The sequence below is a fragment of the Streptomyces sp. NPDC029956 genome, assembly GCF_055574655.1.
On the sequence record NZ_JBVHZJ010000004.1, the window covers coordinates 1 to 40,380 of the forward strand.

Annotated in this window: 39 protein-coding genes and 1 riboswitch; of the genes, 21 read left to right on the forward strand and 18 right to left on the reverse strand. The window is 73.7% G+C overall.

What is annotated here, in order from left to right; all coding sequences use genetic code 11:
* Positions 1-140: 140 nt before the first annotated feature.
* Positions 141-1,022, reverse strand: coding sequence for an alpha/beta fold hydrolase (locus ACZ4XX_RS03835; RefSeq protein ID WP_468506386.1), 882 nt, complete (start codon positions 1,020-1,022; stop codon positions 141-143).
* Between the two features lie 219 nt (positions 1,023-1,241).
* Positions 1,242-1,685 carry a MarR family winged helix-turn-helix transcriptional regulator gene (locus ACZ4XX_RS03840; protein WP_254047194.1) on the reverse strand — a complete coding sequence of 148 codons (444 nt, stop codon included), beginning with the start codon at positions 1,683-1,685 and terminating at the stop codon, positions 1,242-1,244.
* Positions 1,686-1,777: 92 nt separating this feature from the next.
* Here ACZ4XX_RS03840 and ACZ4XX_RS03845 point away from each other — a divergent pair, with 92 nt between their 5' ends.
* On the forward strand, positions 1,778-2,125 hold the full coding sequence (locus ACZ4XX_RS03845; protein WP_468506387.1) for a DoxX family protein: 348 nt from the start codon (positions 1,778-1,780) through the stop codon (positions 2,123-2,125).
* Positions 2,126-2,319: 194 nt separating this feature from the next.
* Positions 2,320-4,005, forward strand: a complete 1,686-nt coding sequence (gene abc-f, locus ACZ4XX_RS03850) for a ribosomal protection-like ABC-F family protein (RefSeq protein WP_468506388.1) — start codon at positions 2,320-2,322, stop codon at positions 4,003-4,005.
* On the opposite strand, the gene cobN is transcribed toward abc-f, so the two are convergent.
* Positions 3,942-7,562 (reverse strand): cobaltochelatase subunit CobN, encoded by a 3,621-nt coding sequence (cobN, locus tag ACZ4XX_RS03855; protein ID WP_468506389.1) that lies wholly within the window; start codon positions 7,560-7,562, stop codon positions 3,942-3,944. The genes abc-f and cobN overlap by 64 nt on opposite strands.
* Before the next feature lie 36 nt (positions 7,563-7,598).
* Positions 7,599-7,757, reverse strand: a riboswitch (cobalamin riboswitch).
* A gap of 142 nt (positions 7,758-7,899) precedes the next feature.
* Here cobN and ACZ4XX_RS03860 point away from each other — a divergent pair.
* Genes ACZ4XX_RS03860 through cobJ form a run of 3 tightly spaced genes read left to right on the forward strand, consistent with a single transcriptional unit; the run spans position 7,900 to position 11,260 of the window.
* Entirely contained in the window at positions 7,900-9,129 is a 1,230-nt protein-coding gene (locus ACZ4XX_RS03860) for a cobalamin biosynthesis protein CobG (protein ID WP_468506590.1), read from the forward strand.
* A gap of 14 nt (positions 9,130-9,143) precedes the next feature.
* Positions 9,144-9,779: a precorrin-8X methylmutase gene (locus tag ACZ4XX_RS03865; RefSeq protein ID WP_266973609.1), complete on the forward strand. Its 636-nt coding sequence runs from the start codon at positions 9,144-9,146 to the stop codon at positions 9,777-9,779.
* Entirely contained in the window at positions 9,776-11,260 is a 1,485-nt protein-coding gene (gene cobJ, locus ACZ4XX_RS03870; RefSeq protein ID WP_468506390.1) for a precorrin-3B C(17)-methyltransferase, read from the forward strand. The genes ACZ4XX_RS03865 and cobJ overlap by 4 nt, the downstream gene beginning before the upstream one ends.
* Before the next feature lie 12 nt (positions 11,261-11,272).
* On the opposite strand, the gene ACZ4XX_RS03875 is transcribed toward cobJ, so the two are convergent.
* Both ACZ4XX_RS03875 and ACZ4XX_RS03880 read right to left on the reverse strand, forming a co-directional pair.
* The gene (locus ACZ4XX_RS03875) at positions 11,273-12,787 is read right to left on the reverse strand and encodes a serine hydrolase (protein ID WP_468506591.1); all 1,515 of its coding nucleotides are present in this window, start codon (positions 12,785-12,787) and stop codon (positions 11,273-11,275) included.
* Between the two features lie 112 nt (positions 12,788-12,899).
* Entirely contained in the window at positions 12,900-13,685 is a 786-nt protein-coding gene (locus ACZ4XX_RS03880) for a cobalt-precorrin-6A reductase (RefSeq protein WP_468506391.1), read from the reverse strand.
* 12 nt (positions 13,686-13,697) lie between these two features.
* Between ACZ4XX_RS03880 and ACZ4XX_RS03885 the strand changes: the two genes are divergently transcribed.
* Positions 13,698-14,840 (forward strand): cobalt-precorrin-5B (C(1))-methyltransferase, encoded by a 1,143-nt coding sequence (locus tag ACZ4XX_RS03885; protein WP_468506392.1) that lies wholly within the window; start codon positions 13,698-13,700, stop codon positions 14,838-14,840.
* A gap of 32 nt (positions 14,841-14,872) precedes the next feature.
* On the opposite strand, the gene ACZ4XX_RS03890 is transcribed toward ACZ4XX_RS03885, so the two are convergent.
* Complete coding sequence (locus ACZ4XX_RS03890; RefSeq protein ID WP_468506393.1) at positions 14,873-15,586, reverse strand: hypothetical protein; 714 nt, start codon at positions 15,584-15,586, stop codon at positions 14,873-14,875.
* Between the two features lie 63 nt (positions 15,587-15,649).
* Here ACZ4XX_RS03890 and ACZ4XX_RS03895 point away from each other — a divergent pair, with 63 nt between their 5' ends.
* Positions 15,650-15,724, forward strand: a complete 75-nt coding sequence (locus ACZ4XX_RS03895) for a 50S ribosomal protein bL37 (RefSeq protein ID WP_015034725.1) — start codon at positions 15,650-15,652, stop codon at positions 15,722-15,724.
* A gap of 135 nt (positions 15,725-15,859) precedes the next feature.
* On the opposite strand, the gene cobM is transcribed toward ACZ4XX_RS03895, so the two are convergent.
* The 3 genes from cobM to ACZ4XX_RS03910 form a co-directional block, all read right to left on the reverse strand.
* On the reverse strand, positions 15,860-16,609 hold the full coding sequence (gene cobM, locus ACZ4XX_RS03900) for a precorrin-4 C(11)-methyltransferase (RefSeq protein WP_468506394.1): 750 nt from the start codon (positions 16,607-16,609) through the stop codon (positions 15,860-15,862).
* Entirely contained in the window at positions 16,606-17,832 is a 1,227-nt protein-coding gene (gene cbiE, locus ACZ4XX_RS03905) for a precorrin-6y C5,15-methyltransferase (decarboxylating) subunit CbiE (protein ID WP_468506395.1), read from the reverse strand. Before cbiE ends, cobM begins: the two co-directional genes overlap by 4 nt.
* 96 nt (positions 17,833-17,928) lie before the next feature.
* Positions 17,929-18,057, reverse strand: coding sequence for a DUF6126 family protein (locus tag ACZ4XX_RS03910; RefSeq protein WP_229312591.1), 129 nt, complete (start codon positions 18,055-18,057; stop codon positions 17,929-17,931).
* 109 nt (positions 18,058-18,166) lie between these two features.
* Here ACZ4XX_RS03910 and ACZ4XX_RS03915 point away from each other — a divergent pair, with 109 nt between their 5' ends.
* The 3 genes from ACZ4XX_RS03915 to ACZ4XX_RS03925 are packed head-to-tail and all read left to right on the forward strand — an operon-like array spanning position 18,167 to position 20,378.
* Complete coding sequence (locus ACZ4XX_RS03915) at positions 18,167-19,255, forward strand: LLM class flavin-dependent oxidoreductase (protein WP_468506592.1); 1,089 nt, start codon at positions 18,167-18,169, stop codon at positions 19,253-19,255.
* A gap of 3 nt (positions 19,256-19,258) precedes the next feature.
* Positions 19,259-19,897 carry an FMN reductase gene (locus ACZ4XX_RS03920; protein WP_468506396.1) on the forward strand — a complete coding sequence of 213 codons (639 nt, stop codon included), beginning with the start codon at positions 19,259-19,261 and terminating at the stop codon, positions 19,895-19,897.
* Positions 19,898-19,949: 52 nt separating this feature from the next.
* Positions 19,950-20,378: a universal stress protein gene (locus tag ACZ4XX_RS03925; RefSeq protein ID WP_468506397.1), complete on the forward strand. Its 429-nt coding sequence runs from the start codon at positions 19,950-19,952 to the stop codon at positions 20,376-20,378.
* Between the two features lie 10 nt (positions 20,379-20,388).
* Here the strand turns inward: ACZ4XX_RS03925 and ACZ4XX_RS03930 are convergent, their stop codons facing one another.
* Positions 20,389-21,576: a MerR family transcriptional regulator gene (locus ACZ4XX_RS03930; RefSeq protein ID WP_468506593.1), complete on the reverse strand. Its 1,188-nt coding sequence runs from the start codon at positions 21,574-21,576 to the stop codon at positions 20,389-20,391.
* Between the two features lie 149 nt (positions 21,577-21,725).
* On the opposite strand from ACZ4XX_RS03930, the gene ACZ4XX_RS03935 reads away from it, so the two are divergent.
* Positions 21,726-22,094: a VOC family protein gene (locus ACZ4XX_RS03935; protein WP_468506398.1), complete on the forward strand. Its 369-nt coding sequence runs from the start codon at positions 21,726-21,728 to the stop codon at positions 22,092-22,094.
* Between the two features lie 10 nt (positions 22,095-22,104).
* Here the strand turns inward: ACZ4XX_RS03935 and ACZ4XX_RS03940 are convergent, their stop codons facing one another.
* Both ACZ4XX_RS03940 and ACZ4XX_RS03945 read right to left on the reverse strand, forming a co-directional pair.
* On the reverse strand, positions 22,105-22,968 hold the full coding sequence (locus ACZ4XX_RS03940; protein WP_468506399.1) for an ABC transporter permease: 864 nt from the start codon (positions 22,966-22,968) through the stop codon (positions 22,105-22,107).
* Complete coding sequence (locus ACZ4XX_RS03945; protein ID WP_468506400.1) at positions 22,965-23,933, reverse strand: ATP-binding cassette domain-containing protein; 969 nt, start codon at positions 23,931-23,933, stop codon at positions 22,965-22,967. Before ACZ4XX_RS03945 ends, ACZ4XX_RS03940 begins: the two co-directional genes overlap by 4 nt.
* A 215-nt stretch (positions 23,934-24,148) precedes the next feature.
* Between ACZ4XX_RS03945 and ACZ4XX_RS03950 the strand changes: the two genes are divergently transcribed.
* Positions 24,149-24,724, forward strand: a complete 576-nt coding sequence (locus ACZ4XX_RS03950) for a hypothetical protein (protein WP_468506401.1) — start codon at positions 24,149-24,151, stop codon at positions 24,722-24,724.
* On the opposite strand, the gene ACZ4XX_RS03955 is transcribed toward ACZ4XX_RS03950, so the two are convergent.
* The 5 genes from ACZ4XX_RS03955 to ACZ4XX_RS03975 form a co-directional block, all read right to left on the reverse strand.
* Positions 24,682-25,086, reverse strand: coding sequence for a hypothetical protein (locus ACZ4XX_RS03955; RefSeq protein WP_468506402.1), 405 nt, complete (start codon positions 25,084-25,086; stop codon positions 24,682-24,684). The two genes, ACZ4XX_RS03950 and ACZ4XX_RS03955, sit on opposite strands and share 43 nt — an antisense overlap.
* Before the next feature lie 83 nt (positions 25,087-25,169).
* Positions 25,170-25,625: a RidA family protein gene (locus ACZ4XX_RS03960; RefSeq protein ID WP_468506403.1), complete on the reverse strand. Its 456-nt coding sequence runs from the start codon at positions 25,623-25,625 to the stop codon at positions 25,170-25,172.
* On the reverse strand, positions 25,622-25,750 hold the full coding sequence (locus ACZ4XX_RS03965) for a hypothetical protein (protein ID WP_468506404.1): 129 nt from the start codon (positions 25,748-25,750) through the stop codon (positions 25,622-25,624). The genes ACZ4XX_RS03960 and ACZ4XX_RS03965 overlap by 4 nt, the downstream gene beginning before the upstream one ends.
* A gap of 143 nt (positions 25,751-25,893) precedes the next feature.
* Positions 25,894-26,367 (reverse strand): RrF2 family transcriptional regulator, encoded by a 474-nt coding sequence (locus ACZ4XX_RS03970; protein ID WP_468506594.1) that lies wholly within the window; start codon positions 26,365-26,367, stop codon positions 25,894-25,896.
* 209 nt (positions 26,368-26,576) lie between these two features.
* Complete coding sequence (locus ACZ4XX_RS03975) at positions 26,577-27,989, reverse strand: aminotransferase-like domain-containing protein (protein WP_468506405.1); 1,413 nt, start codon at positions 27,987-27,989, stop codon at positions 26,577-26,579.
* 87 nt (positions 27,990-28,076) lie between these two features.
* On the opposite strand from ACZ4XX_RS03975, the gene ACZ4XX_RS03980 reads away from it, so the two are divergent.
* The 8 genes from ACZ4XX_RS03980 to ACZ4XX_RS04015 all read left to right on the forward strand — a co-directional run bounded on the left by ACZ4XX_RS03980 (position 28,077) and on the right by ACZ4XX_RS04015 (position 36,002).
* Positions 28,077-28,883: an alpha/beta fold hydrolase gene (locus ACZ4XX_RS03980; protein WP_468506406.1), complete on the forward strand. Its 807-nt coding sequence runs from the start codon at positions 28,077-28,079 to the stop codon at positions 28,881-28,883.
* A gap of 37 nt (positions 28,884-28,920) precedes the next feature.
* A complete protein-coding gene (locus ACZ4XX_RS03985) occupies positions 28,921-29,352 on the forward strand; it encodes a DUF7144 family membrane protein (RefSeq protein ID WP_468506407.1) in 432 nt (143 codons plus the stop codon).
* 14 nt (positions 29,353-29,366) lie between these two features.
* A complete protein-coding gene (locus tag ACZ4XX_RS03990; RefSeq protein WP_468506408.1) occupies positions 29,367-29,804 on the forward strand; it encodes a hypothetical protein in 438 nt (145 codons plus the stop codon).
* A 4-nt stretch (positions 29,805-29,808) separates the two neighbouring features.
* Entirely contained in the window at positions 29,809-30,888 is a 1,080-nt protein-coding gene (locus tag ACZ4XX_RS03995; protein WP_468506409.1) for an endonuclease/exonuclease/phosphatase family protein, read from the forward strand.
* A gap of 18 nt (positions 30,889-30,906) precedes the next feature.
* Positions 30,907-31,143, forward strand: a complete 237-nt coding sequence (locus ACZ4XX_RS04000) for a DUF2630 family protein (protein ID WP_030323750.1) — start codon at positions 30,907-30,909, stop codon at positions 31,141-31,143.
* Positions 31,144-31,293: 150 nt separating this feature from the next.
* On the forward strand, positions 31,294-33,246 hold the full coding sequence (locus tag ACZ4XX_RS04005; protein ID WP_468506410.1) for an FUSC family protein: 1,953 nt from the start codon (positions 31,294-31,296) through the stop codon (positions 33,244-33,246).
* A 198-nt stretch (positions 33,247-33,444) separates the two neighbouring features.
* On the forward strand, positions 33,445-34,920 hold the full coding sequence (locus ACZ4XX_RS04010) for an APC family permease (protein ID WP_468506411.1): 1,476 nt from the start codon (positions 33,445-33,447) through the stop codon (positions 34,918-34,920).
* A gap of 92 nt (positions 34,921-35,012) precedes the next feature.
* Entirely contained in the window at positions 35,013-36,002 is a 990-nt protein-coding gene (locus tag ACZ4XX_RS04015; protein WP_468506412.1) for a hypothetical protein, read from the forward strand.
* A 31-nt stretch (positions 36,003-36,033) separates the two neighbouring features.
* Here ACZ4XX_RS04015 and ACZ4XX_RS04020 read toward each other — a convergent pair whose 3' ends face one another.
* A complete protein-coding gene (locus ACZ4XX_RS04020) occupies positions 36,034-38,106 on the reverse strand; it encodes a PhoX family protein (RefSeq protein WP_468506595.1) in 2,073 nt (690 codons plus the stop codon).
* Between the two features lie 257 nt (positions 38,107-38,363).
* Between ACZ4XX_RS04020 and ACZ4XX_RS04025 the strand changes: the two genes are divergently transcribed.
* Positions 38,364-40,256 (forward strand): VWA domain-containing protein, encoded by a 1,893-nt coding sequence (locus ACZ4XX_RS04025; protein WP_468506413.1) that lies wholly within the window; start codon positions 38,364-38,366, stop codon positions 40,254-40,256.
* The last annotated feature ends 124 nt before the right edge of the window (positions 40,257-40,380 follow it).

A 40,380-nucleotide genomic window follows, 5' to 3' on the forward strand; every position in this document is an offset into this window, starting at 1 on the left:
TTTTCTTTAGGGGGAAAACCCGACAGACCTTCTGGGTTTGGGTGACCACCAAAAGGCCCCGGGGAGGGGGGGGGCGGGAAACCCGGCGGGGGGCGGCGGCGGGGGGGCCCCCCCCCGCGACGAAGAGCTGACGCGGAGGGTCAGCTGGCGTGGTCGTCGAGCACCGCGCGCAGTGCCTCCGCGAACTCCGCCGGAGCGCCCTGCTGGCCGAACTCGCCCCCGAGGAAACCGCCGTGGTGGCTCGGGAAGACGGCGAGCGGGGTACCGACGCCCTCGGCGACGGCGACCGCCGCACGGGCGGCGAAGGTGTCCTCGGACTCCTTGCCGGCCGCGACCACGATCCGGGTCGGCGCGGCGCGCAGGGCGGTGAAGTCGGGGACGTAGGAGGTGCAGCCGCGCATGTTCTGGCCGAGCAGGGGATCGCCGCGCGAGCCGTCGTCCTCGGCCGGCAGGCCGAACGCGGCCGGGGAGGGGGCGGGCTCCTCGGCCCAGTTCGCCGGGAACTCGCCCTTGCGGGCGGTCAGCGCCAGGAACTTGGCCATCGCGGGCCCCCAGCCGTCCCGCAGATAGGTGACGTGGACGTCCGCGCAGACCTCCAGAACCGCCTCGCGGTCCGGGACGACCTGGGCGGTCGGGGGCTCGTGCGCGACCAGGGTGTGCACCAGGTCGCCGCGCCGGGCCACCAGCGCGAGGGCGTTGACCGCGCCGCCGCTGCTCGCGAAGACGTCCACGGGACCGGCGCCGAGTGCCTCGATCAGCCGGGCCAGGTCGTCGGCGTGCTCCTCGGGCAGCGTCTCCGCCGCGCCGTCGGTGCGCTCGCTGCGGGACACCCCGCGCGGGTCGTACGTGACCACGGTCCGGTCGGCGAAGTGGGAGGCGAGCGTGGTGAAGCCGGTGGCGTCCATCGGGGAGCCGATCAGCAGCAGGGGGCGCCCGTCGGCCCCGGTGCCGGGGCGTACGTCGTAGCGCAGGGTCGCGCCGGCGGTGTCCAGGACGCGGGTGTCGGTCTCGACCATGGCCATCTCCTCGGTGGTGGGCCGTGCGGCTGTTCATCGGGGTAGACCCCCGGCCCCACCGGAACTCATCGGTCGCGCGCACCCTCCGGGGAATCCTTCCGCCCGGCGCCACGGTCGTCGCGCCGCCTGCGTCGAGGTCCCGGCACCCTGCGTCCTCAGCCGGCGTCGCGGCCGTGGCGACCCGACGGCCTCACCCGGCGTCGCAGTCGTGGCGACCCGACGGCCTCACCCGGCGTCGCAGTCGTGATCGGCCGCGTCCACGACGACCCGGTCCAACAGACCGCGCAACAGGACCTGTTCGGCTTCCGTGAGGTCGCCGAAGAGCTCGCGCTCGGCCGCGCTCACGGCCGCGTCGACCCGGTCCAGGGCGGCCGCGCCCGCCTCCGTGATCTCCACGATGTGGCGGCGCCGGTCGGCCGGGTCGCGCCGCCGCTCGGCGAGTCCCTCCGACTCCAGCTCGTTGAGGATCGCGACCAGTTGGCTGGGGTCGACCTCCATGGCGGCGGCCAGCTCGCGCTGGCTCATGGACCCGGGGGCGAGCTGCATCAGCGTCATCGCGTTCCTCGGGTGCAGTCCTGCGACGCCCAGGGCGGCGCGGATGCGCGCGCCGGTGAGCTCACCACGGAAGGAGAGGAGGAAGCCGAGGCGGTCGGTCGGGAGAGCTGCCATGTCGTCCACCGTAGCAGCGGCCCTATTGTGGAGCGCGGGGAATCGTTGATACAGTTCAACGATTGAAGCTCTCGAATCATTGGAGTACGCCCATGTTCATCGGTTACACCGTCGTCGCCGCGCTGCTCGCCCTCGCACTCTCGGCCTCGGCCTTCCTGACCTTCACCCGCAACCCCCAGATCGTCGGCAGCATGACCAAGCTCGACGTGCCGGATTCCTGGCTGCCACGCCTCGCGACCCTGAAGGCGGCAGGTGCGCTCGGCCTGCTCGCCGGGCTCGCCGTGCCGGCGCTCGGCGGGGCGGCGGCGATCGGCGTCGCGCTCTACTTCATCGGCGCCCTGATCACCCACCTGCGGGCGAAGGACTACGAGGTGGCGCCGGTCGTGGTCATCACCCTGCTCGCGATAGCCGCGCTGATACTGCGCACGGCCTCGGCCTGAATCCCGGCCCGAGGGTTCCGGCCCGACGCTTCCGGTCGAGACTCCCGGCCTGAGGCTTCCGGCCGAGGGTTCCGGCCGAGGGTTCCGATGGACGGTTCCGATCGAGGCTTCCGACCTGGCGAGACGCAACGTCTTGCGAAGAGCCCACGCCTGGGGTACCGTCGACGGCATAAGACGAGACGTCTCGTCTCTCAATGTCGTCGACCCACAGGAGATCGCCCTTGTTCCGTGTCCGACTCAGCGACGTCAGCAAGCGCTACGACGACCGGCACGTCCAGCACCGGACCGTGCTCGACCGCGTGTCCCTCACCGTCCGCCCCGGTGAACGCCTCGGCGTCGTCGGCGACAACGGCTCCGGGAAGTCCACCCTCCTCCGGCTCCTCGCCCATCCGGAGACCGCCGACAACGGCACGGTGACCGTCGAGTCCCCCGGCGGCCTCGGCCACCTCGCCCAGACCCTGGACCTTCCCCCCACCGCGACCGTCGGGGACGCCGTCGACCATGCGCTCGCGGACGTACGGGAGTTGGAGCGGGCGATCCGGGCGGCCGAGGCGGAGCTCGCCGGGACCAGCGACCTCGCCGGGTACGCGGAACTGCTCGCCGCCTACGAGGCGCGGGGCGGCGCCGGGGCCGACCGGCGGGTCGAGACCACGCTCCGGCAGCTCGGCGAACCCGGCCCGCTCGACCGGGCCCGGCCCCTGGGCACGCTCTCGGGCGGCCAGCGGTCCCGGCTCGCGCTCGCCGCCGTCCTCGCCGCCGAACCCGAACTGCTCCTGCTCGACGAGCCGACCAACGACCTCGACGACGAGGCCGTTGCCTGGCTGGAGGAGCGGCTGCGCGCCCACCGGGGCACGGTCGTCGCCGTCTCCCACGACCGGGTCTTCCTCGACCGGGTCACCACCGCCGTCCTGGAGGTCGACGAGGACCGTCACACCGTCCGCCGCTACGGCAACGGCTACGCGGGCTACCTCGCCGGACGCGCCGCCGAACGGGCCCGCAGACAGCGGGAGTACGAGGAGTGGAAGGAGGAGCTCGCCCGGTACCGGGCGCTCGCCGACACGAACACCGACCGCTTCTCGGCCATCCCGCGCAAGGCCCCGGCGGCGTTCAGCGGGGCGGGAGCCTTCCGGGCCCGGTCACGGGCGCACGGGGCGATGAGCCGGATCCGGGCCGCCCGCGAGCGGCTCGCCCGGCTGACCGCCGACCCGGTGCCGGCGCCCCCGGAACCGCTGCGGTTCCGCGGGGAGCTCAGCGGGGCGGGCGCCCCCGTCGACCTCGCCGACGTCCACGTGGACGGCCGGCTCCGGCTCGACGCCCTGCACCTCGACGCGGGCGAGCGGCTCCTGGTCACCGGGCCGAACGGCGCCGGGAAGAGCACCCTCCTGAAGGTGCTCGCGGGTGAACTCGCGCCGGACGCGGGCACGGTGAAGGTCCCGGCCCGGGTGGGCATGCTGCGTCAGGAGACGGCCCCACCCACCGACCCCCGTACGGTGGGCGAGGCCTTCGGAGCGGACCGCACGGACGAACTGCTCGCCCTCGGTCTCTTCTCCGCCGGGGACCTGACGACCCCGGTCCGGTATCTGTCGACAGGACAGCGCCGGAAACTCGAACTGGCGCGCCTCGTCACCGAACCGGCCGATCTGCTCCTCCTCGACGAGCCGACCAACCATCTGGCCCCGGCGCTCGTGGAGGAGATCGAGGCCGCGCTCGCGTCGTACCCGGGCACGCTGGTCGTGGTCACCCACGACCGGCGCCTCAGGGAGGGCTTCCGGGGCCGCCGCCTCGAACTGGCACCGGCCCCCGCCCTGGTGGGGAGTCAGTCCTCCTCGGAGGAGTCCGCGGCGCCCTCGAGGTCGCCCTCGGTGTCCAGGAACACCTGACGCAGCGCGGCCAGGGTCTCCGGGTCCGGCTTCTCCCACATGCCGCGCGACTCGGCTTCGAGGAGCCGCTCCGCGATGCCGTGCAGGGCCCAGGGGTTGGCCTCCTTCAGGAAGGCCTGGTTCTCCGGGTCGAGGACGTACTCCTGGGTCAGCTTGTCGTACATCCAGTCGGCGACGACGCCGGTCGTGGCGTCGTACCCGAAGAGGTAGTCGACGGTCGCCGCCAGCTCGAACGCGCCCTTGTAGCCGTGGCGGCGCATCGCCTCGATCCAGCGCGGGTTGACCACGCGGGCGCGGAAGACCCGGGAGGTCTCCTCGACGAGCGTCCGGGTGCGGACGGTCTCGGGGCGGGTGGAGTCGCCGATGTACGCCTCGGGGGCGGTGCCCTTGAGCGCACGGACGGTCGCCACCATGCCGCCGTGGTACTGGAAGTAGTCGTCGGAGTCGGCGATGTCGTGCTCGCGGGTGTCGGTGTTCTTCGCGGCCACCGCGATCCGCTTGTACGCCGTCTCCATCTCGGCGCGCGCCGGGCGGCCTTCGAGCCCGCGCCCGTAGGCGTACCCGCCCCACACCGTGTACACCTCGGCGAGGTCCGCGTCGGTGCGCCAGTCGCGGGAGTCGATCAGCTGGAGGATGCCCGCGCCGTACGTGCCCGGCCGGGAGCCGAAGATGCGGGTCGTGGCGCGCCGCTCGTCGCCGTGCTCGGCGAGGTCGGCCTGCGCGTGCGCCCGGACGTAGTTGTCCTCCGCGGACTCGCCCTCCAGGCCCGCGACCAGCCGTACGGCGTCGTCGAGGAGGCCGATGACGTGCGGGAAAGCGTCCCGGAAGAAGCCCGAGATGCGCAGGGTGACATCGACGCGCGGGCGGCCCAGCTCGGCGAGCGGGATGGGCTCCAGGCCGTTCACCCGGCGCGAGGCCTCGTCCCACAGCGGGCGGACGCCCAGCAGGGCGAGCGCCTCGGCGACGTCGTCGCCGGCGGTGCGCATCGCGCTGGTGCCCCACAGGGAGAGGCCCACGGACGTCGGCCACTCGCCGTTGTCGGTGCGGTAGCGCTCCAGGAGCGAGTCGGCGAGCGCCTGGCCGGTCTCCCAGGCGAGCCGGGACGGCACGGCCTTCGGGTCGACGGAGTAGAAGTTCCGGCCGGTCGGCAGGACGTTGACCAGGCCGCGCAGCGGCGAACCGGACGGGCCGGCCGGGACGAAGCCGCCGTTCAGGGCGTGCACGGCGTGGGTGAGTTCGTCGGTGGTGGCGCCCAGGCGCGGCACGACCTGCTCGCAGGCGAAACGGAGCACGGCGTGCACCTCGGGGCCGTACGCGGCGGCGACGGCCGCGATCGCGTCCACGGACCAGTCCGCGGCCTCCATGCCCTCGACGAGCTCGCGGGCCTTCGCCTCCGCCTCGTCAGCGGTGGTGCGGGTCGCGGCCGACTCGTCGAGACCGAGGGCCTCGCGCAGACCGGGCAGGGCCTGGGTGCCGCCCCAGATCTGGCGGGCGCGCAGGATGGAGAGGACCAGGTTGACCCGGGCCTCGCCCTCCGGGGCGCCGCCGAGGACGTGCAGACCGTCGCGGATCTGGGCGTCCTTGACCTCGCACAGCCAGCCGTCGACGTGCAGCAGGAAGTCGTCGAAGCCGTCGTCCTCGGGGCGCTGCTCCAGACCCAGGTCGTGGTCGAGCTTGGCGGCCTGGATCAGCGTCCAGATCTGGGCGCGGATCGCGGGCAGCTTCGCCGGGTCCATGGAGGAGATCTGCGCGTACTCGTCGAGCAGCTGCTCCAGGCGCGCGATGTCGCCGTACGAGTCGGCGCGGGCCATCGGCGGCACCAAGTGGTCGACGAGCGTGGCGTGCACGCGGCGCTTGGCCTGGGTGCCCTCGCCCGGGTCGTTGACGAGGAACGGGTAGATCAGCGGGATGTCGCCGAGGGCCGCGTCGGGGCCGCAGGCGGCGGAGAGACCGGCGTTCTTGCCGGGCAGCCACTCCAGGTTGCCGTGCTTGCCCAGGTGCACCATGGCGTCGGCACCGAAGCCGCCGTCCTCGGAGCGGGCGGCGATCCAGCGGTAGGCGGCCAGGTAGTGGTGGGACGGCGGGAGATCGGGGTCGTGGTAGATCGCGATCGGGTTCTCGCCGAAGCCGCGCGGCGGCTGGATGAGGATCAGCAGGTTCCCGCGGCGCAGTGCGGCGAGGACGATGTCGCCCTCCGGGTTGCGGGACCGGTCCAGGAACATCTCGCCGGGCGCCGGGCCCCAGTGCTCCTCGACATGGGTCCGCAGCTCCTCGGGGAGCGTCGCGTACCAGCGCCTGTAGTCGGCGGCCGGGATGCGGACCGGGTTCTTGGCGAGCTGCTCCTCCGTCAGCCAGTCCTGGTCGTGGCCGCCGGCCTCGATGAGGGCGTAGATCAGCTCGTCGCCGTCGCCGGAGACGAGACCGGGGAGGTCGGCCTCCGGGCCGAAGTCGTATCCCTCGGCGATCAGTCGGCGCAGCAGGGAGACGGCGGAGGCGGGGGTGTCGAGGCCGACGGCGTTGCCGATGCGGGAGTGCTTCGTCGGGTACGCGGAGAGGACGAGCGCCAGCCTCTTCTCGGCGTTCGGGATGTGCCGGAGCCGGGCGTGCCGCACGGCGATCCCGGCGACGCGGGCCGCGCGCTCGGCGTCGGCGACGTACGCGGGCAGCCCGTCCTCGTCGATCTCCTTGAAGGAGAAGGGCACGGTGATGAGCCGGCCGTCGAACTCGGGGACGGCGACCTGGCTGGCGGCGTCCAGCGGGGAGAGACCCTCGTCGTTCTCCTCCCAGGCGGCGCGCGAACCGGTCAGGCAGAGCGCCTGCAGGATCGGCACGTCGAGCGCGGCCAGCGCGCCCGCGTCCCAGGCCTCCTCGTCGCCGCCGGCCTGCGCCTCGGCGGGCTTGGTGCCGCCCGCGGCGAGGACGGTGGTGACGATCGCGTCGGCGGTACGGAGCCGGTCGAGCAGCTCGGGCTCGGGGGCGCGCAGGGAGGCCACGTACAGCGGGAGGGCCTGGGCGCCGGCGTCCTCGATCGCCTCGCACAGCGAGTCGACGAAGGCGGTGTTCCCGCTCATGTGGTGGGCGCGGTAGTAGAGCACGGCGATCGTCGGGCCGTCGGTCGTCCGGGGGGTGCGCTCCAGCGGGCCCCAGGTGGGGGCGGCCGCCGGGGACTCGAAGCCGTGCCCGGTGAGCAGGACGGTGTCGGAGAGGAAGCGGGCCAGCTGCTCCAGGTTCGCGGGGCCGCCGTGCGCCAGGTAGGCGTGCGCTTCGGTGGCGACGCCGACGGGGACGGTGGACGTCTCCATCAGCTGGGCGTCGGGGGCCTGTTCGCCGCTGAGGACGACCATCGGCTTCCCGGCCGCACGGACCGCGTCGAGGCCCTCCTCCCAGGAGCGGAGGCCGCCGAGGAGCCGTACGACGACGAGCTCGGCCTCGGCCAGGAGGCCGGTCAGGTCGGCGAGGGGGAGACGGGCGGGGTTGGCGAAGCGGTACTCCACCGGGCCGCCGGCCGCGCGGGCGCTGAGCAGGTCGGTGTCGGAGTGCGACAGCAGCAGAAGCATGGCGAGCGCAGGCCTTCCTCGGGGTTGTCCGCGCCCCGGGTGATGGTATGGACGGCGGGAGTTCCTGACTCACCGGTCCCTGGATCGTGCAGACGCACAGTCCGGGCCGGCTCACAGTGGCGGGACCGCGCCGGATTCTCACCGGGCTTCCTCCCCGGGGTCCTGGGACCCCATGCCGTCTGCATAGTAGATCGTGCGGTCGACGGGCCGGGGCGGGTGACGGAGTCGGCCGGATCACACCGGGGGTCCGGATGCCTTCCGGACGACCGCCCTCCGGGCCGGGCGGGGCGCCGGGTCGGCCGGATCACACCCGATGGCCGCCGGGTGGCCCGTCGGTATGCTCGCCGCCATGCCGCCCACCCCGCCCTCGACGCCCGACCCGGGCGAACCTCGCATACGGGACCGTGGCGACGCGTGCCCCGGGGCGCTGCGCCTGCACTCCGCCGACGACGGCCGCCTCGCCCGACTCCGCCTGCCCGGCGGCCATTTGACGGCTCGTCAGGTCGAGGCGCTGGCGGACGCGGCGGAGACCCTGGGCGACGGACGGCTCAGCATCACCTCGCGCGGCAACGCCGAGCTGCGCGGCCTCGGCGACGACTGCGGGGCCGAGCTGGCGGCGCTCCTCGGCGAGGCGGGCCTGCTGCCCTCCCCCACCCACGAACGCGTGCGCAACATCGTCGCCTCCCCGGCCTCGGGCCTCGACGGACTCGGCGCCGCCGACGTGCAGTTGTGGGCCCGCGAGCTGGACACCCACCTGCTCTCCGCACCCTGGGCGGCGGCGCTTTCCGGCCGGTTCCTCTTCGTCCTCGACGACGGACGCGGTGATGTCGCGGGGCTCGGCGGGGATGTGACCTTGGTCGCAGTGGGCGGCGGAGAGGCCGAGCTGCACGTCGGCGGTCAGGCCGTCCGGCTCCCGAGCGCCGACGCACCCAGCGCGGCCCTGGCGGTGGCGGGCGGGTTCCTGGCCGCGGCGCGGAAGGCCGGAACCGGGGCCTGGCGGGTCCGGGAACTCCCCGAGGGGCAGCCGGTGGACATCGCGGAGTCGGGGGTGACGGCGCAGCCCGTACCCGCGCCGGAACTCCCCCAGGGCCCTCCCCTCCCGCCCGGCGTCCTCGGGCCCGCCGCCCTCTCCGTCCTCGCCCCGCTCGGCCGCCTCACCGCCGCGCAGCTCCGGGCGCTGCTCCCCGCGGAGGAGGTCCGGCTCACGCCCTGGCGCGGGGTCGTCGTCGTCGGGGCCTGCGCCGACCGGCTGCCCGCCCTCGGCGCGGCCGGGCTCGTCACCCGCCCCGACTCCCCCTGGGCCGGCGTCACCGCCTGCACCGGGCGGCCCGGCTGCGCCAAGTCCCTCGCCGACGTCCGCGCCGACGCCCTACCCGGACCCCTCGTGCACCTCGGGGCTCCCCGCCTCCCCGTGCACTTCTCCGGCTGCGAGCGCCGCTGCGGACACCCGCACGGCGCCTGGACCGACGTCCTCGCCACCGCCGGCGGCGCCTACCTGGTGGACGGCGTCCCCACCCCCCGTACCGCCCTGCCCGAAGCCGTGACCGCGGCCCGCACGACGAGATGAGCGAGAGCAACAGGATGTTCGACTACGAGAAGGACGGGGCGGAGATCTACCGCCAGTCCTTTGCCACGATCCGCGCCGAGGCGGATCTGGCGGGCCTGCCCGCCGACGTCGCCCAGGTGGCGGTCCGGATGATCCACGCCTGCGGCATGACCGACCTCGTACGCGACATCGCCTGGTCGCCGCAGGTCGTCACGAACGCCCGCGCCGCGCTCCGGGCCGGAGCGCCGATCCTCTGCGACGCGCAGATGGTCGCGAGCGGTGTCACCCGGCGCCGGCTGCCCGCCGACAACGAGGTGATCTGCACCCTCTCGGACCCGTCCGTGCCGGCCCTCGCCGCCGACCTCGGCACCACCCGCTCCGCCGCCGCGCTCGAACTGTGGCGGGACCGCCTCGAAGGCTCCGTCGTCGCCATCGGCAACGCGCCGACCGCCCTCTTCCACCTCCTGCAGATGGTCGCGGAAGGGGCCGGAAGGCCCGCCGCCGTCCTCGGCATACCGGTCGGCTTCATCGGCGCCGCCGAGTCCAAGGACGCCCTGGCCGCCCAGGACCTGGGCCTCGACTACCTCGTCGTACGGGGCCGGCGCGGCGGCAGCGCCATGACGGCCGCCGCGATCAACGCGATCGCCCACGAAGCGGAGATTCAGAAGTGACCGGCAAGCTGTACGGCGTGGGGCTCGGCCCCGGCGACCCGAACCTGATGACGGTGGCCGCCGTGAAGGCCATCGCCGCCGCCGACGTGATCGCGTACCACTCGGCCCGCCACGGCCGGTCCATCGCGCGCTCGATCGCCGCCGAGCACCTCCGTGAGGACCACATCGAGGAGCGGCTGGTGTACCCGCTCACGGTGGAGACCACGGACCACCCGGGCGGCTACCGGGGCGCCCTGAACGACTTCTACGAGGAGGCCGCGGCCCGCCTCGCCGCGCACCTCGACGCCGGCCGCACCGTCGCCGTCCTCGCCGAGGGCGACCCGCTGTTCTACGGCTCGTACCAGCACATGCACAAGCGGCTCGCGGACCGCTACGACACGACCGTCATCCCCGGTGTCACCTCGGTGTCCGCCGCCGCCGCCCGGCTCGGCGAGCCGCTGTGCGAGGCGGAGGAGGTCCTCACGATCATCCCCGGCACCCTGCCGGAGGACGAGCTGACGGCCCGTCTCGCGGGCACCGACTCGGCGGTCGTGATGAAGCTCGGCCGCACCTTCCCCACCGTGAAGCGGGCCCTGGAGCGGGCCGGCCGGCTGGACGACGCCCGGTACGTGGAGCGGGCGTTCATGGCGGGCGAGCGGACCGGCGACCTCGTGGACGTCGACCCCGGATCCGTCCCCTACTTCTCGGTCGCCGTGCTGCCCTCCCGCATCGACCGCGAACCCGCCGTACGGGAGCGGGGCGAGGTCGTCGTCGTCGGCACCGGCCCCGCCGGGGCGCCCTGGCTCACCCCCGAGTCGCGCGGCGCCCTCGTCAACGCCGACGTGCTCGTCGGCTACACCACCTACCTGGACCGGGTGCCGGTGCTGCGTCCCGGGCAGATCCGGCACGGCTCGGACAACAAGGTGGAGTCCGAACGCGCCGAGTTCGCCCTCGACCTGGCCCGCCGCGGCCACCGGGTCGCGGTCGTCTCCGGCGGCGACCCCGGCGTCTTCGCGATGGCCACGGCCGTCCTGGAGGTCGCCTGCGAGCCGGAGTACGCGGACGTGCCCGTACGGGTCCTCCCGGGGGTGACCGCCGCCAACGCGGCCGCCGCCGCCGCGGGCGCACCCCTCGGCCACGACTACGCGACGATCTCGCTCTCCGACCGGCTCAAGCCCTGGGACGTCATCGCGGCCCGGCTGCGCGCCGCGGCCGCCGCCGATCTGGTCCTCGCGCTCTACAACCCGGGGTCGAAGTCCCGTACGCACCAGGTGGCCGCGGCCCGCGACCTCCTGCTCGAACTCCGGTCGCCCGAGACCCCGGTGGTCGTCGCCCGTGACGTCGGCGGCCCCGAGCAGTCGGTCCGGGTGGTGACCCTGAAGACCCTGGAGCCTTCCGAGGTCGACATGCGCACCCTGCTCCTCGTCGGCTCCTCGCAGACGCGGGCGGTCGAACGGGCCGACGGCCGGACGATCGCCTGGACGCCGCGCCGCTACGGGTAGAACGAGGCGGACCTACTGCCGGGTGAAGGTGCCGAGTCCCTGCTCGTCCAGGTACTCGACGCGGACGGTCCTGCCGTCCGGGGAGAACGTGACGGCGGTGGGACCGACGGCGTTCTCCCCGCGCGTCGCGAAGCTGAACGTGTCGCCGTCGTAGTGGGTGAGCTTGTACGACTGGGGCTCCGGCCCCAGTCGCAGGACCAGCCCGCCGCTCTCCTCCGCCACCGTCAGACGGCCGTAGTAGTCGTTGTCGTACGTGCCGGTGTAGGCGCTGTCCGCCTTGGCGGGCGTCGCGTCGGCAGGCGGCTTCGCGAAGTCCGTGGCCGAACGGCCGGCCTCCGCCTCCTGCTCGTACAGGGCGTTGACGATCGGCAGCCAGTCCCGGCTCGGCTTCCCGTCCTGCGCGGTGTCGAAGAAGTCGAGGGCGACGGCGTCGGCGACGCCGACCGGCGCGCCGTTGGTGAGGACGACGATGCCGAGCTGCTCGCCCGGCAGCATCGTGACGTTGGTGTGCGCGCCTTCCGCGAACGCGCCGGTGTGCGAGAGGCGGAGCCGGCCCTCGTCGTCGTACGACACGTTCCAGCCGAGGCCGTAGAAACCGGTCCTCGCGGCGGGCGCGTGCGCCGGGTTGGCGACGGACTCGGGGTGGTGGGTGAGGTCGAGCGCGTCCTCGGCGACGATCCGCTTCCCGTCGAGGGAGCCGTTGGCGAGCTGGAGCCGCAGCCAGGTCGCCATGTCACGGGCCGAGGAACTGACGCCGCCGGCCGGGGACTGGGCGTCCGGGTCCCGGACGAACTGCGCCTTCCAGGTCCCGTTCGCCTGCTTGACGTGGCCGTGGGCCCGGTCGGGGTTCGAGACGAAGTCCTGGAAGCGGGAGCTGGTGTCGTTCATCCCGGCGGGCCTGTAGAGGGTGTCCTCGGCGAGCTTCGTCCAGGGCACGCCCTTCTCCGCGGCGACGGACTCGGCGGCCGCCGTCAGGCCGAAGTTGGTGTACGCGTAGCTGGCACGGAACGGCGCGAGCGGCTCGTACCGCAGGCGGGAGAGGATGTACTCCTGGTCGTAGCCGAGGTCTTCGAGCAGGTCGCCCGCGTGGTCGGGGAGGCCGCTGCGGTGCGAGAACAGGTCGGCGACGGTCACGTGGTCGGTCACCCACGGGTCCTTCAGCCGGAACTCGGGAAGTTCGGGGCTGACCGGCTTCTGCCAGCCGTCCACGCCGACCGCTCCGGAGACGACGGTGGAGGCGATCGGCTTCGACACGGAGGCCAGCTGGAAGACGGTGTCGGCGTCGACCCTGCCTTCCCTGCCGACCTCGCGGACGCCGTATCCCCTGATGTGGACGACCTCGTCCTTGTGGACGACGGCGACGGAGACCCCGGGCACGCCGGTCTTCCGCATCAACTCCGCGACGCTCGGGTCGAGCCGGTCGACGGCCCGGTCCACGTCCGCCCGGTCGAGCAGGGGCGGCGGCTGGGCCGGGGGCGGCTCGGGGGTCGGGGTCGGGGTCGGACCGGTCCCGGCGAGGGAACCCATGCCCAGCACGGACACGATCCCCGCGGTGACCAGCCATCGGACGGTAACCACGCTTCCATTGAACGCCTGCCCGGGTCCGCTGTCGCGCGGGAGGAACGGGACCCCGGTGGGGTCAGAACTCCTGCTGCCCGTCTCTTGTCGGCAGGAGGCAGGGGGGTGTTGACGACGACGTGATGCGCGACCGCACCCACGCGGCCGCCTCCTCCGGGGTCGCCGCCACCGGTACGCCCTCCGGGACCGGGGGGCGGCGGACCACGACGACCGGGAGGCCGGCCTCCCGGGCCGCGGCCAGTTTCGGGGCGGTCGCCGCGCCGCCGCTGTCCTTCGTCACCACGACGTCGATCCGGTGCCGGGCCAGGATCTCCCGCTCGCCGTCCAGGGTGAACGGCCCGCGGTCGAGGAGGATCTCCGTGCGGGCCGGCATCGGGGCCTCCGGGGCGTCCACCGAGCGGACCAGGAACCACTCCGGTCGGTCCGCGAAGGCCGCGAGGCCCATCCGGCCGGTCGTCAGGAAGACCCGGTCGCCGAGGCCGTCCAGCGCCCCGGCCGCGGCCTCAAGGGACGCCGCGGAACGCCAGTCGTCGCCGTCCCCCGGGACCCAGCCGGGACGGCGTAGCGCCAGCAGGGGAACATGGGCGGTGGCGGCCGCCCGGGCCGCGTTGAAGCTGATCCGCTCGGCGAAGGGATGCGTGGCGTCGATGACCGCGTCCACGGCGTGCCCGCCGATCCACTCCACGAGCCCGTCGACACCGCCGAACCCGCCGATCCGCACCTCGCCCTCGGGCAGCCGGGGGCTCGCCACCCGCCCCGCGAGGGAGCTGGTGACCCGGGCCTCGGCGTGCAGCAGTCCCGCCAGGGCGCGGGCCTCGGTGGTCCCCCCGAGAATGAGTATGTGCACAGGAGCCTCTTCGTGACTTCAGGCGGCGGGCGTGAGGCCCAACTCAAGCACACGGGTCTCCGCCCGGGCTGGACGACGGGTGCCTGCGCGACGGCGGCCGCCACGGCCGCGTACACGGCGCTCCTGACCGGCGATTTCCCCGACCCGGTGACCATCACGCTGCCGAAGGGGCAGACGCCGTCCTTCGCGCTCACGGCGGAGTCCCTCGGCGCCGGTACGGCCACGGCCGCCGTGACCAAGGACGCGGGCGACGACCCGGACGTCACGCACGGCGCGGTGATCCGCTCGACGGTACGGCGTCTGCCGGCCGGCTCGGGCGTCGTCTTCCGGGCCGGTGAGGGCGTCGGCACGGTCACCCTGCCCGGTCTGCCCCTGGAGGTCGGCGAGCCGGCGATCAACCCGGTGCCCCGGCAGCTGATGCGGGAGCACGTGGAGCGGGTCGCGGCCCGGCACGGCGGGAGCGGCGACGTCGAGATCACCGTCTCCGTAGACAACGGCGCCGAGATCGCCCGCTCCACCTGGAACCCCCGGATCGGCATCCTGGGCGGCCTGTCGATCCTCGGCACGACGGGGGTCGTGGTCCCGTACTCCTGCTCGGCGTGGATCGACTCGATCCGCCGGGGCGTGGACGTGGCCCGCGCGGGCGGTCTGACGCACGTGGCGGGCTGCACGGGTTCCACGTCGGAGCGGACGGTCGCGGGCCTCTACGACCTGCCGGAGATCGCGCTCCTCGACATGGGCGACTTCGCGGGCGCGGTCCTCAAGTACATCCGCCGCCACCCCGTCGACCGGCTCACGATCTGCGGCGGCTTCGCGAAGCTCTCCAAGCTGGCCGCCGGCCACCTGGACCTCCACTCGGCCCGTTCCCAGGTCGACAAGGGCTTCCTGGCGGAGCTGGCCCGCACGGGCGGCGCGTCGGAGTCCCTCGCGGCGGAGATCGCCGGGGCGAACACGGGCCTGGCGGCCCTCCGCCTCTGCGAGGCCGCGCACGTCCCCCTGGGCGACCTGGTGGCCGCCCGGGCCCGCGACGAGGCCCTGGCGGTGCTCAGGGGCGCCCCGGTGGCGGTGGACGTGATCTGCATCGACCGGGCGGGGACGGTGGTGGGCCGGTCGGCGGTGACGGGCCCGGGCGCGGGCGCCGGCGCCGGCGCGTAGCCACCCTCCCCTCCCGGTCAGGTCAGGTCCGGTCAGGCCGTCGGGTAGCCGATCTCCTGCACGTCCTCGGCGAGGTCCGCGAGCGTCACGTCCGGGTTGAGGGCCGCGACGACCTCCGCCGTCAGCGGGCGCAGGGCGAGGACGTGCCGGACCGCCTCGATGTCGACCGACTGCTCGTAGTAGTCCTCGGCGAACGCCGCGTACGCCTCCGCCGACCGGTCCGTGAGGTGCTGGAACAGACCCACGGAACCGTCCGGGTCCTCACGGTCCTCCAGGTCCGTGAACTCCACCGGGCCCGTGTGCCAGGCCGTGTCCGCCGGCTCGCGCCACAGACATGCGGTGGTCACGTGGACCCCGTCCTCGTCCGTGAAAGCGGGCTCCGACAGGTACTCCCGGAACGCCTCCGGGACCCCGTCGACCACTCCGGGCCAGGTCACCCCGTCCGCGAGCGGCCCGAACGGGCTCATCGGCGACTCGTGGGCGAAGGCGCGCGCGAACACACCGGCCGGGGAGAGGACGATCGTGTACTCGTCACCGGAACCGTTCTTCATCGAGGCCAGCTGCTCGGTCTCCGACCAGTGCGCGTCGAAGGAGTAGTACCGGCTCTCCCACTCCGGGCTCAGCACGGCCTCCACCATCGCGAGCCCCCGGCTGTGGTCGCGCAGTTCCTCGATACCCGGCAGCGCCCGGGCCACGTCGTAGACAGTCACGCCTCCATGAGACCGCACGCCGCTGACAGCCGACATGCGGCCCCCGGATCACGAACCTAGGCTTACCAGCACATACCGCCCGGAACGAGAGGGAGCCCCATGGCCAAGCGAGGCAACAAGAGGCGCGCCCGCAAGAAGAAGAACGCGAACCACGGCAAGCGGCCGAACGCCTGAGCGGCCGGCGTCAGAGGCCTGACGTCCACGCGCCGGGGCCCCGGGGATCGGACTCCCCGGGGCCCCGGCACGTACCGGCGGGGCGCCGGCGCGCCGGCGAGGCCCTGACCGCCGGACCGTGCCGACGGGGCGGCGTCAGCAGGTGTGGCGGTCGCGGGCCGGGTCGTACAGGTGGCTGTCGCGGAACCCCGAGGCGCCCAGCGTGCGGCCGACCAGGATGACGGCCGTCTTCGTGATGCCGGCCTCCTTCAGCTGGGTCGCGATGTCCTCCAGCGTGCCCCGCAGCACGATCTCGTCGGGGCGGCTGGCCATCGCCACGACCGCGGCCGGGCAGTCCTGGCCGTAGTGGGGGACGAGTTCGGCGACGACCCGGTCCACGTACCGCGCGGCCAGGTGCAGGACGAGCAGCGCGCCGCTGCGGCCCAGGGTCGCCAGGTCCTCGCCCTCGGGCATCGGCGTGGCCTGCTGGGCGATGCGGGTGAGGATCACCGTCTGGCCGACCGTGGGGACGGTCAGCTCCCGCTTCAGGGCGGCAGCGGCGGCGGCGAAGGCCGGGACGCCGGGGACGACCTCGTACGGGATGCCCGCCGCGTCCAGGCGCCGCATCTGCTCGGCCATCGCGCTGAACACCGACGGGTCGCCCGAGTGCAGACGGGCCACGTCCCGGCCGGCCTCGTGGGCGGCGGCGATCTCGGCGACGATCTGGTCCAGGTCCATCCGCGCCGTGTCGACGAGCCGCGCGTCCGGCGGGCACTCGGCGAGCAGCTCGGTCGGGACGAGGGAGCCCGCGTACAGGCAGACCCCGCACTTCGCGAGCGTCCGCGCGCCGCGCACGGTGATCAGGTCGGCCGCGCCGGGACCCGCGCCGATGAAGTAGACGGTCATCGCTCTTCAGAACCTTTCGTTACGGACCACTGCGTGACCGGCATCGCCTGGCGCCAGCCGGTGAAGCCGCCCACGGGGACGGCGGCGGCCACGGCGAGCCGGATCAGTTCGCCGCCGTGGCGGCGGTGGCGGTCGGCGAGCAGCGCCTCGGACTCCAGCGTCACGGTGTTCGCGACGAGCCGGCCGCCGGCGGGCAGCGCGTCCCAGCAGGCGTCGAGGAGGCCGGGGGCGGTGAGGCCGCCGCCGATGAAGATCGCGTCGGGGGCCGGGAGGCCGGCGAGGCCCTCCGGCGCCGAGGCCGTCACCACCCGCAGGGAGGGGACGCCGAGGCGGTCGGCGTTCCGGGTGATCCGCGCCGCCCGCTCCTCCGACTTCTCGACCGCGACCGCCCGGCAGGAGCGGTGGGCCCGCATCCACTCGATGCCGATGGAGCCGGAGCCGCCGCCGATGTCCCAGAGGAGTTCGCCGGGCGCGGGCGCGAGGGCGGCGAGCGTGGCGGCGCGGACGTACCGCTTGGTGAGCTGGCCGTCGTGTTCGTACGCCTCGTCCGGCAGTCCCGGTACGGCGCCGAGCCGGAGCGTGTCCGGGTCCCGTACGCAGTCGAGGGCGAGGACGTGGAGCGCGTCGGTCCGCTCGTACGGCCAGTCGGCGGCGGTTCCGTCGAGGACCTGCTCGCGGTCCCCGCCGAGTTGTTCCAGGACCCGGATGCGGGTGCCGCCCCAGCCGGTCTCCCGGAGCAGGGCCGCGACCCGCGCGGGCGTCTCGGGTCCCTCGCCGAGGACGAGGAGCCGGCGCCCGGGGTGGAGCGCGGCGGACAGTGCGGCGAGGGGCCGGGCGACGAGCGAGACGGTCTCGACGGTCTCCAGGGGCCAGCCGAGGCGGGCGGCGGCGTACGAGACGGAGGACGGGTGGGGGTGGATCCGGAGCCGGTCGGCGCCGACGGTCTCGGCGAGGGTGCGGCCGATGCCGTGGAAGGAGGGGTCGCCGCTGGCGAGGACCGCGATCGTCCGGCCCTCGTGGGCGGCGAGGAGTCCGGGGACGGCGGGGCGGAGCGGGGAGGGCCAGGCGACACGCTCGCCGGGGCAGTCGTCGCCGGGGAGGAGGTCGAGCTGGCGGGGGCCGCCGATCAGGACCTCCGCGGTCCGCAGGACACGGCGGGAGCTCTCGGGGAGCCCGTCCCAGCCGTCCGCGCCGATTCCGACGACCGCTATCGCACCGTTCACGTCGGCGACTCTACGTGAGGGCCGTTTTCCGGCGGTACGTGGCGGTCCCCACTCGGTGCCCACCCGGGCCGCCCTCGCGCGGCCCCGGGTGCGGCCCTACTTCTGGGCGTTCTGCCCCACGTAGAACAGGATCCAGACGAAGCCGGCGAACGCGTGCGTCGCGAAGACGTAGACGAAGACGCGGAGCATCACTCCGCGCTCTTTCCAGCGCTCCAGGTCGGTCATGCGCTCCAGGGTACGGGCCGGAATAGAGGGAGGGGTGGCACCGTTGAGCCAGATAGTTTAAGCTTCAACCACTAGCCGCGAGGCACCAGGAACGCGAGAGGTGAGCACGATGCAGTTCGGGATCTTCACCGTCGGCGACGTGACGACCGACCCCACCACCGGCCGTACCCCCACCGAGCACGAGCGGATCAAGAACACCGTCGCCATCGCGCTCAAGGCCGAGGAGGTCGGGCTGGACGTCTTCGCGACCGGTGAACACCACAACCCGCCGTTCGTACCCTCCTCGCCCACCACCCTCCTCGGGCACATCGCCGCCCGCACGGAGAACCTGATCCTCTCCACCTCCACCACGCTGATCACCACCAACGACCCGGTGAAGATCGCCGAGGACTACGCGACCCTCCAGCACCTCGCCGACGGCCGCGTGGACCTGATGATGGGCCGCGGCAACACCGGCCCCGTCTACCCGTGGTTCGGCCAGGACATCCGGCAGGGCATCCCGCTCGCCATCGAGCACTACGCGCTCCTCCACAAGCTGTGGAGGGAGGACGTGGTCGACTGGGAGGGCAAGTTCCGCAGCGCCCTCCAGGGCTTCACCTCCACCCCGCGCCCGCTCGACGACGTCCCGCCGTTCGTCTGGCACGGTTCCATCCGCTCCCCCGAGATCGCCGAGCAGGCGGCCTACTACGGCGACGGGTTCTTCGCGAACCACATCTTCTGGCCCAAGCAGCACACCGAGAAGATGGTCCGCCTCTACCGGCAGCGCTACGCCCACTACGGTCACGGCACCCCCGAGCAGGCGATCGTCGGCCTCGGCGGCCAGGTGTTCATGCGCAAGAACTCGCAGGACGCGATACGGGAGTTCCGCCCCTACTTCGACAACGCGCCGGTCTACGGCCACGGCCCCTCCCTGGAGGAGTTCTCCCGGGAGACCCCGCTGACCGTCGGCTCGCCGCAGGAGGTCATCGAGCGCACCCTGTCCTTCCGCGACTACGTGGGCGACTACCAGCGCCAGCTGTTCCTCGTCGACCACGCCGGACTGCCCCTCAAGACGGTCCTGGAGCAGCTCGACATCCTCGGCGAGGAGGTCGTGCCGGTCCTGCGCAAGGAGTTCGCCAACCTGCGCCCGGCCGGTGTCCCGGACACCGCGCCGCTCCACCCCGCCGTCCTCGAGGCCCGTACCGAGAAGGAGTCGTAAGCCATGCAGACCCTGAAGCTGGTCGCCGTCTCCGCCGGCCTCAGCTCCCCCTCCTCCACCCGGCTGCTCACCGACCGGCTGCTCCAGGCCGCGCGGTACCGGCTGGCCGAGCAGGAGTACGCCGTCGACGTCCAGGTCGTCGAACTGCGCGACCTGGCCGTGGACATCGCCAACAACTTCGTGACCGGCTTCCCCTCCGGACGGCTCCAGGACGCGATCGACGCGGTGACCGGCGTGGACGGGGTCATCGCGGTGACCCCGGTCTTCACCGCCTCGTACAGCGGTCTGTTCAAGTCGTTCTTCGACCTGATCGACCCGGCCGCGCTGACCGGCACCCCGGTCCTCATCGGGGCGACCGGCGGCACCGCACGGCACTCGCTCGTCCTGGACCACGCCCTGCGGCCGCTCTTCGCCTACCTGCGGGCCCTCGTCGTCCCGACCGCCGTCTACGCGGCGTCGGAGGACTGGGGCACCGGCGGCGGCGAGGCCTCCCCGACGGGATGGGGGGAGGGGCTGCCCACCCGGATCACCCGGGCCGGCAACGAGTTCGCGGACACGGTCGCCGCCCGGCCGTCCCGGCGGCTCGACGACGACGAGGTCGTCCCGTTCGAGAAGCAATTGGCCGATCTGCGGCTGGATTGATCCTTTTGTTACGTTGTGAGGGAGGGTTCCCGACAACGAACGGAGGTCGGCGATGGCCGGCAGGATCGTGGTGGGCGTGGACGGCTCGGAACCGTCCCTGAAGGCGCTGCAGTGGGCGGCCGGGCAGGCCGCCCTCACCGGGGACTCCCTCCAGGCGGTCATCGGATGGGAGTACCCGGCGTCCTGGGCGGCGGCGCCCGGGGTACCGCCGGACTTCAACCCCCAGATGCTCGCCGAGCAGTCCCTGGACGAGTCCCTGGCCAAGGCGCTCGACCCGGCCGTCGCCGCCGACGTGACCCGGACGGTCGTCAGCGGCAACCCGGCCCAGGCCCTGATCGACCAGGCCGAGGGCGCGTCCCTGCTGGTCGTCGGCGACCGCGGCTACAGCGGCTTCAAGGCGGCGGTCCTGGGCTCCGTCTCCAGCAGGGTGACCCAGCACGCCCCGTGCCCGGTGGTGGTCGTACGGGGCACGGGGGACTGACGGGGCGTCCTCAGGCGGGCACCACGTCCGCCACCACGCACGCCACGTTGTCCGGGCCGCCCAGCTCCCGCGCCAGCGCGACCAGGGCCTCCGCCGCCTCGTCCGGCCCGACGCCCGCGGCGAGCGCGCGGCGGATGCCGTCGGCCGACGCGACCGCCGAAAGTCCGTCCGTGCACAGCAGATAGCGGTCGCCCGGCCGCGTCTCGTGCACTCCGAGCTCCGGCTCGGGCGGCACGTCCCCGCCGTCCAGGGCCTTCAGGAGCAGCGCCCGGTCGGGGCGGTCCGCCGCCTCGGCCGGGTCCAGTTCGCCCGCGTCGACGAGGGCCTGGACGACGGTGTGGTCACGGGTGAGGCGGACGACCGCGCCGTCCCGCAGCAGGTACGCCCGCGAGTCGCCCACGTGCGCGAGGGCCAGTCGGCCGCCCGTCCACACGGCCGCGGTCAGGGTCGTGCCCGACTCTGCGAGTCCGGAGACCGCGCCGTCGGCCGCGCGCACCGCGTCCTCCAGGGCGTTGAGCACGTCCCCGGCGCGCGCCGAGGGGGCCGGCGGCGCTGCGGCCCGCAGCGCTCCGACCGCGGCCCGCGCGGCCCGCTCGCCCTCGGGGCCGTACCCGTCGGCGACGGCCAGCAGGTGCGGGCCCGCGTGGGCCGCGTCCTGCTGGGCGGCGCGGACGAGGCCGCGGTCGAGCCGCACGGCGGTCCGCAGGACGAAGGCGGGCCGGCCGGCCGTACCGGTGGCCACCCCGGCGCCGACCGGGCCGCTCGCGGTGCTCACCCCGTCGGTCGTCTCGTCGTCCGTCCCGTCGGTCATCCCGTGAGTCGTCTCGTCGGTCATCTCGGTGGGTCCCTTCAGCCGGTCCACCAGGGAGGCCGCCATGTCCCGCCGCGCCGCGGTCTCCGACTCGACCCGCGCCCAGTAGCCGCGGATCGCGCGGGCCGCGCCCGACGCGTCCGACGCGTACAGCGCGCAGACCCGCCCCACCTCGGCGAGCGGCATGCCGATCCGCCGCAGCCAGGCGATCAGCCGGGCCCGTTCGAGCTGTTCCACGGCGTAGTGGCGGTAGCCGGTGAACGGGTCGACGCGGGCGGGCGGCAGCAGGCCGAGCTCGTCGTAGCGGCGCAGCGCCTTGGCGGAGAGCCCGGAGGCGCGGGCGAAGTCCCCGATGGTCAGCATCGGCCCGGACACGGTCGCGGGCATGGGCTCTTCGTCGCGCACGGCTCGATTCTCCTCCCTGTACCGGGCCTTCCGCCCGGCACGCCCGATGCTGGGCCTTCCCCGCGGGGGAAGGTCAACCGCGAGGCGGCGCACGCCGTGCGCCGCTCCGGTGCCGGGCGCATGATGCCCTCATGGACATCAAGCTGGAACTGGTCGCCGTCCCCGTCACCGATGTCGACCGCGCCAAGGCCTTCTACGAGCAGGTCGGCTTCCACGCCGACCACGACGTGCCCGTCGACGACGACATCCGGTTCGTGCAGATGACCCCGCCGGGCTCGGCCTGCTCGATCGCCTTCGGCAAGGGCCTCACCGAGATGGCTCCGGGCTCCCTGGACAACATGCAGGTCGTCGTCGCGGACATCGAGGAGGCCCACCGCGAGCTCACCGCGCGCGGGATCGCGGTCAGCGACATCGCCGACATGCCGTGGGGCTCGTTCGTCTTCTTCGCCGACCCGGACGGCAATCGCTGGGCGGTCCAGCAGACCGCCCCGCGCGGGTAGGAACGGCCCGTCACCTGCGGTTGTAGAGCCGCATGGTGATCGCCCCGAAGACGAGCACGAGCACCGCCGACCACCCGAGCGACCAGGCGATGTCCGCGGCCGGCCAGTTGCCCGCCATCAGTTCGCGTACCGCCGTCGCCAGATGGGTCACCGGGCTGTTGTTGACGAAGGCCTGGAGCCAGCCGGGCATCGTCTTCGGGTCGACGAAGACGTTCGACAGGAACGTCAGCGGGAAGATCACCATCATCGAGACGCCCATGACGGACTTCTCGCTGCGCAGCAGCAGACCGAACATGGTCCAGATCCACGAGAACGCGAACGAGAAGACCACGAGCAGCGCGACCCCGAGCAGCACGCCCACGATCCCGCCGTCGGGCCGGTAGCCGATGAGCATGCCGACGGTCAGCATCACGGCCGAGGCGATCAGATAGCGGACGACGTCGCCGAGGAGATAGCCGACCATCGGCGCCGGCCGCCAGATCGGCAGGGTGCGGAAGCGGTCGAAGACGCCCTTCTCGATGTCGGTGTTGACCGAGACCCCCGTGTACATCGTGATCATCACGACGCTCATCACGAGGATGCCGGGCAGCAGGAACTGGATGTACGACGAGACGGAGCCGGCCAGCGCACCTCCGAAGAGGTACGTGTACATCAGCACCATCATGATCGGGAACGCCGTCACGTCGAACAGCTGCTCCGGCACGTGCTTGATCTTCAGCATGGCCCGCCAGCCGAAGGTCATCGAGGCGGAGAGCGCGCTGGGGCGCGGCGGGCGGGAGTGGCCCACGAGCAGCGCCGCGAGTTCGTCCGCCTTCGGGGCGACGAAGTCGAGCGTGTCGGTCGTCGGGGTGTCCTTGCCGGTGGTGACGGTCATGCGGCCGTTCCTTTCCTGTCCGTCAGTGCCAGGAAGACCTCGTCGAGGCTGGGCTGGCCCAGCGCGAAGTTGTCGACGGTGATGCCGGCCCGTGCCAGCTCCGCCAGGGCCCGCGCGGCCTGCTCGGCGGCGCCGAGGTCCGTCCCGTGGCCGTTGACGGTGGCGGTGAGCGCGACCGGGTCGGCGTCCAGCTGGACGGCGGCGTTCAGGGCGTCCACGAGTACCTGCCGGGCCTCGGGCCGCTGCTCGGGGTCCCGGAGGCGTACGTGCACGGAACCGGAGCCGACGGAGGCCTTCAGCTCGCCCTTCGTCCCTTCGGCGATCACCTTGCCGTGGTCGATGACGGCGATCCGGGAGGCCAGCTGGTCGGCCTCGTCCAGGTACTGGGTGGTCAGCAGGACGGTGGTGCCCTGGGCGACCACCGCGCGGACGATGTCCCAGACCTGGTTGCGGCTGCGCGGGTCGAGGCCGGTGGTCGGCTCGTCGAGGAACAGCAGGTCGGGGGTGTTGAGGATGGAGGCGGCGATGTCGATACGGCGCCGCATGCCGCCCGAGTAGTTCTTGACCTGCTTGTCGGCGGCCTCCGCGAGCCCGAACGCGGCGAGCAGCTGCGCGGAGCGCTCGCGGGCGGCGGGGCGGGTGTGGCCGAGCAGCCGGCCGAGCAGGACGAGGTTCTCGGTGCCGGTCAGGTCCTCGTCGACGGAGGCGTACTGCCCGGTGAGGCTCACCCGGCCCCGCACGGTGTCGGCGTCCTTGACGACGTCCCTGCCGAAGACGCGGGCCCGGCCGGCGTCGGGGCGGAGCAGGGTGGCGAGCATCTTGACGGCGGTGGTCTTGCCGGCGCCGTTCGGCCCGAGGACCCCGTACACGGTCCCGGTGGGCACGCGGAGGTCGATGCCGTCGACGGCGCGGTTGCTGCCGAAGACCTTGACCAGGCCCTCGGTCTCGATGGCGAGGTCGGTCATACCGTGGATCCTCCGGGGGAAGAGGGCGCGGAGCAGACGTGCGCGAAAGAGAGCGCTCCTCCCAGTCTCCGTCGGCCGCCGCCTGATCGCCAGAGCGGAGGCGGCTCTTCCGCGCGGCGGCGTCCTCCTGGAGGACCGCGTCTCCCCCGCCCGGCGGAGGCGGAACGGTCTCCGGGGCGACGGCCGGGGGCGGGGTCCGGCGGGACGCTGGTCCCATGATGAGAATCAAGGCCCTTCCCGACGTGCCCCGTTGGGCCGTCCTCGCCGCCCATGCCGTTCCGCTCGTCACCCTCCCGTCGGGTCTCTGGCGGCTCGCGCTCGTCGCCGGGCTGCCGGTCACGCAGGACGCCGGGTGGAACGCCATGGGCGTGGGGGAGTCCGTGTACGTCGTCTCCCTCAGCGTCGTGTCCGAGCTGCTCGCCTTCCTCACCCTGGGGCTCGTGCGCTCCTGGGGCGAGGTCTTCCCGCGCTGGATGCCGGTCCTCGGCGGGCGCCGGGTGAACCCGGCCGCCGCGACCGGCGCGGCCCTGGCCGGGGTGGCGGGACTGTGTGCGATCGCCGCCTGGGGCGCGTACGCCTCGTACGCGGGCCTGGGGCCCGGCATCCCCTCCTCGCCGGCGCAGGACGCCCTGCTGTTCGTCTGCTACGCGCCGCTCCTGGCCTGGCCGGTGCTGCTCGCCGCCGTGGCGGTCGCCTACCACCGGCGCCGCCGCGACGGCGGGAAGGGTCCTGCCGGGGGTGGGCCCCGTCAGTACGGCGCGGGCCGTCCCTCGGCGTCCTCGTGGGTGTAGAAGAGGTAGTAGGCGGCGGCGGCGTTGAGCGCGCCGAAGGCCAGTCCGAGTCCGCTCGACGACAGGATGCTCGCGCCCGACAGGCTGTAGAGGAAGCCGACCGCGATGCCCGTCAGGGAACCACAGGCGGCGGCCCGTGCCTCGCGGAACAGGGCGCGGCCGTAGCGCCGGAGGACGTAGATCCCGGCGGCGAGCACGATGGCCGAGATCAGGCCGAGCCAGAGCTGCCCCAGGGTGGTGGGGCCGCCCTGGCGGGCCACGGTCGCCGCGTAGAGGCCGTACAGGACACCGATGACGATCGGGGTGGCCAGGCCGTGCGTGCTGAACGGCTTCCGGAGGGGTATCGCTGCGTGTGCGGCCATGGCAGGAGCTCCTTCGTCTCTCGCCCCCCTGCTGCTTCCCGCACCCTCAAGGGCACACCCGCGCCCGGCACCCCGCAAGTGGATCAGGCGGCCGGGCGGACGGCGACCGCGTCGATCTCGAAGAGCATCCCCGGCAGGGCGAGCGCCGCGACGCCGCTGAGGGTCTGGGCCGGGAGCCGCTCGCCGAAGTGGGCGTGCAGCCCCTTGCCGAGGGCCTCCAGCTTGGCCATGTCGTGGTCGACGACGTACGAGCCGAGGCGGACGACGTGCTCCGGCCCGAGGCCGACGCCTTCGAGGGCGAGCCGCAGGTTGGTGAGCGAGAGCTCGACCTGGGCGGCGAAGTCGCCGGGGACGGGCGAGCCGGACGCGTCGGAGGCGTACTGGCCGCCGATGAAGACGAGCTCGCCGGGCGCGGAGACGGCGTGGCTGTAGCCGAAGGGGGTCGGGTCGTGGAGGGTGTCGGGGTTGGTGATGACCCGCTGGTCGGCGGAGAGCCGGGCGGTGGTGGAGGGCTCGGTGGTGGAGGGCTCGGTGGTCATGAAGGGTCGTTCCTTTCGCAGAGTACGGCCACGGGGAACGCGGCCGGGGTGAGTGCGGCACCTGCGAGGAGCACCGTGTCGAGGGAGAGGAGGAAGCAGGCGAGGAGGACCGTGCCGAGCGTCACGGCGGCGACGGCGGGCGGCCCGCCCCGCCCCGCCCCGCCCCGTGTCCTGCGTCTTCCCGGACTGCCGCCCCTTGTCAATCTGGATACCTAACATCCAGAATTACCCCCTTCAAAAGCCCTCCCGGGACGGGAGGGCGGCCGTGTCAGACGTTGGCGAACCAGCGGCGGATCCGTTCGGGCGCGGTCGGCGCCTGGAGTTCGGCCCGCCCCCGGACGTCGTCCAGGGTCTGGGCCATGAGCTCCCGGCGCCAGGCCAGGTCGGCCCGCCCCATGGCTCCGGCGATGGCACACTCGGCGGCGTACGTCTCCGGCGCCCCCGCTCCGGGCCCCTGCTGCCGGATCTCGGTACAGCGGAAGGCTTCTTCAGGGCCTTCGATCGCGGCGACGACATCCATCAGCGTGATCCGGTCGAGGGCGCGCGCCAGCCGGAAGCCCCCCTTGGGCCCGGAGACCGAGGTGACGATCCCGGCACGGGCGAGCGCCTGGAGCTGCTTGTTGAGATACGCGGGGGGCAGCTCGTGGTAGGCCGCGAGGCGTGCGGCGGCGATCGCCCGATCGGGCCCGATCCACGCCAGGTTCAGGCAGCTGTGCAGTGCCCATTCCACACCGTCGCTCATCTTCATAACCTGGACTCTATATATCCAGAATAGCGAGGGCAAGGAACCGGCTGAGATCTCCGTCGGGCTCCCGTGACATGACCAAGGGCTCCGTCGCCGCCGGTGCGGAGCCGGTCGCGCGTTCACGCCCCGCCGCGCCCGCCCGGCCCGTTCACGCCCCGCCGCGCCCGCCCGGCCCGTTCACGCCCCGCCGCGCCCGCCCGGCCCGTTCACGCCCCGCCGCGCCCGCCGTGCCCACCCGGCCCGTCCGGCCGGTCCGGGCCGTCCGGGCCGTCCGGGCCGTCCGGGCCGTCCGGGCCGTCCGCCGCGAGGGCCGCGAGCCGGGACAGGGCCTCGTCGAGCACCGCGTGCGGGGGTGAGGCGAGTCCGATCCGGATCGCGTCCGGGGCCGTGCCCGTACCCACCGCGAAGGCACCGCCCGGGGTGACCGCCACGCCCGCGCGTGCGGCGGCCGCCGCCGTGAAGGTCTCCGCCCGCCAGGGCGCGGGCAGCTCCCACCAGCAGTAGTACGCGTACGGGGAGGTCCGGACGACCTGTCCGGCGAGCCGTCGCCGGACCAGGGCGTGCCGGGCCCGCGCGTCCGCCCGCTTGGCCGCCACCACCTCGGCGACCGTCCCGTCCGCCGTCCACCGGGTGGCGGCCGCGAGGGCGAGCCCGCCCGCCGTCCAGGCGCCGGAGCGCAGGGCCTCCGCCACCGCCGCCCGGAACCGTCCGGGGACGACGAGATGGCCGACGGTCAGACCGGGGGCGAGGCGCTTGGAGAGGCTGTCGACGAGCAGGACCCGCTCGGGGGCGTGCGCGGCGAGCGGCGCGGGCGCGTCCGGCACGAGGAAGGCCCAGGTGGTGTCCTCGACGGCCGTCAGATCCACCCGCCGCAGCAGTTCTGCCAGCTCGGCCCTGCGCCCCTCCCCCGCGGTCGAGGAGAGCGGGTTGTGCAGGGTGGGCTGGAGGTAGACGGCGGACAGCGGCGCCGCGCGGTGGGCCGCCGCGAGCGCCTCGGGCCGTACCCCCTCCTCGTCGAGGGCGAGCGGCACGACCCGGATGCCGAGCGTCTCGGCCACCGCTTTGACCAGGGGATACGTGAGGGCCTCGACGCCCAGTCGGCCGCCGGGCGGGACGAGGGCGGAGAGGGCGGCGGCGATGGCCTGCCGGCCGTTCCCGGCGAAGAGCACGCTCTCGGGGTCGGGCGCCCAGCCCGGCCGGGCCAGCACGGTCGCCGCCGCGTCACGGGCCTCCGGGGTGCCGGTGGCGGCGGCCGGCCGGGAGACGGCATCGGCGAGGACGTCGGACCGGGCGAGGGCCGCGAGGGCACGGGCCATCAGCTCCGACTGCCCCTCGGCGACCGGGTAGTTGAGCTGGAGGTCGACGGGTGCGGACCCGGTCGCCTCGGCGAGCGCGGGCCCCGGGAGCGGGGGCGCGGCCCGGACGAAGGTGCCGCGCCCGACCTCCCCGACGACGAGGCCGCGCCGGGCGAGCTCGCCGTACACGCGGATGGCCGTCGAGTTCGCGATGGCGTGCCGGCGGGCGAAGACGCGCTGCGGCGGCAGCCGGTCACCGGGGCGCAGCCGCCCGTCCCGTACGGCGGCCTCGACCCGGTCGGCGATCCTCCGGTACTCCTCCATGGCGCCCCCACCCCCTCCACGAAACCGATTGCACCGAGAGCAAAGATCTTATTGCACCGAGCAGTTGGGGCTGCCTAGCCTGCGGACATGCACGTGACCCGTACCGTGAACGCCGAGATCCACTACGCGGACAGGGGCGAGGGCCCGGCCCTCCTCCTCGTCCACGGCCACCCCTTCGACCACACGATGTGGCAGCCCCAGCTCGACCACTTCTCCCGCACGCACCGCGTGATCGCCCCGGACCTGCGCGGCTACGGCACCACACCGCTCGGCGCGCAGCCCGACTCCACCGGACTCGGCGTCTTCGCCGAGGACCTCACCGGCCTCCTCGACGACCTGGGGATCCACGACTGCGTCCTCGCCGGCCTCTCCATGGGCGGCCAGATCGCCATGGAGCTCTACCGCCGCCACCCGGAACGCGTCCGGGGCCTCGTCCTCGCCGACACCTTCCCCGCCGCCGAGACCGACGAGGGCAAGGCCGCGAGGAACGCCATGGCCGACCGGCTGATCGCGGGCGGCGCGGAGGCAATGCGCGGGTACGCCGACGAGGTGCTGGACCGGATGGTGGCCCCGTACAACACCCACGCCGCCCCGCACGTGCACCGCATGATGTGCGCGACCGACCCGGCCGGCGCCGCGGCCGCGCTCCGGGGCAGGGCCGAACGCCCGGACTACCGGAGGACGCTGACGACCGTCCCGTTCCCCTCGCTCGTCGTGGTCGGCCGGGACGACTCGTACACCCCGGTCGCGGACGCGGAGGACATGCACGCGCTCCTCCCCCACTCCACGCTCGCCGTGATCGAGGACGCCGCGCACCTGCCGAACCTGGAGCGCCCCGACGCGTTCAACGCCGTACTGGAGACCTACCTCCGCTCACTCGTACGGACCAACTGAACGTTCGCAACGGTACGAACGCTCCGACGATGGGTCCATGAGCCAGAACACGGCACCACCTCGCAGGCCCGCGTCCTCCTCCGCCGCCTGGGCGAGCGGCGGCACGCTCTTCGCGGGCGTCCTCATGCTCGTCACCGGCTTCATGGACGTCTTCCAGGGCATCGCAGGCATCGCCGAGGACGACGTCTACACCCGCGTCGGCGACTACGTCTTCAAGTTCAACCTCACCACCTGGGGCTGGATCCACCTGATCCTCGGCATCGTCCTCGCGATCGCCGGCTTCGGGATCCTCAAGGGAGCCGAGTGGGGCCGGGTCGCCGGTATCGCGCTGGCCTCCCTGAACCTCCTGTTCCAGTTCCTGTTCCTGCCGTACCAGCCGTGGTGGGCGCTGTTCTCGATGGCCATCTCGGTCTTCGTGATCTGGGCGCTCGCGACGGACGAGGCGTACGGCCGGGAAGAGAAGTCCTGAGGGGCGGGCGGACGATGAGACGCACGACGGCGGCGGCCCTGTCCCTGGCCGCGACCACCGCCCTCACCCTCACGGCCACCGGGTGCGACACCGTCAAGGAGACGGCCGGAGACATCGTCTCCACCGCCACAGCGGCCGTCGCCTCGGCCGCCGAGCAGAAGATGAACGAGGTCAAGGACGGGGTGAACGCCACCGGCGACGTGAAGGCCGGGCCGACGAGCACCGACGGGGACCGGACGGTCGCCGAGATCACCGCGACCAACCCGAAGGGCACGAACGCCGACTACACGATCATGGTCACCTTCCGGGACGACGAGGGGAACTTCCTCGACTCGGTCGTCCTCAGCATCGACGGAGTCGAACCCGGGAAGTCCAAGACCGGTACCGCACGCAGCAATCGGACGCTCTCGGGCGAACCGAAGGCGGAGATCGCGCAGGCCCTGCGACACTGACCGGGTGGACCGAGTCCAGACCGCAGAGCACGGGGAGACGGCGGAACCCGTGAACAGCAGCCCCGCCGACGCCACCCCCGAACCGGCCCCCGGATCCGTCCACGGGCAGGTCCCCGAGCCGCCGCCCCTCCGGCCCAGACACCGCACCACGGCCTGGGCCGCGGGGCTGCTCATGGTCGTCCCCGCCCTGATCAGCGCCTGTCGCGCCCTGGACACGGACGGGACGACCCCCGTCCCCCAACTCCTCTCGATCCTCCCCTGGCTGACGGTCCCCGCGGCCCTCGCCCTGCTCCTCGCCGCCGTGGCCCGGCGCCGGGTGCTGGCCTTCGTGGCCGTCCTGGTCCTGGGCGCGACCGCCTGGAGCACCGTGCCGTACATGCCGCAGACCGTCATCTCGTACGGGCTGCCGCTGGCGCGGGTGAAGGTCATCGCGGCGAACGTCGAATTCGGCCAGGGAACGGCATCGTTGGTCGAGGCGGTGCGGCGCGAACGCCCCCAGCTCGTGTTCGTGTCGGAATGCGACCGCGCCTGCCGCGACACCCTCACGAAGACCTTCGCCGGGACGCTGCCCCACTACGCCTCCGTCGAGGGAGAGGGATCGGTCGGCTCGATCCTGCTGAGCTCCTACCCGCTGCGCGACTGGCGCATGATCCCGGCGGCGATGGGCATGCCGGGTGCCACGGCGGACATCGCGGGCGTGCCGGTACGGCTCCAGCTGACACATCCGCTGCCGCCCGTACCGGGACAGGTGTCCCTGTGGAAGCGGGAACTGGGGCGGGTGAAGGACACCGTCGCGGCGCAGCACACCGGGCCGATGGTGGTCGCCGGCGACTTCAACGCCTCCCAGGACCACGCGGCGTTCCGCGCGATCCTCGCGGCGGGCGGGCTGCAGGACGCGGCGCGCCGGGCGAACGAGAGCCGCAGGCCGACCTGGCCGACGGAAGGCCCGCTGCTGCCGCCGTTCGTCCAGATCGACCACGTCCTGGTCAGGGACTTCAGCGTCCGCGAGGTCCGCTTCCTCGACCTCCCGGGCTCCGACCACCGGGCGGTCCTCGCGGATCTCGACCTGCGCGGGCCGCGCTGATCGGCGACGCTGGAGGACATGGAGAACGAGGAGATCCTGGACGACATCGGCGCCCTCGTCGAGGAGGAACGCGCCCTGCGGCAGCGCACGGGCGGCCTCCTCCCCGAGGAACGCGCCCGGCTGTCGGAACTGGAGGTCCGGCTGGACCAGTGCTGGGACCTGCTGCGGCAGCGGAGGGCGAAGGCGGAATTCGGCGAGGACCCGGACACGGCGGCCCTCCGCCCGGCCACGGAAGTCGAGTCCTACCGCAACTGACCCCCGACCCCCGCCGCGACCGCCGACCCCCGCGCCGCCGTCCGCCGCGCGGCTCGCGGCTCGCGGCTCGCGGCTCGCGGCGAACGGCGGTGGGGGGGGGCAGGACCGGCGGCTCGGGCTCGTCCCGTCGGGCGCAGGTACGTTGGGGCCATGGCACGACCCTCTGGGCCCACGCGTCTCACCCCGCCCGCCTGGCTCACCGCCGGTTTCCGGCCCGCGCCCACCCCCATCCCCTGGGCCGCCGTCGGACGCGCCGCCGTCGCCCTGTCCGCGCCGCTCGCCGTCGGGCTGGCCGTCGGGCAGCCGGCCTACGGGGCGCTCGTGTCCATGGGCGCGCTCTCCGGGGTCATCGGCGACACCGCCGACGCCTACCGGATGCGGATCCTGAACATCGCCGTGCCGCAGTTCTTCGGCGCTGTCGGAGTCACCCTGGGGACCCTCGTCTTCGGGCACGGATGGGTCGCCGTCGCCGTGCTCACGCTCGTCGCACTCGTCTCCGGGATGATCTCCTCGATCGGCGCGGTCGCCTCGGTCTCCGGGCTGCTCCTCCTCCTGAACGCCGTCGTCGGGGCCGGGCTCCCCATGCCCGACCCCTGGTGGAAGGCGCCCCTGCTGCTCGGCCTCGGCGGGCTGTTCGTCCTCGCCCTCACCCTGCTGGGCTGGCCCTTCCGTCGCGCCGCGCCGGAACGGTCCGCCGTGGCCGCGACCTACCGTTCCGTCGCCGAGCTGTACGAGGCCACCGGCACTCCCGCGTACGACGAGCGACGGCAGGCCGTCACCGCCTCCCTCAACCAGTCCTACGATCTCGTCCTCGCCCGCCGCGCCCGCCAGCACGGCCGCGCGCCCTCCCTCGTCCGGCTGCTCGCGCAGCTGAACGTCGTCGTCCCGCTCGTCGAGGCCGCGCCCGCCGCCCATCTCCGCGCCCAGCTCCACGGCCCGCTGTCCGCCACGATCCCCGCGGCCGTGCGCGAACTCGCCGACGCCGTCGAGGAGGGCCGTACCGGGGCACCCGTACTCGATCTGCCGGTCCCGGAGCGGCCGGCCGAGAAGGCCGTCGACCACGCCCTGCGGTACGCCGCCGCCGTCGTCCACAAGGCCGAGCCCGACGCGTACAACGTCGACGACCGGCTCGGCCGCCCCGCCGCGCTCCGGGTCCGTGTCCGCCGGGCCGCCCGCGCCGCCCTGTTCTCCGAGGCGTCCTGGCGGTACGGGCTCCGTCTCGCGCTCTGCATCGGGCTCGCGCAGGCCCTCGTGTCGCTGATCCCCGTCCCCCGCTCGTACTGGGTCGCGCTCACCGTCACCTTCGTCATGAAGCCGGACTTCGGCTCGGTCTTCTCCCGCGCCGTGCTGCGCGCGTTCGGTACCGCCGCCGGGCTCCTCCTCGCCGCCCTCGTGCTCGCCGAGGTGCCGCGCGGCTGGTGGGACGTCCCCGTGATGTGTGTACTCGCCGCCCTGATCCCGGCCTTCTCCGCGAAGGGGTACGCGTTCCAGACGGCGGCGATCACGCCGGTGATCCTGCTGCTCTCCGACACCCTCAACCAGCAGGGCTTCGACCTCGTGATGCCCCGTCTGTACGACTCCCTGATCGGCTGCGGCATCGCGCTGGTCGCCGGCTACCTCCTGTGGCCCGAGTCCTGGCACTCCCGGATCGGCGACCGGCTCGCGGACGCCGTGGCCGACACCGCCGCCTATGTGGCCTGCGCGTTCGGAGGGGCGGAGGACCAGGGCGGCCGGCTGCGTGCCCGGCGGAAGCTCTACCGCGATCTGTCCACCGTCCGCTCCGAGTTCCAGCGCGCCCTGACCGAGCCCCCGCCGACCGGGACCCGCGCCGCCGCCTGGTGGCCGCTGGTCGTGGCCGTCGAACGGATCGTGGACGCCACGACGGCCGCCCGGATCAGGGTCAACCACGGGGCCTCCGACCCCGATCCCGCCGAGGTCGCCGCCGTCGAGCGGGAGCTGCGGGAACTCGCGCAGGGAATCCGGGAGTCGGAGACCCTGGTCGAGGTCCGCAGCGAGCTTCCCGGCGACGAGAGCGGAGTCCTCGCACCGCTCCGCCAGGAGGTCAGCGCCGCCCGTGCCATCGCCGGTCCCGACCTGCGGTAAACCTTCACCCGGGGGCGTACGGGAGGACTTACCGGCGGTCACGGAACGGAAGCCTCCCCACCGCCGTTACCCGGAGCCATCCGGGCGACTACGATGCGCTCGAAATCACCCGTGATCCGCGCCCGCCCCCGTCGGCAACCGGCCCGGTGAACGGGCCACTTCGTCCTGCCTCACCCCCCGCGCCCCGAGGACACCGCCATGCGCACCACCACGAACAGAGGGCTGCAGCCCAATGTCCTCGGCACCTTCGACACGATCGTGATGGCCGTCGCCGGCAGCGCCCCCGCCTACTCCATGGCGGCGACCACCGCCGTGCTCTTCGGGGCCGTCGGCTACGCGGGGCCCGCCGCCCTGCTGTACTGCGCGATACCGATGTTCGGCATCGTCCTCGCGTACGCCCGCCTCGGGCGGATCGACGTCAACGCCGGTGCCGGCTACTCCTGGGTGGGCCGCACCCTCCACCCGTTCCTCGGCTTCCTGTCCGGCTGGGCCCTCGTCTTCGCCGCCACCGTCTTCATGGTGGCGGGTTCGCTGCCCGCCGGTTCCCTCACGCTCGCCCTGATCGACCAGGACCTCGCCGACAGCACCCCGCTCGCGGCCGCGGTCGGCGCCGGCTGGTTCCTGATGATGCTGCTCGTGGTCCTGGGCGGCGCCCGGCTGACCGTGCGCGCGCAACTGATCATGTCCGGGGTCGAGATGCTGATCCTGGTCGGCTTCATCCTGGCGGCCGTGGCGCACCGCGGGCGGGCCACCGCCTTCGACTGGTCCTGGTTCGGCTTCGGCCACTTCGACGGGACGCAGGGCTTCGCCGCCGGCGCGCTGATCGCCGCGTTCTACTACTGGGGCTGGGACGTCACCAGCAACCTCAGCGAGGAGACCAGGAACAGCCGCCGCACCGCGGGACTCGCCGCGCTCGTCGGCGTCGGCTTCGTCTTCCTCCTCTTCGTCGCCGTCACCGTCGTCGTCAACATCCTGCTGACCGCGGAGGAGATCCGTACCGCGGGACCCAACGTCCTGGCCGTCATCGGCCAGGAGGTCTGGCCCGGGGTCGGCGGGAAGCTCCTCGTCGTCGCCGTCCTGCTGTCCACCGTCGCCACCCTGGAGACCACGCTCCTCCAGGTCACCCGCTCGCTCTTCGCGATGGGCCGCGACCGGACCCTGCCGTCCGCGCTCGGCGCCGTGCACCGCCGCTGGAACACCCCGTGGGTCGCGATCGTGACCGTCGGCGGCGCCGCGCTGCTGCTGTTCGCGGCGGCCGCGGCCGCCAGCTCGGTGCAGCAGATCCTCCGTGACGCCGTCTCCGCGATCGGACTGCAGATCGCCTTCTACTACGGCCTCGCGGGCATCGCCGCCGTCGTCGCCTACAAGTCGGTCCTCCTCCGCTCCGTACGGAACCTGCTGCTCGGCGGCGTCTGGCCGCTGCTCGGCTCCGCGTTCATGCTCTGGACCTTCGTCGAAGCGCTCGGCGAGCTCTCCACCACCGCGCTCACGATCGGCCTCGGCGGCCTGCTCCTCGGTGTCGTCCCGCTGCTCGTGTACTGGCGCAGAGGCAGCGACTACTACCGCCCCGCCCGCCTGGACGCGGCCCGCGCGATGGCGGCCGCGGAGGGCTCGGGCCCGGCCACGCGCGCGCGGAGCGGAACCCGGGACAAGGGCTACGCAACGGATTTCTGATCCGGGCCGTCATCTGGAGCACAGAGCCAAGAGCACGGGAACACAAGCGAGTCACCACTTCTGACGGCAGCCGAACCCGAAGGAGGCCCCCGATGGCCGTACGCCGCCGTTCCACGCGCTCGGCACGTCAGGAGCGCTTCGCGCCCGACTTCGACCCGGACTTCGGGGACCGCGCCCTGACCGAGGCGCGCCATGACATCGTCATCGGCCGCTGGCAGGGCGTGCGGGACCTGCTCGCCGCCACCGGTGACCACTGGGCGCGCCGCACCCACCGGCTGCGGCTCCTCTCGCACGCGGCCGCGGGCAGCTCCACCGTGGAGACCTGGCGGGCCGCCGAGCCGGGCAACCCCGACGCAGCCGTGCTGCGGGCCGCGACCGAGGTGGTCAGGGTCTTCGACGCGGCCATCGCGGCCGGCCGGGGCGCCGCCGTCGAGCGGGGCCGGATCGACGCCGCCGTCGACGCCTGCCGGGGCGCGGCGGAGGCGGCGCCCGCCGACCCGATGCCGTGGGTGTCGCTGCTCTCGGTGGCCAGGCTGTACGAGGGCGGGGTGCCGCGCCGTGAACTGCGGCACTGGTTCGACGAGTTGCGGCGCCGGGACCCGTACAACACGGAGGGGCACATCCAGGTGCTCCGCTACTGGTCGGCGCGGTGGCACGGCACGCACGGCAGCATGTACGACTTCGCGCGGGACGCGGCGGGGGTGGCGCCGCCCGGCTCTCCGCTGCCGGTCCTCGTGCAGGTGGCCCGGGTGGAGGAGTACCGGTACATCGCGGACGGGGCGCTCGGCCGGGGCCCGGTGCGCGGCTTCGACCAGCACTGGAAGCACGAGCTCGCGGTGACGGAGCTGCGGCGGACGCATGCGCGGTGGATCGGCGGCCGCGAGCCGGGGGCGCCGGTGGCGCCGGAGGAGGTCGGCGACCTCCACTTCCTGGTGCACGCGGCCTGTTACGCGGGCCAGGTGGAGATCGCGCGGGAGCTGCTCGGGATGCTCGGCGCGCGGGCGGCGTGGGTGCCGTGGGCGTACACGGGGGACCCGGAGGAGCAGTTCGTACGGTTCCGGGAGGGCCTGGGAGTGGAGTGACCGCCTGACCCCACTCCCGGGCCCGCGTCACTCAGACGCCGATGTCGCGGCCGTCCGTGCGCCACACGGCGACGACCGACGGGCGGACGATCCTTCCGGGTCCGTCGGGCCACTGCGACTTCGGGTTCTCGACGGAGGCGCCGTCGATCTCGCCCGGGTGCTGCACGGCCACCAGGACACGGCGGTCCTGGATGATCGGGCCGCAGGTCTCGGCGCCCTTGGGCACGGTCAGGAACTGCTTGAGCTCACCGCGCCGCTCGCCCTGCGTGGCGACGCCGAACAGGCCGTCGTGCGAGCCGAGCTGGGCGCCGTCCGTGGAGATCCACAGGTTGCCGTGCGGGTCGAAGGCCACGTTGTCCGGGCAGGAGATCGGGGAGACCTTCTCCTTGGGGTAGCCCGCGAAGTAGGTGGCCGGGTCGTTCGGGTCGCCGGCGACCAGGAAGAGGCGCCAGGCGAAGCCGTCGGAGGACGGGTCGTCCCAGTTCTCGGCGAGTTCGAGGATCTGCCCGTGCTTGTTGAGGTTGCGCGGGTTGGCCTCGTCGGCACCGGCCTTGCCGGCCTTGCCGCGGTCGGTGTTGTTGGTGAGCGCGACGTACACGCGACCGGTGCGCGGGGACGGCTCGACGTCCTCGGGGCGGTCCATCTTGGTGGCACCGACCTTGTCACCGGCGAGGCGGGTGAAGACGTACACCTCCTCGGCGGTCATGCCGGGGACGTGCGAGACGTCGCCGGTGGCGAGCGGGATCCACACGCCGGAGCCGTCGAACTCGCCGTCGGCGGGGTGCTTGCCGGTGCCGTCGATCTCGGCGGCCGGGGAGTCGCCGGTCAGCTTGGCGACGTACAGGGTGCCCTCGTCGAGCAGGGTGAGGTTGTGCTCGCGGGCGGCCCGCGAGTTCCCCTTCTTCATCCGCTTGCTGGAGACGGACTTGTAGAAGTAGTCGAACCGCTCGTCGTCGCCCATGTAGACGACCGGACGGCCGTCGGCGGTGAGACGGGGCTGCGCGGCCTCGTGCTTGAAGCGGCCGAGCGCGGTGCGCTTGCGGGGCGTGGAGTCGGGGTCGTACGGGTCGAGCTCGACGACCCAGCCGAAGCGGTGGACCTCGTTCGGCTCCTGCTGGAGGTCGAAACGCCTGTCGAACCGCTCCCACTTGCGCTCGGTGGCACCGGTGCCGACGCCGTAGCGCTTGTCGGTGGTGCTGGAGCCGTTGGCGAAGTACTGGTTGAAGTTCTCCTCGCCGTGGAGGGTGGTGCCCCACGGGGTGGTGCCGCCGGCGCAGTTGTTGAGCGTGCCGAGGACGGTACGGCCCCCGGGGTCGGCGGAGGTCTTCAGCAGGGCGCTGCCGGCGGCGGGGCCGGTGACCTCGAACTCGCTCGTCGTGTGGAGGCGGCGGTTGAGGTGGTGCCGGGAGACCGGGGCGAGCTTGCCCGTGCGGCGCTCCTCCTGGACGACGACGACCGAGAGGCCGTGCGCGGCCCAGGCGATCTCGACCTGCTCGCGGGTCGGGTTCGCGGCGTCGTAGCCGCGGAACATCAGGACTTCGTCGGTGTACTCGTGGTTCGCGACGAGGACCTGGCGGTCGCGCTCCCCGCGCAGCGGCAGCAGGGAGAGGAAGTCGTTGTTGTAGCCGAACTGGCCGGCCTGGGCCTTCGCCGTCTGCTTCTCGGAGTCGAAGGCCGGGGCGCCGCGGAGGATGGGCTCGCCCCAGCGGATGACCACGTTCTGCGCGTAGCCGGAGGGGACGGTCACCTGGTCGGCGGTGTTGGGCGCGACGGGGGTGAAGCGGAGACCGCGGGCGCCGTCGGCCTTGCCGGAGCCGTGACCGGCGCCGTGACCGTGGCCGAAGGTCTCCTGGCCGGCGACGGCCTCGGGCGCGTTGCCGAGCGCGATGGCGCTGCCGGCGGCGGAGGCGACCGTCACGACGGCGGCGGCGCGGAGGGCCGAACGGCGGGAGAGGACACCGGCTATGACGTCGCCGGCGTACTCGTTGTCGCTGGTGTTGGGAACCTCGTGGAAGCAGGCGTCACCACACCGGTAACGGCAGGTGAGGGCGGAACGTCCGCCTCCGTGGTGGTTCGTGCTCAGCAGCGGCAGCAGTTTGCGCACTTCGTCCTCCTCCGGCGCACGCTGCGCCGACATGGTGTCGGGTAGACCTTCGGCCGCGACGCTATGTGCGCACATCTGCACAGGGACGGCGGCCGGGTGAACGCCGAATGAATGCACGGCAACCGGGGGCGACCGGGTCGCCGAGGAGGGGAGGGGTGGCCGCTAACCTTACGTGTCCGCCCTGGCCAGGGATGAACGTCCCGAAACGCCCAGTACGGACATTCACACGCACCCCACTCATGCGAAAGGGTTCGCCCATGGGTATTCGGAGCATGCTGCGCAAGGTGTTCGGCCGAGACCGCGAGGAATCCCCGGCGACCACCGTCGTCCCGCCCCAGACGCGTGAGACCACGTCGGCGGCGACGTCGACGCCTTCGCCCTCGGAGACGGTCACGGCTGAGGCGACGGTCCCGTCCCCGGCGGCGGAGCCGGCCGCGTCCTCGGCCACGGTTCCGGCCAGGTCGACGGCGTCGTCCGGGTCCGGGTCAGCGTCCTCGGACGCCTCGGACGCGGTGGCACGCCAGGCGGCGGACGACCTGGTGGCGGCCTCGTTCGACAACCCGCAGATCCCGCGGGCACGGGCGAAGACGCCGTCGGCGGCCACGCCGGTGACGCCTGCCGTGACGCCTCCGGCCGAGGCGGAGGTGCCGGTCGCCGCTGCGGACGAGACGCCGGTGGCCGCGGAGGACCCGGTTGTCGCCGAGGCGACCGCGACCGCCGAGGCCGAGGTGCCTGAGAGCGCCGAGGCGGAGGTGCCGGTCGCCGCTGAGGCGGAGACGCCGGTGGTCGCCGAGGTGCCTGAGACCGCTGCGGAGGCCGCGCCGGCCGAAGCGGCTGCCGAGTCGACGGACGCCACCGTGGCCGCCGACGCCGACGCCCCGGCGGAGGCCACGGCTGAGGCGGAAGCCGATGCCGAGCCCGTGGCCGAGACCGCACCCGCGGAGGCGGCCGAGCCGCAGGCCGTGGAGTCGGTGGAGGCGCCGGTGGCCGAGGAGCCGGCCGCGCCCGAGGCCGAGGCCGCACCCGAGGCCGACGAGGTGGCGCCGGAGGCGACCGCCGCCGAGCCCGAGGCCGAGGTCGACACGGCCGAGGCGCCGGTGGCCGAGGAGTCGGTCACCGCCGAGCCCGAGTCCGCCCCCGTCGCCGAAGCCACCGACGTCGTGGCGGACGCCCCCGAGGCGGACGTTCCCGCGGCGGAGGCCGAGACCGCCCCGCAGGAGCAGGAGCAGGAGACGGAGACGGAGACGGAGCCCGAGGCCGCTGTCGTCGCCGACGACACGACCCCGGCGGCGGAGGCCGCCGAGGAGCCGCAGGCCGACGAGGCCGAGGTCACCCCCGAGGCCGAGCCCGAGCCCGTCGCCGAGGCACCCGCCCCCGAGGCCGAGCCCGAGGCCGTCGCCGAGGCACCCGCCCCCGAGGCCGAGCCCGAGGCCGTCGTCGCCGAGGCCGAGCCCGAGACGCCCGCCGCCGAGGTTCCGGCCGTGCCGGAGGAGGCCACCGTCCCGGTCTCCGGCGACAGCTTCCCCGCGCACCTGGCCGACGCCTACGCCGCCGCCGCCGCGCAGCTGAAGGCGCAGGGGCTCGCCGACGCCCGCGCCGCCGTGTACCTGGTGGTCGACCGGTCCGGGTCGATGCGCGGGTACTTCAAGGACGGGTCCGTCCAGCGGCTCGCCGAGCAGGTGACCGCGCTCGCGGCGCACCTCGACGAGGACGCCACCGTCACGACCGTGTTCTTCTCGACGGACATCGACGGGACGGTCGACCTGACCCCGGCCGACCTCACGCCGACCCGCATCGACGAGGTCAACGCCACCCTCGGCCGACTGGGCCGGACCAACTACCACCGTGCGGTGGAAGAGGTCCTCGCCCACCACGAGAAGGCCGACCCGACCCGTCCCGCCCTGGTCGTCTTCCAGACGGACGGCGCGCCGGAGTCGAAGACCGCCGCGACCCAGGCCCTGGCCGAGGCGGCGGCGCGTCCGCTGCACTGGCGGTTCGTGGTCTGGGGCGAGGAGGACAACAAGGCCTTCGACTTCGTCCGGAAGCTCGACGGCACTCCTCGTACCGGCACGTACTTCGCGGGCACGGCCCCGATCGAGGCCGCGCACGCGGCCTTCTACGGCGGCCTGCTCGCCGGTCTGGAGTTCTGAGGGCCCCTGTAAGGAGTTCGTCGGCGCGGGGGGGGGGGGGGGGGGGGGGGGGGGGGGGGGGGGGGGGGGGGGGGGGGGGGGGGGGTGTGCACGGGCGTCCTCCTTCCTTGTCTTTTTTCTGTTC

What these genes read in the sequence shown, in the direction of transcription:
- ACZ4XX_RS03835 (WP_468506386.1), bottom strand. Translation starts at nt 1,022, where the DNA reads ATGGCCATGGTCGAGACCGACACCCGCGTCCTGGACACCGCCGGCGCG.
- ACZ4XX_RS03945 (WP_468506400.1), bottom strand. Translation starts at nt 23,933, where the DNA reads ATGACCGACCTCGCCATCGAGACCGAGGGCCTGGTCAAGGTCTTCGGC.
- ACZ4XX_RS03940 (WP_468506399.1), bottom strand. Translation starts at nt 22,968, where the DNA reads ATGACCGTCACCACCGGCAAGGACACCCCGACGACCGACACGCTCGAC.
- ACZ4XX_RS03930 (WP_468506593.1), bottom strand. Translation starts at nt 21,576, where the DNA reads ATGCCCGCGACCGTGTCCGGGCCGATGCTGACCATCGGGGACTTCGCC.
- cobM (WP_468506394.1), bottom strand. Translation starts at nt 16,609, where the DNA reads ATGACCGTCTACTTCATCGGCGCGGGTCCCGGCGCGGCCGACCTGATC.
- ACZ4XX_RS03925 (WP_468506397.1), top strand. Translation starts at nt 19,950, where the DNA reads ATGGCCGGCAGGATCGTGGTGGGCGTGGACGGCTCGGAACCGTCCCTG.
- ACZ4XX_RS03960 (WP_468506403.1), bottom strand. Translation starts at nt 25,625, where the DNA reads ATGACCACCGAGCCCTCCACCACCGAGCCCTCCACCACCGCCCGGCTC.
- ACZ4XX_RS03970 (WP_468506594.1), bottom strand. Translation starts at nt 26,367, where the DNA reads ATGAGCGACGGTGTGGAATGGGCACTGCACAGCTGCCTGAACCTGGCG.
- ACZ4XX_RS03985 (WP_468506407.1), top strand. Translation starts at nt 28,921, where the DNA reads ATGAGCCAGAACACGGCACCACCTCGCAGGCCCGCGTCCTCCTCCGCC.
- ACZ4XX_RS03890 (WP_468506393.1), bottom strand. Translation starts at nt 15,586, where the DNA reads ATGTCGGCTGTCAGCGGCGTGCGGTCTCATGGAGGCGTGACTGTCTAC.
- ACZ4XX_RS03920 (WP_468506396.1), top strand. Translation starts at nt 19,259, where the DNA reads ATGCAGACCCTGAAGCTGGTCGCCGTCTCCGCCGGCCTCAGCTCCCCC.
- ACZ4XX_RS03840 (WP_254047194.1), bottom strand. Translation starts at nt 1,685, where the DNA reads ATGGCAGCTCTCCCGACCGACCGCCTCGGCTTCCTCCTCTCCTTCCGT.
- ACZ4XX_RS03910 (WP_229312591.1), bottom strand. Translation starts at nt 18,057, where the DNA reads ATGACCGACCTGGAGCGCTGGAAAGAGCGCGGAGTGATGCTCCGCGTC.
- ACZ4XX_RS04000 (WP_030323750.1), top strand. Translation starts at nt 30,907, where the DNA reads ATGGAGAACGAGGAGATCCTGGACGACATCGGCGCCCTCGTCGAGGAG.
- ACZ4XX_RS04005 (WP_468506410.1), top strand. Translation starts at nt 31,294, where the DNA reads ATGGCACGACCCTCTGGGCCCACGCGTCTCACCCCGCCCGCCTGGCTC.
- cobN (WP_468506389.1), bottom strand. Translation starts at nt 7,562, where the DNA reads ATGCTTCTGCTGCTGTCGCACTCCGACACCGACCTGCTCAGCGCCCGC.
- ACZ4XX_RS04010 (WP_468506411.1), top strand. Translation starts at nt 33,445, where the DNA reads ATGCGCACCACCACGAACAGAGGGCTGCAGCCCAATGTCCTCGGCACC.
- ACZ4XX_RS04025 (WP_468506413.1), top strand. Translation starts at nt 38,364, where the DNA reads ATGGGTATTCGGAGCATGCTGCGCAAGGTGTTCGGCCGAGACCGCGAG.
- ACZ4XX_RS03875 (WP_468506591.1), bottom strand. Translation starts at nt 12,787, where the DNA reads ATGGGTTCCCTCGCCGGGACCGGTCCGACCCCGACCCCGACCCCCGAG.
- ACZ4XX_RS03860 (WP_468506590.1), top strand. Translation starts at nt 7,900, where the DNA reads ATGCTCGCCGCCATGCCGCCCACCCCGCCCTCGACGCCCGACCCGGGC.
- ACZ4XX_RS03935 (WP_468506398.1), top strand. Translation starts at nt 21,726, where the DNA reads ATGGACATCAAGCTGGAACTGGTCGCCGTCCCCGTCACCGATGTCGAC.
- ACZ4XX_RS03865 (WP_266973609.1), top strand. Translation starts at nt 9,144, where the DNA reads ATGTTCGACTACGAGAAGGACGGGGCGGAGATCTACCGCCAGTCCTTT.
- ACZ4XX_RS03990 (WP_468506408.1), top strand. Translation starts at nt 29,367, where the DNA reads ATGAGACGCACGACGGCGGCGGCCCTGTCCCTGGCCGCGACCACCGCC.
- ACZ4XX_RS04015 (WP_468506412.1), top strand. Translation starts at nt 35,013, where the DNA reads ATGGCCGTACGCCGCCGTTCCACGCGCTCGGCACGTCAGGAGCGCTTC.
- ACZ4XX_RS03980 (WP_468506406.1), top strand. Translation starts at nt 28,077, where the DNA reads ATGCACGTGACCCGTACCGTGAACGCCGAGATCCACTACGCGGACAGG.
- ACZ4XX_RS03915 (WP_468506592.1), top strand. Translation starts at nt 18,167, where the DNA reads ATGCAGTTCGGGATCTTCACCGTCGGCGACGTGACGACCGACCCCACC.
- ACZ4XX_RS03950 (WP_468506401.1), top strand. Translation starts at nt 24,149, where the DNA reads ATGATGAGAATCAAGGCCCTTCCCGACGTGCCCCGTTGGGCCGTCCTC.
- ACZ4XX_RS03845 (WP_468506387.1), top strand. Translation starts at nt 1,778, where the DNA reads ATGTTCATCGGTTACACCGTCGTCGCCGCGCTGCTCGCCCTCGCACTC.
- abc-f (WP_468506388.1), top strand. Translation starts at nt 2,320, where the DNA reads ATGTCGTCGACCCACAGGAGATCGCCCTTGTTCCGTGTCCGACTCAGC.
- ACZ4XX_RS03955 (WP_468506402.1), bottom strand. Translation starts at nt 25,086, where the DNA reads ATGGCCGCACACGCAGCGATACCCCTCCGGAAGCCGTTCAGCACGCAC.
- ACZ4XX_RS03975 (WP_468506405.1), bottom strand. Translation starts at nt 27,989, where the DNA reads ATGGAGGAGTACCGGAGGATCGCCGACCGGGTCGAGGCCGCCGTACGG.